The sequence below is a fragment of the Halomonas qaidamensis genome (assembly GCF_025917315.1).
GTDB lineage: Bacteria > Pseudomonadota > Gammaproteobacteria > Pseudomonadales > Halomonadaceae > Vreelandella > Vreelandella qaidamensis.
The window spans coordinates 1-57,671 of sequence record NZ_CP080627.1 but is presented as its reverse complement, the minus strand read 5'-3'; the positions used below and the strand labels follow the sequence as shown (position 1 = coordinate 57,671).

The following is a 57,671-nucleotide window of genomic DNA, read 5'->3' as shown; positions in this document are numbered from 1 at the left end:
ACGGATTGCAATCGAAGCGGGTCACGCCGACTACTGGTATAAGTACGTTGGTTTAGATGGTCGTGTTATCGGCATGACCACCTATGGCGAATCGGCACCGGCTGGCGAGCTGTTTAAACATTTCGGCTTTACGGTTGAAAATATTGTTAAACAGGCTAATGAGCTGTTGGGCTAACGCCACGCAGACTGATCTAGTGCGGGCTTTGCCATGCCCGCGCTAAATGGTCTGCTATGGCTAATTAGCTACTGGTTAATCGGAGAAGTGGTGGTCCACTTCTCCGGCCTACCTTTTTCTTCAGGGGTGGTTGGTATGCTGTTGCTATGCGCCACCCTTACCGTTCTTGGACGTGTGCCTTCAAGTTTAGCCGCTGCTGCCCAACCGCTTATTGCGCTTCTCGCCATGCTGATTATGCCCGGCGTTGTCGGTGTGTTTTTTATTCTGGATGAGTTGGCAGGCCAGTGGTTCGCTATTTTGTTTGCCTTACTATTGGGCACACTGCTAAGTGTTATCACCACGCTGTGGGTGTTAAAGCGGTTAATTGGACGCTCCCATGCTCACTAATTTGCTGTCTACTTTAACCATAACGCCGCTCTTTGCCGTTGCCTTAACACTGGCGGCATACTTGCTCGGCAGCGCGCTGTTTAAACGTCTGCGCAATCCCTCCTGGTTACCGGCAATATTAATTGCCGCACTGCTGCTGGCAGGCGCGCTAGCCGCGCTGGGTTTACCCTACGACACTTACCAACAGGGCGCTGCTTGGCTAACCATCTTATTGGGACCGGCCACGGTTGCCTTAGGTATGCCACTTTACCAACAGTTGCCGCGCATCCGCGAACTATGGCGACCGCTGACGCTTTGCCTACCGATAGCGGCGTCGCTTGCCGCTTGCTATGCCTTGGCGATAGCGTGGTTGCTCGGTGCCAGCCCTTCCATTTTGGCGTCACTTGCCGCTAAGTCAGTCACCGCGCCCATCGCTATCGGCATTACCGAACAGCTAGGTGGCAGCGTGGCGCTGCTAATGGGCGCCTTGCTGGTGACTGGCGTGATCACCATCCCCTTCGTTAGCATTTCGGCTCGGCTATTAAAAATAGACGATGAGCGCATTATCGGTTTCGCACTGGGGCTTAATGGCCATGCTATTGGCACTGTGCGTGCCTTTGAACTAAGCCCGACGGCGGGCGCTTTTGCCTCGCTGGGCATGAGCTTAACGGGCATTTTTACCGCGCTACTACTGCCACTCGCCTGGCAGCTGATAAGCATCGCCAGCTGAAATACGCTATCATCGCGCATATTTTCTTAAGAGCCGCTTCGCGACATGGCTAACGCAACCTCAAAGTATCGTATTGCCATTAATGGTTACGGGCGCATTGGTCAGTGCGTGCTAAGAGCCCTGGTTGAACGCAACCTCCCTGAGCTTGAAGTGGTCGCTATCAACGAGCTTTCTGACCTTGCGACCATCACCTATCTTACCCGCTACGACACTACCCATGGTCGTTTTCCGGGCGAGGTGGATCATGATGGCGAAGTGCTGCTGATTAATGGCCATCGAATCCAGGTGCTTTGTGAGCGCGACCCGCAAGCGCTGCCCTGGGCAGCGTTGGGCGTTGACCTAGTGTTGGAGTGCTCTGGCAGTTTTAAAGACCGAGCAACGGCTGAGCAGCACTTAACAGCAGGGGCTAAGCGGCTGCTGTTTTCCCAACCTGCAGAAAGCGATGTGGATGCAACCATTGTCTGGGGCATCAACGAGCATGAATTAGCGCTCTCCCAGCGTATTCTTTCCGCAGCCTCCTGCACCACTAACTGCCTGGTGCCGTTACTGACAGTACTAGACGAAGCCTTAGGGCTTGAGCATGGTGTTACCACCACCATCCACTCAGCGATGAACGATCAGCCGGTCATTGATGCCTACCATCAAACAGACCTGCGTCTAACACGCTCGGCGATGCAATCAATTGTCCCTGTAGATACAGGATTGGCTGTTGGTATAAGCCGTTTGATGCCTAGCTTAGCAGGGCGCTTTGAATGCCTACACGTGCGCGTACCTACCATTAATGTATCAGCGATGGATGTAGCATTGACGGTTCGCACCGATACCCACGCCGAGCACGTTAACGAATTACTACGCAGTGCCAGCCAGCAACGCTTAGCTGGCGTATTGGGCTATACCGAAGCCCCCATGGCATCGATAGATTTTAATCATGACCCCCGCTCTGGCATCCTAGACGCCACGCAAACACGGGTCGCAGGAGCACGCTTAATTAAGCTGCTGTGCTGGTTTGACAATGAATGGGGCTTTGCCAATCGTATGCTGGATATCACCCAACGGCTGGCATCGCTTTCCACAAACGATGCTCGCTAGGCCTGGGCCTGTACCACGACTTTTTATCTGCTTGAACACGAGGAAACCGCTCACATGAACGTGCAAAAAATGACCGACCTGCCCCTGGAAGGGCAGCGTGTACTGATTCGTGAAGACCTTAACGTGCCAATCAAACATGGCCGTGTTTCCAGTGACGCCCGTCTTCGCGCGGCGCTGCCCACCATTCAGGCAGCAGCTCAAGCAGGTGCGAAAGTGATGCTCATGAGCCACTTAGGCCGCCCCACTGAAGGTGAGCCTGCTGACGAATTTTCACTAGCTCCTGTCGCAGAGCGCTTAACCGAATTACTAGGCCACCCCGTTGCCTTAATCAAAGATTATCTCGATACAGCACCAACGTTAGCTAACGGCGATGTTGTGCTGTTAGAAAACGTGCGTTTTAACATTGGTGAGAAAAAAGACGACGAGCAGCTTTCCAAGCAGTATGCAGCACTATGCGACGTTTTTGTAATGGATGCCTTTGGCACCGCTCACCGTGCACAGGCCTCTACACATGGCGTTGCACGCTTTGCCCCGCAGGCGTGTGCAGGCCCGCTGCTTGCCCAAGAGCTCGAGGCGCTTAAAAAAGCATTGGCGACCCCTGCTCGTCCTATGACAGCAATTGTCGGCGGCTCTAAAGTATCTACCAAGCTAGATGTACTCACAGCCCTTTCTGACAAATGCGATCAGCTCATTGTCGGTGGCGGTATCGCCAATACGTTTATCGCGGCAGCAGGCTATAATGTCGGCAAATCGCTCTACGAAGCAGATTTAATCGGCCAGGCAAAAGCATTGATGGACAAAGTGGCCATTCCGTTGCCCACTGACGTCGTCGTCGCCACCGAATTTTCTGAATCGGCTGACGCCATCGTCAAGCCAGTTGACCAAGTCGCTGATGATGAAATGATCCTGGATATCGGTCCCGAAACCGCTAACCATCTCGCTAGCCTGCTGAAAAACGCAGGAACTATTTTGTGGAATGGCCCCGTTGGCGTCTTTGAGATTGATCAATTTGGCAAAGGAACGGAAGTACTTTCCCTCGCCATTGCCGACAGCAACGCTTTCTCAATCGCTGGGGGCGGTGATACGTTAGCGGCGATTGATAAATACGCTATTGCTGACCGCGTTTCCTATATCTCGACCGGCGGTGGCGCATTTCTTGAATACGTTGAAGGCAAACAGCTGCCTGCGGTTGCTGCTTTAGAAGCGGCCGCGCAGCGCGGTTAATACCCAGCGAGGTGAACCAGTACGCTCACTGCACTCGTTCACACAGACAACCCAATTTTGACAATATAGATAAGGTGACCTCATGGCTTTGATTAGCATGCGCCAAATGCTCGACCACGCTGCCGAATATGGCTACGGCATTCCAGCATTTAACGTTAATAACCTTGAGCAGATGCGCGCCATTATGGAAGCAGCGGACGCCACCGACTCGCCAGTTATCGTGCAAGCCTCTGCTGGCGCGCGCAAATATGCCGGTGCACCCTTTCTGCGCCATCTCATCTTGGCAGCTGTAGAGGAATTCCCGCATATCCCTGTCGTGATGCATCAAGACCACGGTACTAGTCCTGCCGTTTGTCAGCGCTCTATTCAGCTTGGCTTCTCCTCAGTGATGATGGATGGTTCACTGGGTGAAGATGGCAAAACACCAATGGACTACGACTACAACGTTGATGTCACCCGCCGTGCCGTGGAAATGGCACATGCTTGTGGTGTTTCTGTAGAAGGTGAGCTGGGCTGCCTGGGCAGCTTAGAAACGGGCATGGCCGGTGAGGAAGACGGCATCGGTGCCGAAGGCAAACTGGATATGGAGCAGATGCTCACCGATCCTGAAGAAGCCGCAGAATTTGTCAAAGCGACCCACGTCGATGCGCTAGCGATCGCCATTGGCACCAGCCACGGTGCCTATAAATTCACTAAGCCACCCACCGGTGATACGCTTTCAATTCAGCGCATTAAAGAAATTCATGCGCGTATTCCCGATACCCACCTGGTAATGCATGGCTCTTCATCTGTGCCCCAGGAATGGCTGGAAGTGATTAACCAGTATGGCGGTCAAATTCCAGAAACTTACGGCGTACCGGTCGAAGAGATCATTGAGGGCATTAAGCACGGCGTTCGCAAGGTCAATATCGACACCGATTTACGCCTTGCTTCTACGGGTGCAGTACGCCGCTTTATGGCTCAGAACCCTTCAGAGTTCGACCCACGTAAATTCCTTAAAGAAACCGTGACGGCCATGCGTGACCTATGCATTGCACGCTATGAAGCCTTCGGTACCGCCGGTAATGCGAGTAAAATCAAACCTATTAACCTGGAAGTTATGTTCCAGCGTTACGAGCGTGGTGAGCTAGACCCCAAAGTGAAGTAACTTTCGTTTTTGTAGCACCCATAAGGCGGCCTAATCGGCCGCCTTATTTTGTTGCAACGCAGCATATATGTGCTATTACTAGAGGAGCGTAGCTAACTATTTCCTAACAGGTACCCCACTATGAAGCACTCTTCTATAACGACATCGGCGGCTCCACTGGCCATGTTTGATATATGGAAAGCGGGGTTAATGGCATTTGAGCTATGGAGTTCCTCGCTCACTACGATCGCTATGCGCCAACAAATGTGGCAAACACAGCCATTTTTTAGCCCCTCCATGATGCGTGAAAACCAACGTATGGTGAGCGAAAAAATGGAGGCCAGCGCAGAAGCAGGCCTTGTTATGCAAAAAACATTAATAAATGCAATGAGCGGTCAGTATGCACCTTGGTGGGTGACTAGCCAAAAAGCCATGAAGCCCTACCACCGCCGTAGCAGCGCTAATTCACGACGCTTATCACGCTAATCGTATTAGCCGTTATCGTTGTTACTCTTCTGCTCACTCTCACCGTTTTCGATGGCATCTTCAGCACTACCGGTGCCTCCAGTGCCTCCCTCAGTGTCTTCTTCATCACTATCGTTACTTTCAGCGTCGCGGTTGTTCGCGGCGTCGTTGGTAGCGGGTTCATCGCGCTGAAGTGCGCCTGCCTCAATACCGTACTTTTCCTCTAATGCCGCGTCATCTAACGCCTCATGCTGCGTATCATCTGAATCTGACGTTTCGGCTTGTGCTTGCACTGACATCAGTAGGGATGTGCAAAAAGCAATTGAAAACACCCAAGGTGTAAATCGCATCAAGGCTCTCCTTTTTTTATGGTTATCTCAGCTTAGTCTAAACACGTCCTGCTACCAGTGTTGTCGCTTTAAAAAGCCATTTTTATCCTAAGCAATAGAGATGCATTAGTCAGTCATTAACCAAAGCAATTTGGCATAAACCTATAAAAAATTATCAAACAGTGTTCACAAAGAGCGAGGAATCTCGTTCAATAGCAGATGTCGGCTTAAACTAACACGGGTAGCGCGTAAGACGCTGCAAGGAATGACAATGCCGCTTCCACTTTTGCTGTTTGACTGTGATGGCACCCTCGTCAATAGTGAACCACTTTTAGCTGAAGAAATGGCTATTGGGCTCAATTCGGTAGGCTTACCTTTCAAATCCACCGATTATCTGGGGGAATTTCGAGGTGCTCGCTTTCGACGAATTGTGGCAGAGTTACAGCAACGCTATGGTAATGTCGATGAAGATCAATTAGCTAGCATGGAACAGACGATGCGCACTAGCCTAGCTAATCGGCTAACAAGTGAACTAGAGGCAATTCCTGGCGCACGTGAATCCCTTGAGGTATTGCGTCATTATCCAAGTGCCGTGGTATCCAATGGTCCAGAAAGTAAAATTCATACGGCTTTAAAGGCCACCGGCCTAGCCGACTACTTTGGTAAACGCTTGTTTAGCGGCTATACCGCTAACTGTTGGAAACCCGAACCCTGTCTTCACCTCCATGCAGCTAGTATCATGGGTTTTGCAGCAAAAGACTGCATTGCCATTGATGATGCCCTTGTGGGTATTAGAGCAGCCCTTCAAGCTGGCATGACGGTTATTCACTTAAACCGCTATCCAGATGCTGAAACTACGCCTGAAGGCGCTATTATGATCAGCAACATGTACCAATTGCCTGCAGTTGTTGAGCGCCTTACTCATGAAAAGTGGCAAATGCCAATGCCTCAACATTCAATAGAGAAATAAGTATGGCTTCATTACGTGACCAGCTCGGCGGCCTTGTGTACTCAACAGAACAAGGCAAAACTTGCCCTAGCTGCCGTGAGTCTATCGATCACTGCCGCTGTGAAGATACCAGTGAGCAAGCACGCATTGCTGATTTAGACGGCATTGTGCGGATCCGGCGTGAAACCAGTGGTCGCAAGGGAAAAGGCGTGACTACTATTAGCGGTATACCGCTCCCCACCACGGAGTTGAAGGCGCTTGCTAAAACATTGAAGAAACGCTGCGGTACTGGGGGTGCAGTAAAAGATGGCATTATCGAGATTCAAGGCGATCACCGAGAAACACTGCAACATGCACTAACCTCATTAGGCTACCACGTTAAATTAGCAGGTGGCTGATACACCTCTGTGATGGCGCTCTGTCTTGAGACCGCGCGCTAAGGGCAAGGCACTGCAATGAATTGGCTAGAATACCTGCTTCCACTCATTTTTCTATTTCCCATGGCGGCTATGGGTGGCATTGTTTTAGCATTGCGTAGCCTCCACGATGCGCGCGTTCAGTCTCCCTTTAACGCTCCTTTACGTGAACCAGGCCAGGCCCTGCGTCATCGCCTCGACCAAGCTTTTTCTAGCCTTTTTTTAAACGGCGCGCTCGGCCCCATCATTAGCCTGGCCCCTCTCGTGTACGGCATGGGGCGTATGCTATTTGTAGAAAAACAGGACTGGGTAGAGTGGGCATTATATGGCTTACTTAGCACGCTATTAGTGCTAGCGTTTTCACTGCTACTTGTCCGCGATTATCAGCGTATCCGCCGTCTTAAACTTGGCTTAGCTTGCGAGCTAGCTGTCGGTCAGGAATTAGAGCGCATGGTGAGGCCGGAAGCCCACCCCTACTATGTCTTCCACGATGTTCCCACTGATAGCTTTACTATTGACCACGTCGTTGTCACACCACACGGCGTCTTCGTGGTAGAAACGCGAGCCCGAGCATTAGCGATTGGTAGCGATGGGAAAGAGCTTAATAGCGTAGCCGTTGAACGTGAGCGGCTGCGTTTTCCTCATTGGCAAGAACGCCGTCCACTTCATAAAACGCGCCAGGGCGTCAATTGGTTGACTCAGTGGTTAGAGTGTCGCTGTGGTATACCCGTGCCTGTACGAGGCGTATTGGTGTTACCAGGCTGGGAGGTTGATACTAGCGAAGCCGCCCCCGACATATTAGTCGTAAGCGGTGAGCAGCTAGCCCGTCAGTTAACCGAACTCACCCCTGGCCAGATGAGCGATGCCATTCACGATAAGGTGATTCATTTATTAATTGAGCGTGCACGTATTATGGAACTCAAACACTTACGCCAACCCTCTGTCTGAAAGACTAATCACCGCGTAAGCGACCGCCCATTTCTTGTGCAAGATCGACAGCATAGTGATCGGTCATACCGCCAATAAAATCTAGCATACGCCGATAGCTATCATAGAGCGTCCAGGATTGCAGTGGCGTATTTTCACCAATCAATGCCAAAACACGTTGATGTTTAAATGAGCTATGGCCTGTGTGATGTAATTCATTAGCAGCACCTATAAATGCTTCTAGTAAAATTCCTAGCGTTGTGTAGGCGCCAATTTCCAACTTGGCTTTACGCTCATTTTGAAAAATGCGTTCACGAGCCAACTGCTTTGCAGCTTGAACCCCCCATCCCAAATCAGGATGACACAGCTCTAACAAATCCTGGCCTAACGTGCCGCTGAGTAATGCTTGCTCATGCTGCACAAAGACAGCTCCCACATCATTAACTGCACGCTCCATGGCAGCACCGCGCAGTAACGCAATTCGACGCCGCTGAGATACTTTCCGCCTCTCCATCTCAGCGTATTCTGGAGGAAATTCACCGGCTATCTGGCGCAATATTTCAACCACTTCCTCATAGCGAAGAATCCCCATCTCTAAGCCATCTTCTAAATCAAGCAGGGCGTAGCAGATATCATCTGCCGCTTCGACAAGCCAGGCAAGCGGATGACGACACCAGCGTTGATCTCCCTGGGGAAGAAGCCCGACAGCCTCAGCCACTTCTTTTAACAGCGCCTGTTCAGACTGGTAGCAACCAAACTTACCCGCACGCCCGCTGTAGCGTACCGTCCAGGGATATTTAAGTAGAGTACCTAACGTAGCGGCAGATAACCGCATACCACCATTAAACTGGTTGTATTCAATTTGTGTAATAACACGGAAGCCTTGGGCATTACCTTCATACGTCAGTAAGTCTTCACGCTCTGCGTCAGACAGACCATCTAGCAAGCCACTTTTTTGAGCACGCTGAAACCAATCACGAATCGCATATTCACCAGCATGGCCAAAAGGGGGATTACCAATATCATGTCCTAAACACGCCGTTTGGACGATCACCCCTAAATCAGCGGGTGTAATCCAACTAGGCAGTCGATCCTTTAATAACTCGCCGACAATCATACCTAGCGAACGACCAACACAGCCAACTTCAAGTGAGTGAGTTAAGCGTGTGTGAATATGATCATTTTCTGTCAGCGGATGAACCTGCGTTTTTCGCCCCAAACGCCTAAAAGAACCCGAGAAAACAATACGATCATGATCTTTATGAAAAGGGCTTCGACCGATTTCATGAGTCGCTTCACGCACACTACCAGGGCGTTTATCGTGAAGACGTTGAGGGGATAATAACTGGTCCCATTGCATCTGTGTCATAGCGTTCCTCCGTGAGAGCAACATTTTGACATAAAACTAAGCAAGATAACCGCCTTCAACCTCAAGACATGTGTGCAGCGACAACCACCGCTACACACATGTCATATGATAGTGACACGCGCCATTGATCAGATAATTTTTAACGCTCGATAGATGGGTAACCGCTCATCTAGAAAATCTCTGGCCTGACGCTCAAGCTCGACCAAATTTTCATTCTCATCCGAAATTGGCTTACCCTCTTTAAGCAGACATTTGTTTTGAGACGCTAAAATACGCCACGTAAAAGCAGCTAACGTTTTAGCATCATCGCCGCCCTCTAACGAGGCAAGCAGGAAAAACTGATGAAAAAGCGGGACAGCAATACCACCTCCTGTCACAGGACTTGCTAGATAACTCAACTCTGTTGTGCTTCTTGACCGACTCATTAAAAAACGATTGAGTTGACCAGTCTTGGACGCTACTTTAGCAATATCATCGTCAGATTGGGCAGGCAAAATAATACCTTTTGATGCAAGTATGGCGATTGCACTGTTAAATGCAGAGCGCCCCACCCCGTGCTCTGCTGCAACCTGCCAAAGCTCTGATACAAATACAGGTTGATAGGATGAAAGCATCTCTAGTAGTGGCGTATAAATATTGCTAGGCAAGTCAAAGTTACCCAGTCGCCCAGCGATTTTTAGCTGTACGTCCTTACGTGGCACTCCCATAATCACACGAAGACCACCTAACATTTCATCTTTATCAAGCTCACTTAAACGGCGTGCCCCTTTTACCCAGTAATCGGTACGAAATTGACGATTCTCACAAAAATCACGCACCGACTGGCGAAATAGCGGGTTAGGAATGTTATTAATTAAGGCCTGTTGCTCATTGGTTAACTGAATACTCTCAATGGCATCTGCATATCTCGCACTACAAGCCCAGTCCATTTTAGCTGGCTCTAACCAACGCGCCATTTTGGCAAATGCCATTGGCTCCCAATCACGGTTAAAGTATTCGTGGGCCACATAGTTTTTATTATCTTGCTTAATTTTAGCCAGACGATTTTTTATCTGGGGGTTAGCATTGCAATACTCAGGGTTCACAGCGACCAGCTTATCAGCAAACGCAATGGCATCATCAATACGTGAAATGGTGCCTGCTCCCTGGGCGCTCATAGTATCAGCATACTCCGCTAGCAAGTCACGCATTGGTACCATTGCCGCCCAACCTGGCTGAGTGTTATAGCTGATATATAGCACGCCTCCTACTCTTAGTTTTCGTCGGATAAAATCAACGATCACCGCACGGTTTTCATCCGAAATCCAACTCCATATACCGTGAAGACCGATGTAGTCGAACTCAGGCAAATTGTCACGCTGACAAAAATCACTAAAGGCATCATCGTACAGCTTAGCGTCTGCACCGCTAATAGAAGACAACTCCTGAGCAAACGCCGCTTGATGGGGATTAAAATCGGTCCCGTACCAATTTATTTGTGAGGCGGCCGCATGAATATTGGTGCTAATACCCTGGCCAAACCCAAGTTCACAGGCATTAATAGTGTTAGGCGGCCGAATACCAGCATTGATAAACCCTAAAGCAATGCGCAAAGGATTAAGCTCAGCGTAATACCCATAGGTATAATTAATATCTGCTACGTATCCCGATGTCCAATCCGACATAACACCTGCTCCCAAGCGATGGCGTATAGTTCAAATTTTTAAACTAAGTCTTTAAACGAAGTCGTTTACCATCAGGATTTTAGAAACAGTCAGGAAACATTATTATGGCGCCCTTACCACTGCCACAAACTCTGACAATGACCCACACCCTGATACAAACGCTATTGCTAGATACTTGATAGTGAAGTATTTAATTCCATGGGTCTACTGAAGAGATAGCGTGAAGTTTTAAGGATTGTTAAGCGATTATGTGTATAAATAACTTCGCAAGTATTTTTTGCTATTTATTCGCCTACGTCCCCTATTGAATGACTTACTTTCAAGTATGAAAAACCCCAGCCCTAGGGGATTTTTTCGAATCAGTAACTGACGATGACTCCCCCCAGCCCTCCGAGCCGCTCTTGTCATTCCCGCAGCCCCTTGGCGGGAATCCATGTTGAGTTGGGGTTTTGGGCTGCTGCAAGCCAAGGTCAAGGTGGATTCCCGATAACCTCACTCGGGAATGACGGTGCAGTGACTCGGCAATGACGTACGGTGCACGCGTCGGGAGGGGGCCACGTTGTTAGAGAGGGCTAGGGGTGTTTTTTCTTTCTGAACGCAAAAAACCCAGCCGGGTGGCTGGGTTTTTTGTTTAATAAGTGCCTGACGATGACCTACTCTCGCATGGGGAGACCCCACACTACCATCGGCGCTAAGCGGTTTCACTGCTGAGTTCGGCATGGGATCAGGTGGTTCACGCTCGCTATGGTCGTCAGGCGTAACAGGTAATGCATATCATGCTAACAGTGTTTTGTGGCGTCTCTTTCGTCTTAAGCCTGTCGTGTATTACGGTGGGCTTAATCCGCGTATCCGGTTTTCTAAGTGTTGTCACACTCGTTTCGTTATCACTGCGACCAGACCCCTTGGGTGTTATAGGGTCAAGCCTCACGGGCCATTAGTACACGTTAGCTCAACGCCTTGCAGCGCTTCCACACCGTGCCTATCAACCAGCTGGTCTCGCTGGGCCCTTCAGGAGGCTCTAGGCCTCAGGGATGTCTCATCTTGAAGGGGGCTTCCCGCTTAGATGCTTTCAGCGGTTATCCCGTCCGCACATAGCTACCCGGCAATGCCACTGGCGTGACAACCGGAACACCAGAGGTGCGTCCACTCCGGTCCTCTCGTACTAGGAGCAGCCCTTCTCAAACATCCAACGCCCACGGCAGATAGGGACCGAACTGTCTCACGACGTTCTAAACCCAGCTCGCGTACCACTTTAAATGGCGAACAGCCATACCCTTGGGACCGACTTCAGCCCCAGGATGTGATGAGCCGACATCGAGGTGCCAAACACCGCCGTCGATGTGAACTCTTGGGCGGTATCAGCCTGTTATCCCCGGAGTACCTTTTATCCGTTGAGCGATGGCCCTTCCATACAGAACCACCGGATCACTAGAACCTGCTTTCGCACCTGCTCGACGTGTCTGTCTCGCAGTCAAGCACCCTTATGCTCTTGCACTCACTGCACGATGTCCGACCGTGCTGAGGGTACCTTCGTGCTCCTCCGTTACTCTTTGGGAGGAGACCGCCCCAGTCAAACTACCCACCACACACTGTCCTCGATCCGGATAACGGACCTGAGTGAGAACGCCAATGATGCCAGGCTGGTATTTCAAGGTTGGCTCCGCTCGAACTGGCGTCCGAGGTTCAAAGCCTCCCAGCTATCCTACACAGGCAACATCAGCGTCCAGTGTGAAGCTATAGTAAAGGTTCACGGGGTCTTTCCGTCTAGCCGCGGGTACACCGCATCTTCACGGCGATTTCAATTTCACTGAGTCTCGGGTGGAGACAGCGTGGCCATCATTACGCCATTCGTGCAGGTCGGAACTTACCCGACAAGGAATTTCGCTACCTTAGGACCGTTATAGTTACGGCCGCCGTTTACCGGGGCTTCAATCAAGAGCTTCGGCCGAAGCCTAACACCATCATTTAACCTTCCGGCACCGGGCAGGCGTCACACCCTATACGTCCGCTTGCGCGTTAGCAGAGTGCTGTGTTTTTACTAAACAGTTGCAGCCACCTGGTATCTTCGACCGGTTCGGGCTTGGAGAGCAAGTCTCGTCACCCTACGCCGGCGTGCCTTCTCCCGAAGTTACGGCACCATTTTGCCTAGTTCCTTCACCCGAGTTCTCTCAAGCGCCTTGGGATTCTCACCCTGACCACCTGTGTCGGTTTGGGGTACGGTCGCACATGATCTGAAGCTTAGAGGCTTTTCCTGGAAGCGTGGCATCAATGACTTCCTGACCGTAGTCAGTTCGTTTCGTGTCTCGGCCTTAGAGCATCCCGGATTTACCTAGGACACCAGCCTACTCACTTTCACCAGGACAACCAACGCCTGGCTCACCTAGCCTTCTCCGTCCCCCCATCGCAATCATGTCCGGTACGGGAATATTGACCCGTTTCCCATCGACTACGCCTTTCGGCCTCGCCTTAGGGGCCGACTCACTCTGCTCCGATTAGCGTCGAACAGAAACCCTTGGTCTTCCGGCGAGGGAGTTTTTCACTCCCTTTATCGTTACTCATGTCAGCATTCGCACTCGTGATACCTCCAGCGAACTTCTCAATTCACCTTCATTGGCTTACACGACGCTCCTCTACCGCTCATCCAGAGGATGAACCCGTAGCTTCGGTACCTGGTTTAGCCCCGTTACATCTTCCGCGCAGGCCGACTCGACTAGTGAGCTATTACGCTTTCTTTAAAGGATGGCTGCTTCTAAGCCAACCTCCTAGCTGTCTGAGCCTTCCCACATCGTTTCCCACTTAACCAGGATTTCGGGACCTTAGCTGACGGTCTGGGTTGTTTCCCTTTTCACGACGGACGTTAGCACCCGCCGTGTGTCTCCCACGCTTGCACTCGCCGGTATTCGGAGTTTGCCTCGGGTTGGTAAGTCGGGATGACCCCCTAGCCGAAACAGTGCTCTACCCCCGGTGGTGATACGTGAGGCGCTACCTAAATAGCTTTCGAGGAGAACCAGCTATCTCCGAGCTTGATTAGCCTTTCACTCCGATCCACAAGTCATCCAAATCTTTTTCAACAGATCCTGGTTCGGGCCTCCAGTTGATGTTACTCAACCTTCACCCTGCTCATGGATAGATCGCTCGGTTTCGGGTCTATATCCAGCGACTGTGTCGCCCAGTTAAGACTCGGTTTCCCTACGGCTCCCCTAAACGGTTAACCTCGCCACTGAATATAAGTCGCTGACCCATTATACAAAAGGTACGCAGTCACAGAACAAGTCTGCTCCTACTGCTTGTACGCACACGGTTTCAGGATCTATTTCACTCCCCTCTCCGGGGTTCTTTTCGCCTTTCCCTCACGGTACTGGTTCACTATCGGTCAGCCAGGAGTATTTAGCCTTGGAGGATGGTCCCCCCGTCTTCAGTCAAGGTTTCTCGTGCCCCGACCTACTCGATTTCACATGATCAGATTTTCGACTACGGGGCTATCACCCGCTGCGGCCGAGCTTCCCAGCTCGTTCGTCTAATCAGTCACATGCTTAAGGGCTGGTCCCCGTTCGCTCGCCGCTACTAGGGGAATCTCGGTTGATTTCTTTTCCTCAGGGTACTTAGATGTTTCAGTTCCCCTGGTTCGCCTCTTACGCCTATATATTCAGCGTAAGATACTCATCTTATGATGAGTGGGTTTCCCCATTCAGAGATGCCCGGGTCACAGGTTGTTTGCCACCTCGCCGAGCCTTATCGCAGGCTACCACGTCTTTCATCGCCTCTGGCTGCCTAGGCATCCACCGTGTGCGCTTCATTGCTTGACCCTATAACCCGAAGGAGTCTGGGGTTCGCAATGATAACGATTGCCGGATACGCTTGAGACGTATCACAAAACAATTACGTATAAACACTTCAAAGAAGCGTTTATGTCAGCATGATATACATTGTTAAAGAGCGACTGCTATGCGCAGTGATAAGCGGCTGCTTTTTTCACGTTAAAAAAAAGAAGGGTCTTTAAAACAAAGCTCTTTAAAAGAACTCTTTAAAAGAACTCTTTAAAAAAAGATCTTTTCTCTTTTTTCAATAGGAAGAAAACGCTTATCACTGCGTATCAACAGCATTCTGATCAGGTAATTCATTGTGAGCGCTTACCGCGAGGGATGATGCATCGTTTAAGGAGGTGATCCAGCCGCAGGTTCCCCTACGGCTACCTTGTTACGACTTCACCCCAGTCATGAACCACACCGTGGTGATCGCCCTCTTGCGTTAGGCTAACCACTTCTGGTGCAGTCCACTCCCATGGTGTGACGGGCGGTGTGTACAAGGCCCGGGAACGTATTCACCGTGACATTCTGATTCACGATTACTAGCGATTCCGACTTCACGGAGTCGAGTTGCAGACTCCGATCCGGACTGAGACCGGCTTTTCGGGATTAGCTGACTCTCGCGAGCTCGCAACCCTTTGTACCGGCCATTGTAGCACGTGTGTAGCCCTACTCGTAAGGGCCATGATGACTTGACGTCGTCCCCACCTTCCTCCGGTTTGTCACCGGCAGTCTCCTTAGAGTTCCCGGCATTACCCGCTGGCAAATAAGGACAAGGGTTGCGCTCGTTACGGGACTTAACCCAACATTTCACAACACGAGCTGACGACAGCCATGCAGCACCTGTCTCTGCGTTCCCGAAGGCACCAAGTGATCTCTCACAAGTTCGCAGGATGTCAAGAGTAGGTAAGGTTCTTCGCGTTGCATCGAATTAAACCACATGCTCCACCGCTTGTGCGGGCCCCCGTCAATTCATTTGAGTTTTAACCTTGCGGCCGTACTCCCCAGGCGGTCGACTTATCGCGTTAACTTCGCCACAAAGTGCGCTAGGCACCCAACGGCTGGTCGACATCGTTTACGGCGTGGACTACCAGGGTATCTAATCCTGTTTGCTACCCACGCTTTCGCACCTCAGTGTCAGTGTCAGTCCAGAAGGCCGCCTTCGCCACTGGTATTCCTCCCGATCTCTACGCATTTCACCGCTACACCGGGAATTCTACCTTCCTCTCCTGCACTCTAGCTTGACAGTTCCGGATGCCGTTCCCAGGTTGAGCCCGGGGCTTTCACAACCGGCTTATCAAGCCACCTACGCGCGCTTTACGCCCAGTAATTCCGATTAACGCTTGCACCCTCCGTATTACCGCGGCTGCTGGCACGGAGTTAGCCGGTGCTTCTTCTGCGAGTGATGTCTTTCCTAATGGGTATTAACCACTAGGCGTTCTTCCTCGCTGAAAGTGCTTTACAACCCGAAGGCCTTCTTCACACACGCGGCATGGCTGGATCAGGGTTCCCCCCATTGTCCAATATTCCCCACTGCTGCCTCCCGTAGGAGTTCGGGCCGTGTCTCAGTCCCGATGTGGCTGATCATCCTCTCAGACCAGCTACGGATCGTTGCCTTGGTGAGCCATTACCTCACCAACTAGCTAATCCGACATAGGCTCATCCGATAGCGGGAGCCGGAGCCCCCTTTCTCCCGTAGGACGTATGCGGTATTAGCCTGGGTTTCCCCAGGTTATCCCCCACTACCGGGTAGATTCCTATGCATTACTCACCCGTCCGCCGCTCGTCAGCATCTAGCAAGCTAGATCTGTTACCGCTCGACTTGCATGTGTTAGGCCTGCCGCCAGCGTTCAATCTGAGCCATGATCAAACTCTTCAGTTTAAAATCATTGTGATGCTTACTCGTCATCCAACAACATAATGTTGACGAACAACAAAAGCGCATCAAACTTGGCTCAAGGTTCAAACGAATTCATTTCAATTTACATTGTCATGACCGCTTGCCTTGATATTTGGTGATTTATCACCCTCATCGGCAAGCGCCCACATGAATTACCTGATCAAATTGTTAAAGAGCTGTTTCGCTGCGAGGCTGTCTTATCAGCCGGCTAACCGATGAACTGGTTTGCCTCAGCGAGGAAGGCGTATTCTACGCATTTCCTGGTGTTTGTCAATCACTGTTTTCAGTGAGTGAAGCGAGCGGGTTAAGAAAGCGAGATAACGATGCCTTCTCTTTTATTGCGCTAACTTCCTGACAAACCGAAGGTTTTCACCTTCAATCACCGCTGGTAACGCTGTGCGTCCCCGGCAGCGGATGCGTACTCTACGGATTCGCTGCCGTCTTGGCAAGGCCTATTTATAAATAAGTGCAAAAAAGTTTTAAGATGGGCCGTTGTGCGTTTGAAAGCGCTTCGACGGCACTCTCTAGACGGTTACACTTACCCTAGCTTTATAGCACGTAACGCCCACTCCATTTTGAGGTCCGTGATGAGCCAGCACCTATTAACTGTCGATTCATTACAGCGCGAAAGCGTTGACCACCTGCTACGCGTAGCAGCGCGTATGGAACCTATTGCCAGTCGCCGCCAAATTACTCGGGTGCTGGAAGGTGCTGTGCTTGGTAATTTGTTCTTTGAGGCGAGTACACGCACGCGCGTGAGCTTTCATGCCGCATTTTGCCGCTTGGGGGGAAGTGTGTGTGACACCACTGGCTTTACCTTCTCTTCTATGGCCAAGGGTGAGTCGCTGTACGATACCAGCCGTGTGATGAGTGGTTACTGCGATGCGATTGTTATGCGCCACCCCGATCAAGGGTCGGTAGCGGAGTTCGCGGCGGCCACTAATGTGCCGGTAATAAATGGTGGCGATGGCCCTGGTGAACACCCAAGCCAAGCATTGCTGGACCTCTATACAATTGATAAAGAGTTTCAGCGGCTGGGTAAATCGCTTAGCGGAGCGCATATTCTACTGACCGGTGATTTGAAATATGGCCGCACCGTGCATTCGCTGATCAAGTTACTATCTCTTTATGATCCGCTGCGCATTACCCTGGTATCTCCACCGGGTTTAGAAATGCCGACCGCCCTGATTGACCTAGTGACATCTCGCGGGCATCGCGTTGAGCAGCGCGATTCACTGGCTAGCGACTTCTCAGACCTAGACGTGGTGTACACCACGCGTATCCAGAAAGAGCGCTTTACTGATGAAATGAACGAGAGCTTTCAGGGGCTTTCTGACGACTTTATGGTGAACCGTGACTTTCTTGATCAGCGCTGCAGCCAGAGCACCATTGTCATGCACCCACTACCCCGTGATAGCCGCCCAGGCGCTAATGACCTAAACGTGAACCTTAACGGAGACCCACGTTTGGCGATTTTCCGCCAAACCGATAACGGGATACCGATGCGTATGGCCATTTTTGCCACACTCTTAAAGGTAGATGAACTGATTGAGAAAGACCTGCGGCCAGTACGCTGGTTTGTGCCATCACAGGTCGGCACGCTAGACCGTTAAGACACGGCATCAGATTTAATGGGTGCTTCGCCCACCGGGCAGTCCTTCCTGGTGGGCAAACCAGCCTTCTAGAATAAGCACGGCAGCAATGCCATCAACGCTCTCTTCTCGGTAATTACCACGATGCCCTGCAGCATGGGCAATCTGCTTCGCTTCGCGAGTGGAGCCACGTTCGTCGACCATTTCACAGGGCTTACCATAGCGCCCATGCAGGCGGTTGCCGAACTTACGTGCCCGCGTACTCATCGCTGATTCAGTGCCGTCCATATTCAGCGGCAAGCCAACGACAAATAGATCAGGCTGCCACTCTTCTACTAACCGTGTGACAACGTTCCAGTCAGGAATGCCATCTCGAGCGGTTAGCGGCGTTAGCTCGCGTGCACTATTCAACAACTCGTTGCCTACCGCGACGCCAATACGCCGAGTACCAAAATCAAATGCGAGTATTAGCCGTTGCCCACGTTCAGCCATGAAACTCAACCGTCATGTTAATTGTCATGCATGTCCAGCGTTGCGGGTCATCAGGTTTAAATCAACACCAAGAATGCCAGCCGCAGCAGTTAAACGCTCCGTGGGGGGAGTATCAAACAGTACGCTGCTTTGACTTTCCACCGTTAACCACGTGTTCTCTTTTAGCTCGTCTTCTAACTGTCCGACATCCCAGCCAGCACAGCCTAGGCAAACCAAAAAATCGTCGGGGCCTGTGTCATCGGCAAGTGCCTGAAGAATATCCATCGAGGTGGTAAGCGCAATACCGTCTTCCACCTGAACACTGGAGTCCCACTCCTGGCTATCACCGACATGCAAAATAAAGCCACGATCCTTATGCATAGGGCCACCATAATAGACCGGTGCATTACGGTGTGGGCTGTCATCTCCCCCTAATGAGAGCTGCTCAAATAGGGCATCCAGGGTGATTTCAAGTGGGCGGTTGGCGATGACCCCCATGCAACCATTGTGGTCATGGTCACACAGGTAGATCAGGCTGCCAGCGAAATTGGGGTCTTCCAAGTGGGGCATAGCCATCAAAAAATGATGCTTAAAACTTTGCATGCGTCTCCTACGGCTCGCTGAACACTCAGCGAGCCTCGCGTTATTAGGCGAATAGAACGTTCAACGGCATCGATTAGTGAAGACGACGTTCAATGGCGTCCAGCAGCATTCCGGCAATGTTCGTGCCACGCTGATCGTCGATTTCACGTACACAGGTGGGACTGGTAACGTTAATTTCAGTGATGTAGTCACCAATCACGTCTAAACCAACGAACATCAGCCCTTTTTCACGAATCATGGGCTGCACCTGCTGAATCAACCAGTGGTCGCGCTCGGTGAGCTCGCGACTAACGCCACGACCGCCCGCTGCGAGGTTACCCCGGGTTTCACCCGCCGAGGGAATCCGCGCCAGCCCATAGGGCACGGGTTCGCCGTCAACCAATAAGATGCGCGTATCGCCATCCTTGATCTCGGATAGGTAACGTTGCGCCATAATTTGTCGCTGGCCACGCAGCGTCAATTGCTCAATCACCGCACCTATATTGCGGCCATCGGGGCCAATATGAAAAATACCAGTTCCGCCCATGCCATCAAGCGGTTTAAAAATCACATCACCGTGTTCCGCATGAAAGGCACGTAGCACGTCATCTCGGCTGGCAACAATGGTAGGCGCGCAGCACTGGGGAAACTGCTGAGCAAACAATTTTTCATTACACTGTAATAAGGCAGCGGTTGGATTCACGACCAAGACACCCTCCCGCTCAGCAAACCCCAATAGATGGACCGCATTGGTAAAGTCGGCATCGACAGGTGGGTCTTTGCGCATTAACACAACATCTAGCTCCACCAGCGGGCGCTGGGCCACTTCACCAAGGTCATACCAATGATTTGGGTCGCGATGCACCGTTAGCGGGCGCATGCGCGCATACGCCTGTCCCGCGTTCAAGAAAAGATCTTCTTGCTCCATGTAGTGCAGGGTGTAGCCGCGCTCCTGCGCCGCCCACAGCATCGCCATGGTGGTATCTTTCTTGTAAGCGATGTCGCTGATGGGATCCATCACCACACCGAGATGCAACGTTGATTGGCTCATCGGGGTAACATCCATACATAAACAATAGGTAAGCAGTATGCCGCACTGCTTGCACAGCTCCAACCGCCGCTAGCAGTTACTCGGCTTGCTCGTCGGTTAGCGCGCCAGGCACAAGCCGGATAGCGCCAGGCTCCAGCGTGATTAACTGCTGTTTATACAGTCGCCCTATGGCCTGCTTGTAAGCACTCTTGCTAACCCCTAGACGCGTTTTAATGTCATGTGCTGAGCTTTTATCACCTAATGCTAGATAACCACCGCTTTGACGCAGCGCCTGCAGCACCTTATCGCCCACTACATCTAGACGCGCCACACCTGGAGGGAGCAAACAGATATCAACCCGGCCATCTTCGCGGCGCTGCTTTACATAGCCTTTCAGCGACTGCCCGCGGCGCAGCGGCTGAGTAATATCATCTTGATAAATCAGCCCCCAGTAGCGGTGATTAACCACTACTTTCATCCCAAGGTCAGTACGGTCAGCCACCACCACAGCCACCTCATCACCTTTTTCTAGCGCCCAGGCGTCATCTGTCAAAAAGCGATCCAAGCGCATGGTAGCCACAGGACGCCCTTGGTCATCGCTATACAGCATTACCAGTACCCGCTTACCGGGATCGGGGCGAAAGCGCTGCTCGCTATAAGGCAGCAGTACATCTTTGGGCTGCCCCCATTGCAGAAACGCCCCAGTGCTATTAACCGCAGTCACGGTTAAATAGGCTACGTCACCCAATTGGGCAGCAGCGTCGCTTGCGGAACGGGGAGAAGAGTGTGACTCACGGACCATGGGTACCGTCCTTACAAAAAGTAGACCTTCAGTATGGTGCCTTGCGAACGCAAGGCAAAGCGCGGCCGTTATCAATCAATTCAGCAGCACAAAATAGCGACTACTACCGCTTAACATGGCAGCAGCCGATCAGTAAGCACTTACTCACAAAAATCTTTAAGAAACAGCCCCTAAAAATAGGTTCTTAAGAGCAAGTCTTTAAACTATAAGCTCTTAAAATAGAAGTTCTTAAAATATAGGTTCTTAAAATATAGCTTCTTAAAAATCAGCTTTTAAAATCGAATACTGGAAAGCGAGCGCTAAAAAGTGAGTACTTACACATCACCAAAGTGGTGCTGCAGCAGTGTTAGCGCAACAACAGGCGCTGTTTCAGTACGCAATACCCTTGGGCCGAGTGTCAGCGGCGTAAAGCCACCGGCGGTGGCAGCATTAATGTCTGAGTCACTTAAACCACCCTCTGGGCCGATTAAGAGCGCTACGGAAGTGGGACATGGCTGTTGCGAAAATACGTTGCCTGTTGCTAAGTGAAGCATCAAACGTAGTGGCTCTTGCCGCTCGGAAAGCCACTCATTCAGTGCTTGTGGAGGATAAACTGGCGGGACAACCGCTCGCCCACTCTGTTCACAAGCGCTAGCTGCAACTGCCTGCCAATGAGCCAGTTTTTTCTCTTCACGGTCGCCCTTGAGACGCACATCGCCCCGCTCGGTGTAGAGCGGGGTAATCGCTGCAACGCCCAGCTCAACGGCTTTTTGGATGGCATAGTCCATCCGGTCGCCTTTTGAGATCGCTTGGCCCAGGTGTACCGCCAACGGCGATTCGCCACTACCCAGCCAAACAGCCTCGATGGTCACTGTCGTTTGCTTACGTCCAACATCGGCTAAGCGCACGCCAGCCTCTTGGCCGTTGCCATCAAACAACATCAGCGGCGCGCTTTCGCCCAACCGTAGCACTCGCGTCACATGCCTCGCCGGGCCGTCAGGTAGGGTAATAGTTGTGCCCACTGCAAACTCAGCGGGCACATAAAGGCGGGGCATTTTGCCGTGTAAGGCAACCCAGTCAGCAGCATGCATACTTAGTGAGTATTCTCGGCTGCTTGCTGAGCCTGCTGCGCTTCACGCTGCTTGCGCTGAGCGTACATGGCTTCAAAATTCACCGGCGCCAGCATTAGCGGCGGGAAACCACCACGATTGACAAGGTTATCAACGCATTCGCGAGCATAAGGGAACAGCAGATTAGGGCAGAACGCACCCAGGGTTTGTTCCAACTGCGCCCCTTCAATGCCAGAAATACGGAACAGGCCAGCTTGCTCTACTTCTGCCAGGAACGATGTAGTGCCGGTTTCACTGTCGTTGACCTGAGCTGTCACCTTTACAACCACTTCATACTGGTCGTCGGCTATTTTCTGGCTAGTGGTGTTCAGGTCCAGGTTCACCTTGGGCTTAAACGCCTGCTTGAATACAGAAGGAGAGTTCGGCGCTTCAAACGAAATGTCTTTTACGTAGATACGCTGCAAAGAGAACTTAAGCTGAGGCTTTTCGCCTTCTGCGGCGCCTGCCTGCGGGGTGTTGTTATCTTCCGCCATGGAAATACTCCTAATTGTTCATCTGATAAAAAGATGCGCGACAGCGCATAGCTTACTTACTGTATGTTTAATTGATTTCTACTTTACTTTTTCACCACCGGAAGACCATCCGCCTGCCACTGCACCATGCCACCTCTTAACTTATTGACACGCTCGAAACCTGCCTTAGCAAGTTTTGCCTGTGCAGCACCAGAGCTCTGGCCGTGCTTACATACCACGATGATCGGCTGGCTTTTCACTTTCTCCAGTTCATTCATGCGGCTGTCGAGGCTGCTTTGGGGAATATTGCGTGCACCGGCAATATGTCCCGCTTTAAAGTCTTTGCTTTCACGGATATCCAGCACCACAGCGTCTTCACGGTTAATAAGCTGAGTCGCCTGTGTAGAGGTCACAGCGTGGGTAGCGGCACTGCGCGCCTCGTACGCCACCCATGCTATTAATACCAGCAAAAACGCCCCGACAAGTAGGGGGTGGTTCATTACGAATTCGAACAGCTGATCGATCATCGTGAACACAATCTCTTGGTCTATGCAGAAAAAAGCGGCTTAGCCGCCTCCAGAAACGCAACAAGTATACACGTCACACGGCATACCGCGCAGGCCATGACGCCCAACGGCTGCCTGCGTTATGATGCCCCATGCGCGCGCCTGTCGCGACCCTGATTATAAGGTGTTGTCTGAAAACTGTTTGAGCAATCTTCACCAACGTTTCAAACAACACCTCATGTCGCTTGGCTGATCAACATAACGAGGTTTTCATGGCTACAACTGCACCGCGCCCCGTGGCGCTTATCATTTTAGATGGCTACGGCCACAATCCCGATAGCGCCCACAACGCAGTGGCCGCTGCTAATACGCCCAACATGGACAAGCTGTGGGCCAATCGTCCGCATGCCTTTGTGCACACTGATGGTCGCCACGTGGGCCTGCCTGACGGGCAGATGGGTAATTCTGAAGTAGGCCATATGAACATTGGTGCCGGACGCGTTGTGTACCAGGACTTTACCCGCATCACCAAAGCAATTGAAGATGGCGACCTAGACACCAACGAGGTGCTGACCAAGCCCATCGACGAAGCCGTTGCTAATGGCCGTGCTGTCCACTTGCTTGGGCTACTTTCTCCCGGCGGCGTACACAGCCACGAAGATCACTTTATTGCCATAGCTGAGCTTGCTGCCCGACGCGGCGCGCAGCGCATTTTTATCCATGCATTTTTAGACGGACGCGATATGCCGCCGCAAAGCGCGCTTCGCTCGCTTGAGCGCGCTAATGCCCGTTTATCGGAGCTGGTGGGCGCTGATAACGGCTTTATTGCCTCAGTCATTGGCCGCTTTTACGCAATGGACCGTGATAACCGCTGGGAGCGTGTTGAGCAAGCCTATCGCCTGCTGACCGAGGGCCACGCTGATTTTATTGCTTCTAGCGCTGAAACCGCCCTGCGTGACGCTTACCAGCGCGGAGAAACCGATGAATTTGTTGCCTCTAGCAGTATTCCGCTAAGTGATACCGCCATTACGCTACAAGACGGTGATGCGGCTATTTTCCTCAATTTCCGCTCTGACCGCGCTCGTGAATTAACTCGTGCCTTTACTGAACCTAACTTCAACGGCTTTGAACGGCACGTATGCCCTACACTGGCTGGCGACGGTTTAGTCACGATGACCCAGTACGCCGCCAATATTTCAGCACCAGCGGCCTTCCCCCCTTCGGATCTCACCGACACCTTGGGTGAAGTGGTTGCTAAACGAGGCCTAACTCAGCTTCGCATTGCAGAAACAGAAAAATATCCCCACGTCACCTTTTTCTTCTCTGGCGGTAACGAGGCCGAATACGAAGGCGAAGAGCGCATCTTGGTCCCCTCACCCCGGGATGTTAAAACCTACGACGAAAAACCTGAGATGAGCGCCTTTGAGATCACCGATAAGCTGGTGGAAGCTATCGACAGTGGTCGCTTTGACCTAATGGTGTGCAATTATGCCAATGGCGACATGGTTGGCCACACGGGTGACTTCAATGCAGCCGTAAAAGCGATTGAAACCGTCGACACCTGCGTTGGCCGGGTAGTGGAGGCCATTGAGCGAGCTGGTGGTGCTTGCCTGATTACCGCTGATCATGGCAATGCTGAGCAGATGGTGCATCCAGAAACTGGTGCACCACAAACAGCTCATACCACGTTTATGGTGCCGCTGATTTACGTAGGCGAGCGGGCTGGCAGCTTGGAAGACGGACGCTTATGCGATTTAGCGCCGACGCTGTTAACCATGATGAACCAGACACAGCCCGACGCAATGACAGGTAAACCACTGATTCATTTTGATTGATGCTTATGGGCTGGACATTAGTTATCACGCTCATGCTGGCGTTAGGTTATGCGCCAGCAAGTGTTGCTCAGCCAGATGAAACAGCAGCACGCAAGCAGTTGGATGCGATTGGCCAAGAGATTGAGAACCTAGCCCAGCGTCTCAGTGCGACTGGGCAAGCACGGGACAGCGCCGAGCGCGAGTTGCGAGAGGTCGAAACAGAACTTGCCGAGACCCACCAGCGTTTAGACCAACTCCAGGCCGAGCGCCGCCAACTGGCCGACGAAACCACTCAGCTTCGCCAGCACCGAGAGCGCTTGGAAGGTGAGCGTGAAACCCAATACGCTGCGCTAAGCCAGCAGCTAGCGGCCCTTTATCGACTGGGGCCAACGCCCCAGTTGAAACTGCTTCTTAACCAAAGCGACCCTGCCGAGCTAGACCGAATGCAGGCCTACCTAAATCGATTCACTCAAGCGCGCCAGCAACGCCTTACCGATATCAGCCGCCTTGATAACGCGCTGGCAGATACTGAGCTGGCGCTGGGTGAGCGCCAAGCACGCCTTGCTACATTAGCCGACGAGCTAGAAGAGCAAAGCGCCCTGCTCGCCCAGCGAACCGAGGAGCGGCGGGGGGTCGTAGCGACCTTGGATGATCGTTATGGCAGCGAAGAAGACCGCTTAGCCGATCTTAACCAAAGCCGTGAGCAGGCCGAGCAGCAACTAAGAGCGATTCAAGCCGAGCTGGCCCGCTTAGCCGAACCAACACCTACCACCCACATTACTCGCACTCAGGGCGATTTACCCTGGCCCGTTCAAGGAGCGATTACAGCAACCTTCCAGCGTAGAGATGGCGTGCACTACAACGGTATCGTGATTCAAGCAGACCCAGGCAGCGCAGTAGCTGCGGTGCATACGGGCCGCGTGGTATTCGCCGACTGGATGCGTGGCTTTGGCAACCTACTGATTATTGATCATGGAGATCAGATCATGACGCTCTATGCTCACTTGCAACATTTTAGCGCTCGGCCTGGGCAACAGGTGAGTCGCGGCACTGAAATTGGACGCGTCGGCAATAGTGGCGGGCAGACCCGCTCCGCGCTTTACTTTGAAGTGCGACGTAGCGGTGAACCAATTAATCCACAACGTTGGATTGCACGCCGCTGACGGGATAAGCTGACTTATATGCATTAACAATCATATCTCAACCTGAGCAGCACCTTTTGATGCTGCCTTTCGCCTAGCGGAGTCCGCATGACGCTATCTGTTACCGAGGTATCGGCCCCTGCCAAGCGCTTTTTGGCTACCTTACTTCCGCTTGTACTGCTGTCGGTACCGCTTCCCTTAGTGGCCCAGCCTGCAAATAGCGTTGCTGATGACCTGCCCCTTGAAGAGATTCAAACCTTTGCCGAAGTATTTGAGCGCATTAAACGTGGTTATGTCGAAGAGGTTGACGATCGCACGCTATTACGCAATGCCATGCGCGGTATGCTTAGCGAACTTGACCCTCATTCAGCCTATTTAGACGAAGAAGAGTACCAAAGTCTGCGCGAATCGACTCAAGGTGAGTTTGGCGGGATTGGCATAGAAGTAGGCACTGAAAATGGACAGCTAATGGTCATCACTCCCATCGATGACACGCCGGCTTCCCGAGCAGGGCTGTTATCCCGCGATGTGATTGTGGCTATCGATGGAACACCAACCGACAGTTTATCGCTACAAGAAGCCGTTAATCTAATGCGTGGTGAGCCAGGTAGCCAACTACGTATTTCCATTTTGCGGTCGGGTGAAGAGTCACCGAGAGAGTTCACACTCACGCGCGAGGTGATTCGTAGCGAAAGCGTTAAGCACGAAGAACTTGAACCAGGCTTCGGCTACTTGCGCATCAGCCAGTTTCAGTCGCGAACCCCTGAACAGGCACGCAGATCATTAGAGCGCATGGCTAGAGAACAGCCGCTTGAAGGGTTAATCCTCGACTTGCGCAACAATCCAGGCGGCGTATTACAAGCCGCCGTTGGCGTCGCAGACCTTTTCCTGGATGAAGGGCTAATTGTATACACTGAAGGGCGGCTTTCTGATACTGAAATGTCGTTTTCAGCATCATCAGAAACTCCCGCCAGAGACGTACCACTGGTAGTGCTGATAAACAGCGGTAGCGCCTCGGCAGCTGAGATTGTCGCTGGGGCGCTTCAAGACCAACGTCGTGGGGTGATCATGGGTACCGAGAGCTTTGGCAAAGGCTCCGTGCAGCAAATCATGCCACTTGGCAATGGTGAAGGCCTAAAGCTAACGACCGCGCTTTACTACACGCCCAATGGACGTTCAATCCAAGCGCAAGGTATCGAACCTGATGTAGAAGTAGTGCGTGGCCGCCTGGAAGTGGCTGAAGGTCAGCGCCGAATCCGTGAAGCTGACCTTGATGGCCACCTAAGCGGCCAAGACGCTATACCACGGGAGCGTGCAGAAATGTCTCAGCGCCTACGCGATGACTACCAACTCAGTGAAGCACTGAACCTGCTCAAAGCGCTAAACGTGGTAGATCGCCGCCGCCGTTAACGGCATGATTGCGGCAGGCGCCCACGCTCTCCGATCGCCTGCCGCATCACCAACCGTTTCAACGGAACTAACTGATTCATACCACTCATGCCAATATTACGCGCCAGCGTCAGGGCAGGCACTTCGCTACCGAAGAGTACTTTGAACCCTTTCATCAGTCCTAACATAGCACTATTATCTAAGCGTCTGCGTCGTTCATAGCGACTCAACGTGGACAGCGCTCCCCAGGGCGCGCCTCGCTGCCATGCATTAACCACCTCTTCAGCCAGCACCGCTGCATCCATAAAGCCAAGGTTAACCCCCTGCCCTGCTAGCGGGTGAATGCTATGGGCAGCATCGCCCACCAGTGCTAAGTTGGGCTGCACATACTGAGCAGCATGACGCTGGATAAGTGGAAAGCGATAGGCAGCATCGACGGCACTCACCTGGCCTAAGCGATAATCAAAGGCATCACTTAGGGCCTGCCCCAGCGCATCAGAAGAAAACTCCGTGAGTTGTTTTGCATGCTCAGGTGTGGTCGACCAAACAATCGAGCAGTAGCGATCGTCACCATTCACCGTTAGCGGCAAAAAAGCCAGTGGACGGCCAGCGATAAAAGCCTGACGAGCCGTGTCCCCATGGGTTTTTTCACACCTTACCGTGGTAACGACAGCCTCTTGCTGCATCGGCTCTTCAGCTACCGATATTCCTGCCAGCTCACGCATGGTGGAGTGAGCACCATCGGCCGCAATGAGTAACGGTGTATACAACTGACGCCCATCCTTAAGTACTAGCCAACGACCGTTATCCGATGTTTGTAAAGCCTCCACGCCAACTCCAAAGAAAGTACTAACCTTTGGCAACGCTAATACCTGCTCATTTAACGCGGCTAATGTCACCTCGTTTTCAACAATATGTCCAAGTACGGGTGCACCTGCTTCATCAGCGGAAAACTGAATGCTACCGCTCCCTTCTGCATCCCACACCTGCATATAACGGTAAGGCGTTATCCGCGTATCAGCCATTGCAGGCCACGCCTTCAAGTGCGAGAGCAGGCGCTGAGAAACCGGTGTCAATGCACTCACCCTGGGGGCCGGTGGATGATCGCCGAAAGCAGCTAAACGAAGTGGCTCTGCTTTGGTTTCTACTAACGCCACCTGCATGCCAGCATTCGTTAATAGCCCTACTAGCGCCGTGCCTACCATGCCAGCACCCACAATTATCGCGTCGAAATGTTCAACCGACGCATCTAACCCCGCTGCTTGCGTTTTCATACCGTTTCCTTCGTTACCTTTCTGAGACAGCTGTCACGCTCTGAGTCAGTAGTGATTGTTAGGTTAACGCTCTAGCCCCATCGCTCGGCGTGCCAAGCTGCGGCGAAGCGGCCCCACTAAATTTAACCCCACCAGCCCAGCTGCTCGGGCATGGGGAAGTAAAGGCAGCGAATAGCCAAATAACCGTACTAACCCATCACTAAACCGAATCACATTGGAACGGTCTTGAGCTCGACGTCGCTCAAATGACTGCAGCGTTTGCATATCACCAAGGGCACGCTGATTTTCGGCGCCCTGCGCCAGCTCCTCGGCCAGGTCCATCACGGAGCGTAGCGCCAGGTTGAAGCCCTGACCCGCTACTGGGTGTAGCGCGTGGGCAGCATTACCCAGTACCGCCAGCCCTGGTCGAACCGGTTCTTCTGCGGTGATCAGCGAAAGCGGGTAGTTGAGACGCTGTCCCACCCGAGTAAAACGCCCTACTCGATCACCAAAGGCGGACTGTAGCTGGCGTAGAAATGCCTGATCAGAGAGCGCTAGCCGCGCCTGTTCAGTGCCACTGGTATGCGTCCAGACTAACTCCATGGCTTGACCTGGTAGTGGCAACAAGGCGATCGGCCCTTCTTCTGTAAACCGTTCATACGCTACCCCCTGATGAGACTGACTAATACCCACGTGCGCAATCAGCGCGGTTTGCTCATAAGAGCGGCGGCGACTACTAATCCCCAATTGCTCCTTCAGACCAGACCGGCCGCCATCGGCAAGAATAGTCAACGCTGCAGTCAGCTCACTACCATCAGAAAGAATCAGGTGATGGCCCTCTGCTTGTGGCGTCAGTTGTGCCACGGTCGCAGGGCAGTGCCACTCAATCGGCAACTGCTGAAGATGATGGTGCAACACGCGCCCCATCCAGGCATTAGGTATGACATGCCCTAATGCCGGCACCCCTAGTTCCTGGGCGCTCAATCTCGTAGCACCTAAACGCCCGCGCTCGCTAATATGAATACGCTTGATCGGCGTTGCTTCACTACGCATCGCCTCCCACACCCCCAATTGGCGAAAGCGCTGAGCAGAGCCTTCAGCAATAGCGCTAGCGCGTGCATCGAAGCTAGGTTGCCACGACACCTCCTGCGCGCTTTCAGGTAAGGCATTGGACTCAATAATGGCCACCCGCCACCCATAGCGCTCAATAAGAGGAGCCAACGCACAGCCCAAGCTGGCACCTACCAAACCACCACCCACAATAACGATATCGTGAGTAAGCGCTTGTTTCTGTTGGCCTTGATTTGCCTGCTGTACACCGTGCATTGGCATCTCCTACAGGTTAAGCACGAACTATACAAATCGTAATTTCGTAATGTAAATTACATAATTTATTATCAGTGCTAATTTACTGGTTATTTATTAGCCATTAACTGCTCTATATCAGCAATCTGCTTTGGTACGGCTGATGTAAGCACCTCATGCCCATCCTGGGTCACCACAACATCATCTTCGATACGAATGCCAATACCGCGGTAAGCCACAGGAATATCGTCGTCACAAGGGATATACAGGCCAGGCTCAACGGTAACGACCATGCCACTTTCAAGCGGGCGCGGGGTCTCTTCATTGAGGCGGTAGGTTCCCACATCATGTACGTCCAGCCCTAGCCAGTGTGATGTAGAGTGTAGGTAGAAGCGTCGGTAGCTCTCGTCGTCAATACGCGCCTGCTCATCGCCCTCTAACAACCCAAGAGCAATTAAGCCTGCGGTCAAATCGCGCACCACGCCTTGATGAATATCTGCCAGCGTAGTCCCTGGCTTGATAGCATGCACCGCACGCTCCTGGGCAGCTAGTACCACTTGGTAAAGCGCTCGCTGAGCGTCATTAAACTTACCGCTAACGGGAAACGTGCGGGTGATGTCCCCAGCATAGAGATCAAACTCCGCGCCAGCATCAATCAACACGAGTGTATCGGCTTTCAACATGTCGCTATTTTCAATGTAATGCAGTACGCAAGCGTTTTCCCCACCTCCCACAATGGTGCTATACGCTGGCCCGCTGGCGCCTTGCCAAGCGAACTCATGTTCCAACTCCGCTTGCAGCTGATACTCGCTTAATCCAGCACGGCAGCTACGCATCGCGCGGATATGCGCCTGGGCAGAAATAGCCGCCGCATGGCGCAGTAAGGCAATTTCAGCTGGGCTTTTAATAAGCCGCATTTCATGAACAAGCGGACGACTATCCAGCCATCCTTTTAGCGCTGGCTTACCGTGGCGCAGACCCGCCTGGGCATGGGCTAGCGCCTCTTCTGCAATACTTAGCGCCTCGGGATTATCTAGCGGCAGATAGAGCAGTTCGCGACCAGCTAATAGCCCCGGCAACTGCTCTTCCCGCTGAGCATTTTCAAACGCTTGATCAATACCATGTTGTGCCTCTACGCCCTGGGCACCTAAACGCCGACCTGTCCAGGCTTCCATAGTGGCGTCGCGGTCTTGGCAAAACACCACGCTTTGGCCTGCCTCACGGCCAGGCAGCACAACAAGCAACGCATCGGGCTCTTGAATGCCGGTCAAGTAGTAAAAGTCACTCTGCTGTCGAAACGTGTATTCGCTATCGTGAGAGCGAGTTACCAATGCAGCGCTTGGCACCACAAGCGCTGCATTGACAGGCAGTTGGGCGATGAGCGCTTCTCGGCGCTGGCGGTACTCAGCAGGTGTAATAGCAGCAGGCCTAGGCAGTGTCTCAGGCAACATAGATAACTCCTGTATTAATGAACGGGGGCGTCGGACTGCTCGACCTGAGGCATCCCCGGGTGCTGCTCGGTATAAAGCAGCATGGCCGCCATACGCGCGTGCTCCGTCAAGGCAAATAAGTCATTTTCATTTTCAGGGCTATCGTCGATATCCGTTTCGATCTGTACAAGTCCCGCTAGGTCATCGATGGCCTCTTGTAGCGTTTTGGACCAGCGCTCGCGAAGCGTCTCATCAGCCACATCCTCGACGACTTCCATAAAACCCTGCGTCCACTCTTTTAGGCCCTGGGCTTGCTCGGCGAGTGAAAAAAGCTCATCAGGCAACAGCGGCGCGTAATTCAAATCGCTGGCGCTCAGTGCTTCAAGCGTTTGTCGTCGCCAACCTAGCAGGCGTTCAGCGCTAGCAGGATCCCGAGGCTGCTCGACACCTAAGCTTAGGCAAACCTCTTCTAGCCATGCTTCAGCCGTCACATCACGTAGTGCTAATAGACCACTTAAGCGGCCATCCAAAAAAGCGGGAGACTGCATACTTCCATGAAGAAGAAAAACATCCGCAACGTCAGAAAAATCCTGGCGCTCATTGATTAAGGACATGGGCATTGCTCGCTATACAAAAATGGGGGTGAAACCGTCATAACAACGTATCAAAAAGACTGCCAAACGGTGGAAGGATGCTAACAGCACTCGTGGCTGTGCGTTGACCCCACACAAGCCGCTCTCTTATAGTGAATGCTAGCTACCCTTCCTATGCAGTGATGTTAACGCATTGGTCACTAAAATGACCTGTGCCGGAGTTTTTGATGAGTAACGCGAAGCGGCCAACCAAAGAAATCACCCTACTGGGTCGCAGCTATATGATTGCTTGCGACACTGGCGAAGAAACCCAGCTTGAACGCGCTGCTCGCTATTTAGATCGCGCAATGCACGGCATTCATGCTCAAAGTAATACCCTTGGCAGCGAACGGGTGGCCGTCATGGCAGCCCTAAACATCACCCATGAATTGCTCGAGGTGCTAGATGAACACCGTGCGAGCGAAGCGAATCTTAGCCGTCTAAACGACCGCCTTGAACGGGCACTTGCCAGCACTCGCCAACAAAAAGAACCCTAAGAACCTGCCACGCCCCTTTGGCATTATCACTGGCTCTGTTAAGATGAAGATGTTCTCTGGGGTGTACGCCAGTCGTTATAGTCCCTCGAGCCTATGCGAAGTACCCAGGGGGCCAAATGCTAGCCAAACCCGTGTGCATGTCCGTGCGTCGGAAAGCCTGACGGTTTGGCTGCGGCCACCCACCTGAACCAGTAGGTTCAGGGCCAGAACGACAGCGGCATTCTGGGGAACTCTTAGTCTATTCTGCGGAATAACTTAGTTAGCTCGTTATGAGTAGCTCGTTATGAACGACACTGCTGTCTTCAGTATATCCGGCGATAAAGTTGCGCTTCGCCGCGAGCTTAGACGCAGACGCCGTATCCTTTCCCTAGATCAGCAAAAACAAGCCGCTTCCGCCCTTTGCCAGCGCCTTAAACAGCTGCCTGAAATTCGTCGAGCGAAACGCATTAGCCTTTATTTACCGGTTAATGGCGAGATAGACCCGACACACTTAATACCGTGGCTTCGTCAGCGAAAAGTAAGTATTTACTTACCTGTATTACGCCCATTCTCGACTAATCGTCTTTGGTTTGTTGCCTACCACGAGTCCACCCCTATGGTTAAAAATCGCTTTGGCATCGCAGAACCATGCTCACGATTTGCCGCCGAGCGGCGCAATCGCATGCCGGCTTGGGCGCTAGATACGCTGATTGTTCCGCTGGTAGGGTTTGATAAGCAAGCAAACCGTATGGGCATGGGAGGTGGCTTTTATGATCGGAGTCTTGCTTTTATGCGCTATCAAGGACCCGCTCCAACGTTGATTGGCGTTGCACACGCCTGCCAACAGGTGGCTACGCTGCCCGTAGAGCCTTGGGATATTCCGCTGGACGTGGTGGTTAGTGACACGATGGTCATTCGGCCAATAAAAACGGGCTGATCGTTAAGATCAGCCCGTTTTACTATCAGCGTCCACTCGCTAGGTGCAGCGTTTAGGCTGAAAGCGCTGTGACTAACTTGAGAAGTTAACTCCCCGACAGCGCTTGCGCATAGCCAGTGGCGAGTACCCCAAGTAAAAACACCACCGTTAGCGCCATCACCATATCAGGCTTTTTCCGCCGCATGCCTCATCTCCAACGTCTTTCACAGTTGCCGAATGCCCTAAGTGCGTCATCTAGGCAGTACGTATGAAAAGATGACACACCTCATTAATTTCGCCCACGACTATAGGGCCATAGGGGACAACTGACAACTGCTTTCAGCGCTATTTTTAACGCTCTATTAAACGTTTCTAAAAGTTCATATTTCTTAGCAGCCCTGTATCCTGGGGTTAGCGAACACTTACAAATATTTACGCCATAAAAAGCCGATACGCTGGATTATCACTCTCCTGCCAATAGCGGTAACCAATCGCATCCAAGTACTCAGCTACATGCGTTCGATCGCTACTGGGCACTTGCATCCCCACCAGCACACGACCATAGGCAGCGCCGTGATTACGGTAATGAAACAGTGAAATATTCCAGTCATGGGGCAACTGGGTTAAGAAGTTCATGAGCGCACCAGGGCGCTCTGGGAATTCGAAGCGGTAGAGTTCTTCTTCAAAACGCTCGCTAGGCCGGCCCCCACTAAGATGGCGAATATGTAGTTTCGCCAGCTCATTATCAGTTAAGTCTTCCACCTGATAGCCACCTTCACGCAGCTTATCAATCACGGCCTGACGATCTTCCCCACCTGGTTTGACCTGAACACCCACAAAAATATGCGCTTCGCTATTATCCGCATAGCGATAGCTAAACTCGGTGACCATTCGCTTCCCTAGTGTGCGGCAGAATTTTTTAAAACTGCCTGGCTTTTCTGCAATAGTCACCGCTAAGATCGCTTCTCGCTGCTCACCCAGCTCGGTTCGTTCCGCAATATGCTGCAAACGATCAAAGTTAGTATTCGCACCAGAGTTAATACATATCAGCGTCTCACCTTCAGCGCCGGTTTGCTGCACATATTTCTTCAGGCCTGCTAGTGAAAGCGCGCCTGATGTTTCCGCCACAGCACGAGTGTCCTCAAAAATATCTTTCACCGCGGCGCACATTTCATCGGTATTCACCGTGATAACGTCGTCGATTAAGTCACGCACTAATGAAAACGGCACCTCGCCGATTTGCGCCACAGCCACGCCTTCGGCAAATACGCCTACCTGATCAAGTATGACTCGCTCACCAGCTTCTAACGCAGCTTTGAGGCACGCGCTATCTTCCGCTTCTACGGCGATGATTTTGATATCTGGGCGCAGATATTTCACATACGCTGCGACACCGGCTATTAAGCCGCCACCGCCGACAGGAATAAAAATAGCGTCTAAACGGCCGCTATGCTGACGCAGAATTTCTACTCCGATAGTGCCCTGGCCTGCGACCACATCAATATCGTCAAACGGTGGAATATAGGTATAGCCATGCTCTTTAATCAGTTCTTGGGCATGCTCAGCGGCAGCGGCAAACGCATCGCCTTTCAAAATGACTTTTGCCCCGCGGGCACGCACTGCCTGAACTTTGATATCGGGCGTGATGCGAGGCATAACAATGACCGCTTTAACGCCCATAAGCTTAGCCGCCATCGCTAGGCCCTGGGCATGGTTGCCCGCCGATGCCGCGATAACACCCTTGGCCTTCTGCTCTTCAGTCAACTGGGCCATTTTGTTGTAGGCACCACGAATTTTGAATGAAAATACTGGCTGAAGGTCTTCGCGCTTAATCAAAATTTGGTTATTGAAACGACGCGACAAAAAGGGAGCGGGAGAAATAGGGGTCTCACAAGCGGCTTCATAGACGCGGGCTTGGAGGATCTTTTTGACGGTTGCTTCGAGCATGCGGGAATCCCAGAAAAATATCGTGACCCTGACGGGTGAGAGCAAAGCCTTTATTGGTAGCAGATTACGCCTAGCGTCGTCTAGCGGCGTTTCCATCGGCAGTTGGCGCGAAGGCCGTTATACTAGGGAGCACTGCCTAACCCTGACGCAGGAAAATATGATGACCCAAGATGAATTGAAAGCGGCCGTAGCGGATGCTGCGATTAAAGAGATTGAGCCTCATCTCGAAAAGGACACCGTGCTAGGCATTGGCACAGGCTCGACCGCGAACCTGTTTATTGATCGTTTAGGACCGCTAAGAGATCGTTTCAAAGGTGCCGTTGCCAGCTCAGAAGCCAGTGCTAAACGCTTACAGGCGCTAGGCATTGAGGTGTTTGAGTTAAATCATGTGGGCGATGTACCTTTTTACATCGATGGAGCAGACGAAGTAAATGCTAACTTACAAATGATTAAAGGCGGAGGCGCAGCGCTTACCCGAGAAAAAATCGTTGCTGCCTGCGCTAAACGCTTTATTTGTATTGCCGATGGCTCTAAATATGTGGCCCAGTTAGGCAACTTTCCGCTACCTGTCGAAGTTATTCCGATGGCGCGCTCCTATGTCGCTCGGGAGTTAGTCAAACTAGGCGCAGACCCCGTCTACCGCCAAGGTGTCGTCACTGATAATGGCAATCAAATTATTGATTGTTTCGACTTTATGATTGACGACCCAGCGTCTATGGAAGCGCGTATTAATGCCATTGTGGGCGTGGTAACGAACGGGTTATTTGCTCAACGCAGTGCTGATGTGCTGCTACTGGGTACAGAGAGCGGCGTCGAGCGCACAGCCTTACGTTAGCCACTGACTGAGCCCATCTAACGTGCGCGCCAGCGCGCCTCGGTGGGTTTCAACGACATCTCGCCCAACATGCCCAATGTGCTGGGCATGTTGTGGGTTTGCCAATAACTCGGCTAGCGCATCAGCCAAGGCATCCGGTGTTTCCACCACGCTTAATGCGCCTGCTGCTATCAGCGGCTCAGCTACATCGCTAAAATTCTCAAGCGAGGAGCCGCAGAGTACCGGCTTACCCAACGCCGCCGGCTCCAACACATTGTGGCCACCAACGGGTACTAAACTGCCACCGACATAAGCCACACTGCCCGCTGCATAGAGCATTGCCAACTCTCCTAGCGTATCCCCCAGGTAGACCTGCGTTTGCGGCGTCACGGCCTCTTGCTGGCTGCGACGGCTTAGTACCCAGCCGCTCTGGGCACACAGCTTGGCTACGTCGTCAAAACGCTGCGGATGACGCGGCACCAATACCAATAACGCAGTTGGAAAGCGCTTCAACAGCTGGCGGTGGGCCTTCAAGAGCAGTGCTTCTTCCCCGTCACGGGTGGAGCCCGCCACCCATACAGGGCGTGCGCTCCAGTTTTGAAGTAAGTGCTCACTCTTCTTTAGAGTTTTTTCTTGAGAAGGTATCTCAAATTTTAACGAACCAACGACACAGGTTACTTCTGCGCGACAACCCAGTGCTTGAAAACGCTCAGCATCTTGCGCCGATTTAGCAGCTAACCACGTAACGTTAGCCAAAGCGCCAGCCATTAGCGGACGCAGCCGCTGATAGCGTGCAAAGGCTCGCGGCGATAGCCGCCCGTTCACTACCGCGACAGGTACTGCTTGTTGGTGGCAAGCATGCAGCAAGTTGGGCCACAGCTCGGTTTCAAACAGAATGGCAAGAGTGGGTTGCACGCGGGTAATAAAGCGCTTGGCCGCTCCCGGAAAATCTAAAGGGAGGAAGCAGTGAGCAAGCCGTACTTGGTCCGTTGCGGTTTGTTCACTGGCGATCGCCTGAACCTGCTGGGCACCCGTCGCAGTCATTGTGGTCAGCAGCAGGCTGTGCTGAGGGTAACGCGCCAGCAAACCCTCTATTAGGGGTCGGGCAGAACGTACTTCCCCCACCGAAGCACAGTGCAACCAAATTCGCGGCGCTGGGGGAAGCGTACCCAAACGCATCCCAAGTCGCTGTAAGCGCGAGTAAGTAAGCACTTGCTCACGCCAGATGCGCCAGCCAATCAACGGAGACAAAACATAGAGCGCCGCTGAATAGAGCAGCCTCGGCCACATCGATGACGCCATTACCCTTCGCGATCCAGGATGGAGCTAATCATTGCGGTGGTCGATACGCCATCTTCAAAGCCAAGTACTTTCACGTCACCGCCGTTGGCGATAACGGCTTCGCCACCGGCAATATCTTCAGGGCGGTAATCGCCGCCTTTTACTAAAATATCCGGCAAAACGGCTTCAATTAACGCTTGGGGCGTATCGTCACTAAATGGCACGACCCAATCGACAGCGCCCAGCCCTGCCAGCACTTGCATACGACGATTAAGCGGGTTTATTGGCCGCTTAGGGCCTTTTAAGCGGCCAATCGAGGCATCGTCATTTACCGCAACGATAAGGCGATCTCCCAGGCGTTTGGCTTGTTCTAAGTAGGCCACGTGCCCTGCATGGAGAATATCAAAGCAACCATTGGTCATCACTACACGCTCGCCGCGCAGCTGAGCTGCACGCACAGCGTCGACCAGCGGAACTTGGTCAATCACCCCAAACTCAGCTAGTTTGTCGCCATGTAACGCGGTGTATAGCTCGGCTATCGAAAGCGTCGCTGTTCCCGGCTTGGCAACCACCAAGCCTGCCCCCAAATTGGCCAGCATCATCGCTTCCGGCAGCGCGTGCCCCGACGCTAGCGCGAGGCCCATCAAACCAATCACGGTATCACCTGCGCCGGTGACATCGAACACTTCCTGGGCTCGAGTGGGCAAATGGAGCGGTGCGTGACCTTCGCGAATGAGGGTCATACCTTTTTCGCTGCGAGTGATCAGTAGCGCTTCTAACTCAAGCTCGGCGCGCAACGCTTCTCCGCGCTGAGCCAGAACATCGTCATTGGCGCAGTGGCCAACTACCGCTTCAAACTCGGTTAAGTTAGGCGTAATCAAACTCGCCCCACGGTACTTACTAAAATCTAGGCCTTTCGGATCAACTAGAACTCGCTTGCCGAAAGCACGAGCCATCTGAACTAATGACTCGACCTGGTTAAGCGTTCCTTTACCGTAGTCAGAGAGAATCATCACATCGCAATCGGGCAGCGCTTTTTCGACCTGTTCCAGCAGTGCTGTGGTATCGACGCTATCGAGGCGCTGCTCAAAATCCAGCCGCAGAAGCTGCTGATTACGACTCATCACACGCAGCTTGGTAATCGTTGGTATCTCTGGGCTTCTTTGAAAGTAAGTACTTACATTTGAAGCCGCCAAACGCGATGTCAGCAGTGCGGCATTGTCGTCCTCTCCCACCACTCCAGCCAGGGCTGCATGACCACCGAGAGAGGCTACATTCAGTGCCACATTCGCCGCGCCACCGGGACGATCATCAGCATCCTCTACACGTACCACTGGCACCGGCGCTTCGGGTGAAATACGCGACGTGCTACCATGCCAATAGCGGTCGAGCATCACATCCCCTACCACCAGTACGCGGGCATGTTCCAGGGCGGTTAAATCAACTCTCATCCGAAGGTCCTGTTGTTGGCTGTACTGCTGTAGATGCCAGCAGCGCGTCTAGCTTAGCAATTACGTCGTCGGCCTTGATTAAATCCATAGCGTCCGCATGACGCACTCGCTGCCCCCAGCTCACCTCATCGACGGATTTATTTAGATATGTACGAACCGCTTCAGGGTAAGCATTGACCGCAAAATCCCGCCAACAATAAGGCGCTGCACGCTGAGGATTGGTGGTCGCGTAGAGGCCAAGCGTGGGTGTACCCATGGCGTTGCCCATGTGCGCCGGCCCGGTATCTGGGGCAATGACCGCACGGGCATTGTCAATCAGCGCTAGTACGCCTTTGAGCGACGTACCGCCGATAGCATTAATAACGCTATCTGGCTGACACAGCGCCTCAATTTGATCGCCGATTTCTCGCTCTAAAGAACTACCACCACCGGTCAGCACGCTCTTCAAACCATGGTGTACCCAAGCATGTTCAATCACGCTGGCATAGCCTTCCACTGACCAATTACGAAAGTTGCGTAACCGCGCGTTGCTGCAAGGATTAATGACCAGATATGGCGTATCGCCACTGACCCCACGAGCTTCCTCATAGGCCAGCGGTGGTACGGCCAGATTCCATTCCAATCGATCATCTTCTACGCCGAGCAAGCGAGCAAAATCCATAAATGACTCTAGCACATGGGCATTCGCACGTGGGGCAAGCTGGTACTGGGTAAACCAATGTTGCTTATCTTTGGCGCGCCCCTTATCGAATCCCACCCGCGCATTGGCTTTGAGTCCAAGCGAAAGCACGCTAGCGCGTATCGCCTGCTGCATGTGTAGCAGTACATCGAAGCGGGTGCCAGAAAGCTCTTTCCAGAGCGCGCGCATACCCGCAAGACCAGTGGACTTGTCATAGACAATAAACTCGACCCCGGAAAGCCCTGCCAGTAAACTGTGCTCCCCCTTGCCGATTATCCAGGTAATATGAGCGTGCGGCCACTGGCGCTGCAACGCTCGCACCGTGGGCACGAGATTGCACACGTCTCCCAACGCGGAGAGGCGCAAAATGGCAATATGGTTAGGTTGAGCAGGCAGAGAGGGCTTCATGCGCTTAGCGGCACTCCGGCAGAAAAATTGGCTGATTTTACATGATTCAGACAGTGTAAGTGACGCCGCCGCGTCACACCAACTGTCACAACCACTGTTACCAACAGGGTCACCCCCTCTTCATCCTGCTCTCTTTTGTGAAGCCTATTGGCGTGAACGCAATTTAGTCATTGGCGAAGCACCAGGGCGTGGGAGCAGTTTATTTCTACAGGCAGGCGATGCAGAGCAGTGGGTGCTACGCCCTTACCGCCGGGGCGGGTTGATTGCCAAGCTAAGTAAAAAACGTTACCTATGGCTAGGTGAAGAGCGCACTCGGGCTTTTCGTGAGCTTCGCTTAACGGCCACCTTGTATGACCAAGGGCTGCCCGTGCCACGCCCCGTTGCCTGTTGTGTTATGCGTTATGGTCTGACGTATGAAGCCGCGCTCATTACCGTCAGGGTTCCAGGTGCTAGGGCTCTAGCATCGTTACTTTCTACTCACGAGACGGATGAGGCTTTACTTCAGCGCGTAGGTGTAATGATCAAACGCTTCCATCAAGTGGGCCTTGATCATGTGGATCTTAACGCCCGCAATATTTTAATCGACTCTAACGGTGAACCCTGGCTGATTGACCTGGACCGCTGTCGCTTGCGGCCACAAGGAAATTGGCAGGAACACAATATAAAACGTCTAGTAAGGTCGCTAACAAAATTTCATTGCCATCATGTGTTGCCCACAATATTAAAAGGTTATAATAGTTAACCTTTTAATTTAAAATGCAACATCATATTTTAGAATTTTAGATATACACTTTATTATTTCGTCAGGAGTAACTAATGAAAGATCTGTTAGTGATTCAACGTAATCGCTGTTATCTCTTTCAAGAAACCATTCAGACAGATATTTCTTAAAAATAACAACTTGGTTCGCCCCTAATATATGAGCAACATGGGATGGGCCACAATCATTACTGATAAATATTTTACAACTATTTATCAAGCTAAAAAGAGCATTTACATCAGGGCTATGAATAACAAAAAAACCTTCTTTTTCAAGAATCTCCTTTTCCTTTTCTTCTTTAGGCCCGGTTAGAAAAGCAATTTCTTCTGACCTTAACTCTGAAATTTTTCTGGCTAGCTGAATATAATTAGTAAGTGGCCATTTTTTTTCGCCTCCCCCCGCACCAGGAGCAAGTACAATTCTATTGTTTAATACTCCAGCGGATTCAATATCATTTTTCAAATATGGAGTGATATCCAACGTCGATGTCACTCCTAGAAGTGACAAAAAAAGGTCAGCTCTGTAGTTAGTTACATCAAGAGGTACTGAATACGTATAAAGCGCTCCGAATTTTTTAAACCCTATTCTATAAGGAATTCTCAGCTTTAACATTTGCAGAGAAGTCCCAACACTAGAAGGACGCAGATTAAAGCCAATATCAAACTTGTATTTCCTACTTAAGCTATCTGTGCCAAAGCCATCAATTACTTCAAGTGCATTTATAAAACCTGCTTCAACTAGAAAATCTGCCCCTGAGTTTTTAGAGACACCCACCAATGTAGCATTGGGATATCTTTCCTTAACTGCGACTAAAAAAGGAATATGAACTACATATGCACCAAAAAAAGGCCTGTTATGTAAAAAAATAGCGATGCATTTAACTTTTAAAAAATCGTTCATTTAAAACAGCTCCTTCATAGGCATCGAGATAACTTTCAGCCATTTTTTCTTTACTATAAAACTCTAAAAGATGACGTGCATTTTCAACAAAAGACTCTCTCATAGATTTATTTTTTACTAATTTCACTATCCAGCTCTCGATTTCCTCAGTACTCCCTGGCGTTACTAAAATGCCTGTTTCACCATTCTTAATTAAATCAGGAATACCACCAACATTACTAGCAATAATAGGCACATTTGCATCCATAACATCTAAAAGAACTGACCCTAGTCCTTCGTTGCGAGATGGGAAAACAAAAAGATCCAGCGCTGGAATGAAATCGCCAATGTTAGACTTAAAGCCTGCCCATACAACATTTTTTAAGTGACTGCTTTCAGAGTGAAGCGCTTCCTCATCCTCACCTCGACCAAAAAAAACGAACAGCACTTCGGGATGGCTATGCTGTAATCGTGCTGCAGCCTCAAGTAGTATCCGCTGTCCTTTATGACGATCAACTAATGCACCAATATGGCCCACAATAAAGCGACCTGGATAGCTAGCGCGAAAGTGAGCAGCTACTTCGGGATCCGCTGTAAACCCCGTCATCGCACTAGGAATAGTCAACACATCATGCTTACTCCAGCATGATAACTGTTGTCGAATAATCGATGAAATAGCCACACAGCAATCTGCATCACTATAGAACAGTCGATTCACCAATTTATCTTTAATCGGTGTATCCACTCGGCGAGTCAACACATAGGGCGTACCGTATATACGCTTATGCAACCACGCCCAGTGCACCGCTTTAGCTTCATGAGCATGCACTACCGATGCGTGGCCGGCTTGCCTATGCCCAGCAATCTGCTGGTTAGCATCCACAAATCTTAAGTTCTCAATGCATAGAAGTTCATTACGCAATGGAGAATCTTTCCTGCATACCAACGTTTGCTGATCTACATGACGTTGCAAGGCTTGAATTAACAGCGCTGTCTGGCGTTCTCCACCGCGGAAACCTTTAGCAAGATTAACGTGAATAATATGCAAATTTTCCTCATACAAATCGTTGCCATCACCCTGGTATAGTACTGTATCTACCAACCACCAGTGCAGGATTTAAATAAATGCCTATGGATGTGAGTGTCGTTATCATTACTCGCAATGCGGCTGCGACACTTAGCCGAACATTAGACGCCTTGACGTGCTATGACGATGTCGTGGTATATGACAACGGCTCCACAGACGAAACATGCAGTATTGTACAAGCCTACTCCAATACAACATTACACCATGGTGCATTTTTAGGCTTTGGCCTTACCAAACGTACTGCCGTATCGTTAGCAAAATATGATTGGATCTTATCAATAGATGCTGACGAAGCGCCGACAAAAGAGCTCAACGCTGCGATTAATGACTGGGTAGCCACTGCCACACCTCAACAGGCTGGTAAAATATTGCGTGAAAACTGGATGCTGGGTAAACCCGTTCGCCACTCCGGCTGGGGAAATGACTGGTTAGTTCGGCTGTTTAATCGTAACACATGCAACTTTAATGATGCTGCTGTTCATGAGTCAGTAAACTTAGAAAAAAATACAGAAGTTTCTCGGCTTAATGGAAAAATTGAACATCTTGCCATTAACGACCTCGCCCAGTTCCTTGATAAGATAAATCGCTATTCAGACCTTCGTGCATCATCAAAAAAACTCAAACATCATCCTTTTTCACTCATATTTCTCAAGGCTCTGTTTGCATTTATACGCACTTATTTTTTTCGCCTCGGCATACTAGATGGCTGGCGTGGACTTACCATATCTGTTGCTAATGCAAATGGTGTTTTTTGGAAATATGCCAAAAATAATGTTAATAGCCGCCTATAATACATTGTAAATTTTTCTATCACGACGTGTTGATATCACTAAAGATATCTCTACTACTGGGCAGTCTCCACCTGATCTTGTGATCAAGAGGCCCCGTATTTCTTTACTCTATCAACACTCGTTTCTGGAGACGCATGCCAGCACCAAGGTCACTCAAACTTACTCCATGGCTGCCACTGCTCGTTATCGGTATCTGTCTTGGCTATGCCATCACCGTCCTAACTCGGCTGCCTTGGTGGACGCTATTTTTCACAGCCGCTCTATGGATCAGCATTGGTCTTAAGCTGCGCTGGGGCGCGCCGCTAAACGCTCGCTATCGCCGGATGTGGCCTTGGTCGCTGATACCACTCAGCTTGCTAGGCGTCTATATCTATTTAGCTGATAGTTTTGGCAATGTCGATTTAGGCGCCGTGTTTTTCCACCTTCAAGCCGGCATGGCCGAGCATGGCGGTGCTGGAAAAATGATCACTGCGGCTATTTACACGGCGAGTGTGCTCGCCGTGCTGGCATCGGTTACCTGGATTACTCGGCATGATCAGCGTTGGCGACTAGCTGAACGTTTTGTTGCACTTCTCTTGCTAGCCGCAAATCCGATGCTATACGGTTTAGGGCAGCGCAGCGCAGCTATTGTAACGGATGATGGTGCTTGGTTAGATCGACGTTACGTGCCACCGCCCACGGAAGACCAAGTCAATGCGCCTAACCTCTTGGTAATGTACTTGGAAAGTATTGAACGCACGTATAGCAATGAGCTATTTGGTGATGCTTACGCTGATTTAACCGCACTAGGCGAACGCGGGCTGGTCTTTGAGGGTATCCAGCAAATGGAAAACACCGGCTGGACCATGGCGGGTATGATTGCTAGCCAGTGTGGTGTGCCACTGATGCCTGCAGGGCTGTTACACGATAGTCAGTTCGATCCACTATCTAAAGTTGTTCCCGGGGTTGATTGCCTAGGCGATGTGTTAGCCGCTCAAGGCTATCGTCTTAGCTATTTGGGTGGGGCCAGCACCCAGTTTGCTGGTAAAGGTCTTTTCTACCGAGGCCATCAGTTTAATACGGTAAAAGGAAAGGAGGAGCTATCGGCGGAACTCGATGACCCAGAGTACGTTAATAGCTGGGGACTCTACGACGATACACTTTACGATTTTACTGTGGATGAGATTCGTCGTTTGAGTGAAGAGGATGACGGCCCCTGGGCAGTGGTTAATCTAAGCATTGCTGGTCATGCTCCTGGCGGCTTCCCCTCCCAAACGTGCCTAGACCGCCAGGGTGAGTTCGATGGTCAGGATATCTTATATTCGGTGAAATGTTCGGCTAGCCAAGCGCGCGATCTTATTGAGCGCCTTGAACAAGAAGGTCTACTCGAAAACACCTTAGTTGTCGTCCTTAGCGATCACCTCACGATGCGCGTGTCAGTTTGGGATCAACTGACAACACTTGAGCGAGACAATACGCTAATCATGCTAGGGGATGACATCACACCACTGACAGTGCGGCGGGGAGCGACAATGTTAGACGTATTCCCCACTATTTTGGATGCCATGGGACTACCACTTACTAACAACCGTGCAGGGCTTGGCGCGTCATTACTTAGCAATCAACCAACATTGGTAGAAACACATGGGCTTGAGGTGCTTAACGAGCGGCTCAGAGAAGAGACCGCGTTACAGCACCGTCTTTGGGAAGGACTGACTCCTCAACGACGTAAAACGCAAGATAATGAGAGTGCCGACCAACAGGTTATAGAAGCGCCTGCTGATCAGGCCGATGAAGTCGAGATTATGCGTTAACATTAACGCCGTTAGCGCGCTGACTATCGACACGCATCGCTCGGTATACTTGCTCTACTTCTAGCTCATTCAAACAGTTGGTATGCCCCAGCGGGCAGGTACGCTTAAAGCAAGGTGAGCAGGAAAGTGCTAAATAGTGAATGACGGCATTATCGGTTAGGGGCGGTGTGTAAGCAGGTGATGAAGAACCGTAAAGGGCGTGAATACGCACCCCCACCGCGGCGGCCACGTGCATTAAGCCTGAGTCGTTGGTAACTACTTGACGACAGTCTGCTAACAGATCAACGGCATCCGCCAATTGGGTTTTACCGCACAAGTTATGCGCATGGGGCAGTTCTTTTACAATGTTCTCACCTGCAGTATGGTCTTTAGGCCCACCAAACACACGCACTTCAAATCCGTCTTTGATCAGCCGCGCTGCTAACTCATGAAAATAACCTAATGGCCACTGCTTAGCAGGTCCGTACTCAGCACCAGGCATCATGCCAATCGCAGGTCGTGACGACAGCGCATGGGTAAGACGTAAGTTGACTAGGTTATCTCGATCAATCGTTAACCGCGGTGTGGGGATCGCAAATTCACCACGCATTGCCTCTTCCAGAGGTAGCCCCAAAGAAACAAACCGCTTCACCGTTTGGTTCAACACTTGTTTATCTAGCTTACGCCTCTCCTTCAACAAACCGTAACGGTGTTCACCCAAAAAGCCGATACGCTCAGGAATACGTGCCATAAAAGGAACTAGCGCTGCTTTCCAGGAGCGCGGAAGAACAATGGCACGATCAAAGCGCCCCCGTAAACGCACCGCCAGCTCACGGCGGTTGGCAAGACCAAACTCGCCATGCCCTACAGCCAATGAAAGCACTTCGTCGACTTCAGGCATGCGCTCAAGGATAGGCTTTGACCAAGCAGGCGCCACTACGCCTAGGGTTGATCCTGGATAGCGTGCTTTAAGGGTGATGAACAGGCTTTGCGCCATCACCATATCGCCGACCCAGGATGGGCCGACCACCAATATGCGCTTGGCAGAATTAGCCATTTAGCCACTCCAAATAGGCTTTCACACCTTGGGCGACGGTCTTGAATTCGACATCACACCCTGAGGCACGCAGATTGCTAATATCTGCCCGAGTGTAGCTTTGATAGCGTCCTTTAAGCTCTTCAGGGAAAGGGATGTAGTCAATTTGCCCTTGGCCATAAAACTCAATCACCGCCTCGCCAATCGCTTTGAATGGCTCTGCACGTCCGGTGCCCAAATTGAAAATACCCGAGGCATGGGGGTTGTCTAAAAACCAAAGATTGACGTCAACCACATCACCAACATAAACAAAGTCGCGACTTTGCATACCAGCTTCGTAACCGCCGTAAGCGCCAAATAGCTTTAAGGTTTCACCATTACAAATTTGCAAATGGTTATGGTAAGCCACACTCGCCATCTTGCCCTTATGCTGTTCACGGGGACCATAAACATTGAAATAACGAAAACCCACTACTTGTGTCGTCAACTCATCCCAGCGAGAACGTACGTGCTGATCAAACAGCAGTTTAGAGTAGCCGTATACGTTGAGCGGTTTTTCATGCTCAGGCGCTTCTTTGAACACCTCACTGCCACCGTAAGTTGCCGCTGACGATGCATACAAAAACGGGATGCCAAACTTTTCACAGTAGTTCAACAACACCTTAGAGTACTCGTAGTTATTCTCCATCATGTAGTGCCCGTCCCACTCTGTCGTGTCGGAGCACGCACCTTCGTGGAAAATCGCATCGATGGTTGGTAGATCCACCGATTCACCTCGCAATGCAGCCTTTACTCGCGTTAAAAAGTCATCTTTGTCTAAGTAATCGGCCAGCGTGCAGTCAGCCAAATTAATAAACTTGGTACCATCACGCAGATCGTCGACCACCATTACATCATCGCGTCCGCGAGCGTTCAGCGCTTTGACAATATTGGCACCGATAAAACCGGCCCCGCCTGTTACCACGATCATCGCGTTCTCCTTACCAAAAGCGGCTCTGTTGGCTAACGTGCCTATAACCCATCTCTCTGTGATTGTATACTTGACGGCTTATGAATTCATGGCCAACGGTGCTTTCCGCGATGAGTGTCTCGACAAACCAATCGACACCTGATGTGTCGACCTTTCAAGGCTTGATCCTTGCTCTGCAACAGTACTGGGCAGAACAAGGCTGTGTCATTCTCCAACCTCTCGATATGGAAGTCGGCGCGGGCACCTTCCACCCTGCCACCTTCCTACGGGCAATTGGCCCAGAAAACTGGAATGCTGCCTATGTGCAGCCTTCCCGCCGCCCGACAGATGGCCGCTATGGGGAAAACCCCAATCGTTTGCAGCACTACTACCAATTCCAGGTGGTAATGAAGCCGTCGCCCAGCAATCTACAAGATTTATACCTAGGCTCACTAAAACGCCTAGGGCTCGACCCGCTTATCCATGATGTGCGCTTCGTGGAAGATAACTGGGAATCCCCCACCCTGGGCGCCTGGGGTCTTGGTTGGGAGGTGTGGCTCAACGGCATGGAAGTCACCCAGTTCACCTACTTCCAGCAAGCAGGCGGCATTGAGTGCTACCCCGTTACAGGTGAGCTCACCTATGGGCTTGAGCGTATCGCCATGTACCTGCAAAACGTCGATAGCGTTTATGACCTGGTGTGGGCCATCGCGCCTGACGGCAGCAAGGTCAGCTACGGCGACGTCTACCTTCAGAATGAACGTGAGCAGTCAGCCTATAACTTTGAGCACGCGGATGTTGATCAGCTGTTCGCCTCCTTTGACCATCAGGAAAAAGAGTGCAGCAAACTCCTAGCCGCCAGCCTGCCACTGCCAGCCTACGAGCAGGTGCTCAAAGCGTCTCACACGTTTAACCTGTTGGATGCTCGCCATGCGATTTCAGTGACCGAACGCCAGCGTTTTATTCTGCGCGTTCGCACCATGGCACGCGACGTTGCTACCGCTTATTTTGAGTCTCGTAAAGCAGCAGGCTTCCCCATGGCCCCCGAGGCCCTGCGCCGCGAACTACTAGCCGATCAGGGAGACGCATAATGGCTGTTGATACGCTTTTATTAGAACTAGGTGCAGAAGAGCTTCCCCCCACAGCGCTGGATGCGCTTTCTGACGCCTTTGCAGCCGGCATTGAAAAAGGCCTGCAAGAAGCCGAGATTCCGTTCCAAAGCGTCATTGCTTACGCGACCCCACGCCGTTTAGCGGTACAAGTTATTGGCCTTGAAGACAAACAGCCTGATCGTGAGGTTGAGCGCCGTGGCCCTGCCCTAGCCGCTGCATACAAGGATGGCGTGCCCACCAAAGCAGCCGAAGGCTTCGCGCGCTCTTGCGGCGTCAGCGTTGATGAGCTGATTCACCTGGAAACCGATAAAGGTACTTGGCTTGGTTTCCGCGAACAGCAGCAAGGCGAGACTGTACAGGCGCTACTGCCAGAGATGGTTCGCAAAACGCTGCAGTCGCTACCGGTACCTAAAAACATGCGCTGGGGCTCCTCTCGCGTTGAGTTCTCCCGCCCGGTTCACTGGCTGGTTGCGCTTTATGGCAGCGACGTTATTGCCGCCGAGGCGCTTGGCCTTCAAGCCAGCCGCACCACCTACGGCCACCGTTTCCACGCACCAGATGCTATACAGCTTGAGCACGCTGATGACTACCTAGCTGCACTTGAAAATGCCTATGTGCTGGCTGATCGCCAACGCCGTCGCGAGCGTATCCGAGAGCAAGTATTAGCCGAAGCCGAGGTACAAGAAGCCAACGCCGTGATTGATGAGGACCTGCTAGTTGAAGTTAGCGGGTTAGTTGAATGGCCGGTCGCGTTGACGGGTAGTTTCGATGAGCGTTTTCTGGAAGTGCCTGCCGAATGCTTGATCTCTTCTATGAAGGCCAACCAAAAATATTTCCACCTGCTGGATGATCAGGGCAATCTAAAACCGCTGTTTATCACTATTTCAAACATCGAAAGCCAGGATCCTGATCAGGTCATTTCCGGTAACGAAAAGGTTATTCGGCCACGCTTAGCGGATGCTGCCTTCTTCTATGACACGGATCGCAAGCAAACGCTTGCCTCGCGTATTCCTCAGCTAGAAAGCGTCGTATTCCAGCAACAGTTAGGCACGCTGGCAGATAAAGCCCGCCGCAGCACGGCGATTGCTACCTTTATCGCTGAGCGCATCAAGGGCGATGTGGAGCATGCCCAACGCGCGGTGGCATTGGCCAAGTGCGACTTGGTCACCGAAATGGTGCTCGAATTCCCAGAGCTCCAGGGCATTATGGGCCGCTATTATGCCGAGCAAGATGGCGAGCCTGCCGACGTTGCCCAGGCATTGGAGGAGCAGTACCTGCCCCGCTTTGCCAGCGACGACATTCCGCAGAGTCTCACCGGCCAAGCGCTAGCGTTGGCTGACCGGCTCGATACGCTTATCGGTATTTTCGGCATTGGCCAGCGTCCAACCGGTGCGAAAGACCCCTTCGCTCTTCGCCGTGCCTCCATTGGTGTGTTGAACATCCTGATCAAAGGTGAGCTAAACCTGGATCTCCGCGAGCTACTTGACGTGGCCGCAGAACAGCACCAGGGGCTACCCAAGGCGGATGGTTTAGTGGAAGACGTGCTGACGTATATGTTGGATCGCTTCCGCGCCTGGGGACAGGAAGAAGGCATTAGTGCAGAAATGTACTTAGCGGTTCGCGCTCGCCCGGTCACTAAACCACTGGATTTTGCTCGCCGCTTACGTGCCGTTAAAGCCTTTGCTCAACGTGAGGAAGCCGCTGCGTTAGCCGCTGCCAACAAGCGTGTTTCAAATATCCTGAGCAAGCAAGAACATAACGGTAGTACCCAGGTTGATCAGAGCCTGCTTCAAGAAGATGCTGAGAAGACGCTATTCAATGCAGTAACAGCCAGCCAGCAACAAGTGGCTCCGTTATTTGCAGCAGGTGACTACCAGCAGGCGCTAGATGCGCTGGCGATGCTTCGCAAGCCTGTCGATGCTTTCTTCGATCAGGTTATGGTCATGGCCGACGACAACGCTGTTCGCCATAATCGCTTAGCGCTACTTGCCAGCCTGCAGGCGCTTTTTCTGGAAGTGGCGGATATTTCACAGCTGCCACAGTAAATACGCGCATCACAATCGGCTAATCCTGGTGTAGACACAGCAGCCCGGCTTCTCGCAAGCCGGGCTTTTTTGGCTTGTTACCACTATATTGTCGCTTTTCTCCAGACTAAACTCAGCGTTCTGCTGGCTGCTTGTTTCACGTGAAACACTCGCCCAATTGCTAAGCGCTTATTACTCTTATAGATGACCGTGGTGTGCTATTAAGGAGTTCTATGATCTTAGCTAACCAACTGGTGATACTCGATCGTGACGGTGTCATCAATCACGACTCCGATGCTTATATTAAATCACTAGAGGAGTGGATTCCCTACCCTTCTGCAATCGATGCAATTGCCCAACTGGCCCAGGCAGGGTATACCGTGGCAATAGCTACCAATCAGTCGGGTATTGCACGAGGCTATTATGATGAGGCAACGCTTCACTTAATGCATGAGCGTCTAACAACGCTAGTTGAAGCGAAAGGTGGGCATATTGCACATATTGCTTACTGCCCTCACGGCCCCGATGAACAGTGCGCTTGTCGAAAACCATTACCAGGATTGCTGTTGCAAATTCAGCAGCGATTAGGAATGGAGAGTATCATTGGCAGTTGGATGGTCGGCGACAGCCTACGAGATCTACAAGCCGGTGAAGCAGTCGGGTGCCAGCCAGTGTTGGTCAGAACAGGCAAAGGAGAGAAAACGCTAGCAAATCATAAAGGACTTGAGAACACGCTGGTTTATTCAGACCTAGCTGCGTTTGCAGATTGGCTATGCAAACAGTAGCAATTTATTTTTCTTCCAATTTATCCTATCTTATTTTCTCGATAGCAACGAAAAAACGCCGCTCCTTTTTAATAGGAGCGGCGTTTCGTTTTTCATCTACTGACGTTATAAATGCCTATCCAGCAACGTTCATGTTTCACGTGAAACGTTTATGGGCAAACACATTAGACATCAAGATTAGCGACTAGCGCATTCGTCTCAATAAATTCACGACGAGGTTCCACTTCATCACCCATCAACGTGTTGAACATCATATCAGCAGCAACCGCATCTTCGATGGTCACTCGCAGCATACGACGGCTGTCAGGATCCATAGTGGTTTCCCACAGCTGATCAGGGTTCATTTCCCCTAGCCCTTTGTAGCGCTGGAAGGACAGTCCACGCTGGCCCTCTTGCATCAACCAAGCTAGCACTTCAGAGAAGTGTGAAACCGGTTTTTGACGCTCCCCACGGGCAATGTAGGCACCCTCTTCAAGCAACCCGTTTAAGGTCTCGCCAAGGCCTGTAATGGACCGGTAGTCAGTGCTTTCAAAGAAATCCAATCCCCACACATATTCAGTAGTAACACCGTGGGCAATCAATGACACTGCTGGCAAGTGCAAACCACGCTCGCTATCTTCCTGCAGATAGAACTGGTAACGCGGACCGCCTTCATACGCCACCATGTCATCCATTGCTTTCTGCAACTCAGCAATCCAGTTTTCCATGGTAATGCGGTCTTTGAGACTTACTTCACCCTGGAGTGCTGTTGCATGCACAACCTGTCTGAGCACCTCGATGGGATAAACACGAGCCAGTCGATCAATTCGTTTCATCACATTTCGGTATTGAGTAACCAGTGCCTCTAGCTGTGAACCGGTAATACCTGGCGCATCCGCGTTGACATATAACCCTGCTCCATCCAACGCCGTGGTGGTCAGATAGTCAGTCATTGCTTGTTCATCTTTCAGGTAGAGCTCTTGCTTGCCCCGCTTAATTTTATAAAGCGGAGGTTGAGCAATAAAGATATGTCCGCGCTCAATCAGTTCAGGCATCTGACGGAAAAAGAACGTTAACAACAATGTGCGAATGTGCGAACCATCAACATCGGCATCCGTCATAATAATGACAGAATGGTAACGTAACTTGTCAGGATTAAACTCTTCGCGACCGATACCGCAGCCTAACGCTGTAATCAGAGTGCCAACTTCTGCTGATGACAGCATCTTATCGAAGCGCGCTTTCTCAACGTTGAGTATTTTACCTTTGAGCGGCAAAATTGCCTGGGTGCGACGATCACGCCCCTGCTTAGCACTACCGCCAGCCGAGTCGCCCTCTACCAGATAAAGCTCAGATTGGCTTGGGTCTTTCTCTTGGCAATCGGCAAGTTTGCCCGGTAACCCAGCGATATCGAGCGCGCCTTTACGACGCGTCATATCACGCGCTTTACGAGCAGCTTCTCGTGCCCGTGCAGCGTCTAGCATTTTATTAACGATCGATTTAGCTTCGTTAGGCTTCTCAATCAAATAGTCAGCAAATAGGCGACCCATTTCCTGCTCAACCGCAGTCTTCACTTCACTGGAAACTAATTTATCTTTGGTTTGAGACGAAAATTTCGGATCAGGAACTTTAACAGAAATAATTGCGGTCAAGCCTTCACGAGCATCGTCGCCCGACGTGTTGACCTTAGATTTTTTTAACAGCCCCTGTGCTTCGATGTAATGATTTAACGTACGTGTTAGCGCTGCACGGAAACCAGCTAAGTGAGTACCGCCATCCCGCTGGGGAATATTATTGGTGTAGCAGAAAATGTTTTCCGTGAAGGCATCGCTCCACTGCATCGCGACTTCCACTTCGACACCATCTTCACGCACCGCATTAAAATGAAACACAGGATTTAGAACGGTTTTGTTCTTATTCAAGTGATCAACAAATGCTTTCAAACCGCCTTCATAGTGGAACAACTCCTCTTTGCCACTGCGTTCGTCCATTAAACGAATAGCAACGCCGGAGTTTAAAAATGAGAGTTCACGTAAGCGTTTGGCGAGAATATCGTAGTGAAACTCGATATTTGCAAACGTGTTAGGTGAAGGACGAAAGTGCACACGGGTGCCACTCTTTTCGGTTTTACCTACTACGCCTAACGGTGCCTGAGGCACGCCATGGTGATAGACCTGCTCAAACACTTCACCTTGACGCCAGATGGTCAAACGCAGCTCTTCTGAAAGCGCGTTAACGACCGACACGCCTACACCATGTAAGCCGCCTGATACTTTATATGAATTATCGTCGAACTTACCGCCTGCGTGCAGCACTGTCATAATAACTTCTGCTGCCGAAACGCCTTCGCCTTCATGTAGCTCGGTAGGAACCCCACGGCCATTATCACTCACCGTTATTGATTCATCCGGGTGGATAACCACACGAATTTCACTACAGTGACCTGCCAGAGCTTCATCGATGGAGTTATCCACCAGCTCGAAAACCATGTGGTGCAGCCCGGTGCCATCGTCGGTATCGCCGATATACATGCCTGGGCGCTTGCGCACTGCGTCTAGCCCTTTGAGCACCTTAATGCTTGATGAATCGTAAGCCTGCTCGCTCATTGACCACTCCGTCGTGAAGTCTGTCTCGTTCCATGTCGTCTACCCGTCCGGTAGTAATTGGCTTAACCCTTGATCGGCGTGTTTCACGTGAAACATTCCAACCTCTGTTGAGGGTTCCCATATACCACGAAGCGCGGAGGGTTCGACGCTAGTAATAAATGCCTGACACTGCATCTTTTCAAGTAAATTACAAAATCTATCTCGGTACGTGCTATCGAGCTCTGCTGGCAGATCATCGATTAAATAAATGCAGTGCCGCTGTGTGGTACTTTCCAGAAGCCGCCCCTGGGCAAGCTTTAATGCACTAACCACCAATTTTTGCTGGCCTCTGGAAAGGATCTCAACTGCAGGCTGTTTGTTTAATCTAATTCGTAAATCAGCACGCTGTGGGCCCTGCTGTGTAAAGCCCATCTGCTGATCCGCTTGGCGACTATCATATAGCACGTCAGCAAGTCCACGCTGCTTATCCCAGCCTCGAGCATAACGCAGCGTTAAACCTGGCAAAGAAATCAACTCATTAAGGGTTTTATCAAATACTGGCAAGAACTCACTGAACCACGCCTGCCTGAGCATATCCATTCGCTCGCCCCAGATCGCTAACTCTTGCTCCCATACTGCTATTTCACTTGGCTCTATTCTACCACGCCTAAGAAGCGCATTCCGATGTTTCACCGCTCTGCGCGTTCGCTTCCACGCGTCAAGAAAGCAGTGTTTCACGTGAAACACCCCCCAATCGAGAAACTCTCTTCGACCCGCAGGAGCTCCTTCAAGTAAGCGGAAGGCATCTGGATTTATTACCTGAAGAGGCATCGCTTCAACCAGCTCCGCTAAGCGAACGCCTTTCTCTCCTCTAAGACGCAGCTCCAGCTCGCGCTGAGCACGCATTCTCCTTACCCCTAGCGTTACCTCAGGATCGCCTGTTAAACGTCCGTACAGCGTCATATAGGGCACTTCATTCTGTATCGCATGCTTTAGTTGGCGAGTGCGGAAAGAGCGTCCCATCCCTAAAATGTGAATACCTTCTAACAGACTGGTTTTACCGCTGCCATTATTGCCATAGATCAAATTAATACGTGAAGAAGGACGCATTTCTAATGGCGCGAGATTACGCACGCCCTGAAAGTTGAGCTGCTTCACACTCATTAGCAGTTACCATCCAATAAGACCATATCACTTGTCATCCGTACTAAACGCGAAAACGGCGCTTCTGCTATCAGAAGCGCCGCCCTTATTAGTTATTGAAAGTAATTATAAGCGCATCGGCATAACAACATAGAGCGCATCGCCGCCACCAGGCTCCTCTAGCAATGCACTGCTGTTGGGGTCTGCAAGGGTAATCTGTACACGATCTTCATCTAGGACCGACAGTACATCCACTAAGTAACCAACATTAAAGCCAACTTCCATGGCGCCACCGTTGTACTCAACGGACACGTTCTCTTCGGCTTCTTCCTGCTCAGGGTTATTAGCCATTACCTTAAGATTGTTTTCCTCAAGATACAGGCGTACACCGCGATATTTTTCATTAGAAAGAATAGCTGTACGTGAAAGCACCTGACGCAATTCAGCACGTTCAGCAATCAGTACTTTATCGCCATTACGAGGCACAACACGCTCATAGTCAGGGAACTTGCCGTCAATCAGCTTAGAGGTAAACGTAAAGTCACCTGTATGAGCCCGTACATGGGTTGAACCCAAGGTGAGGCTGACAGGTTCATCACTGTCATCCAATAGGCGGGAAAGCTCTAAAATGCCTTTACGCGGCACAATTAGCTTTTGTGCTTGATCTACAGCAACATCAATTGGACGTGAGCACATAGCTAAGCGGTGCCCATCAGTTGCTACGGTGCGTAATAAATTGCTTTGAATTTCAAGCAACATACCGTTTAGATAATACCGTACATCTTGCTGAGCCATTGCAAAAGACGTTGACTCAATCAAGTGCTTCAATGTGCCACGAGGCACACTAAGCTCTTGACTACCATCCGCATCTTCAATATTCGGAAATTCGGCAACAGGTAGCGTCGATAGGGTAAAACGCGAACGACCACTGCGCAGCACAGCTCGTCCCTCTTCTACCGCTAGCTGGATCTCCGCCTGATCAGGCAGCGATTTACAGATATCCATCAGCTTACGCGCAGGCACCGTGGCAGTACCCTCTTGATCTACTTGGCTAGCCACAGTACGGCCTATTAGTTCTACTTCTAAATCGGTACCGGTTAATGCTACCTGATCCCCTTCTACTTGGATCAGTACATTAGAAAGTACTGGCAGCGTTTGGCGCCGTTCGACTACGCCCGCCACCAGAGTCAGCGGGCGAAGCAGTGCCTCTCGGGAAATAGTAAATTTCATCGGTACTCCGGTTTCTATCCTGAAAGGCCCGCCAGTGCAGGCCCAAACGATAACGGTTAACTAGTTAGCAGGCGAAGAAGGTTCTTATAATCTTCACGAATATCCGCATTCTCTTCTTGCAGCGCTTTTACCTTACGACAAGCATGCAACACAGTCGTATGATCACGGCCACCAAAGGCATCGCCTATTTCCGGCAGACTATGATTCGTCAACTCTTTCGCTAACGCCATAGCAACTTGCCGCGGCCGCGCAACGGAACGTGAGCGACGCTTAGACAGCAAATCAGCGACTTTAATTTTGTAATATTCAGCGACCGTTCTCTGAATATTATCAACGCCTACCTGCTTATCTTGTAACGCTAATAGGTCTTTAAGCGATTCGCGAATAAAGTCCTGAGTAATGGTTTTACCCATAAAATGTGAGTCTGCAATGACTTTTTTCAGCGCCCCCTCAAGCTCGCGAACGTTCGAGCGAATTTTCTGCGCAATAAAAAAAGCAGCGTCGTGCGGGAGATCGACTTTTGCTTGATCTGCTTTTTTCATCAAAATCGCTACACGGGTTTCAAGCTCCGGTGGCTCAATCGCAACGGTCAGCCCCCAGCCAAAGCGAGACTTTAATCGTTCTTCAACGCCGCTAATCTCTTTTGGATAGCGGTCAGAGGTTAGGATCATCTGCTGCCCGCCCTCTAACAGTGCGTTAAAAGTATGGAAAAACTCTTCCTGGGAACGCTCTTTGCCAGCAAAAAACTGAATATCATCAATTAATAGCGCATCAACACTGCGATAAAAACGCTTGAAGTCGTTGATCGCATTTAACTGTAATGCTTTCACCATATCAGCGACAAAACGCTCGGAGTGTAGATAAACCACACGAGCATTTTCACGGCGGCCAGCTAAAGCATTACCTACGGCATGCATCAAGTGTGTTTTACCTAAACCAACGCCCCCGTATAAAAACAGCGGGTTATACGCGCCGCCAGGGTTTTCGGAAACTTGACGAGAAGCCGCACGAGCAAGTTGGTTCGATTTACCTTCAACAAATGTGTCAAAAGTAAAATTAGGATTAAGGCCGCTACCATGTTTAAGGCTGCCCTCAACCTGTACCTGGCGTTCATTACCGCGCCGACCCGATGACTCTTCCCGTAACTTATCGATTTCTCGCTCATCAGCAAGGTCTCCCCTTGGCAGTGTATGAACCGCAGGCGATGCTTGCCTTGAAGGAGATGCTGAGACCGGATTACCTAAATCTCTCGGCTGCGGAGCAGGTGCTGCGACACGGCGGCTGCCTACTGTCAAACTGACTTTGGGAGGCTTGGATGGCGCAAGTTCGCGCATCAGTTCACTGATACGCTTTGAATACTTATCACTCACCCAGTCGCGCACAAAGCGATTCGGCGCCAACAAGCGAAGCTCATTGGTCTCTCCTTCTTCTGCCTGCAGCGGACGTATCCAGGTATTGAACTGCTGTGAATTCAGTTCGTCCTGCAGGTAGTCCAGGCACTGTTGCCAAAGCGCGAGTGACAC

General features: G+C 51.3%; 49 protein-coding genes, 3 rRNA genes and 1 other RNA gene (1 of these 53 running past the window's edge). 24 read left to right on the top strand and 29 right to left on the bottom strand.

The window, feature by feature from the left end:
- The 7 genes from tkt to K1Y77_RS00235 all read left to right on the top strand — a co-directional run.
- Nucleotides 1-175: the end of a transketolase gene (gene tkt / locus K1Y77_RS00265; protein ID WP_030074321.1), read on the top strand. 1,817 nt of this gene lie to the left of the window's left edge; the window shows 175 of its 1,992 coding nt (coding positions 1,818-1,992); its start codon lies beyond the left edge, outside the window; it ends in the stop codon at nt 173-175.
- A gap of 33 nt (nt 176-208) precedes the next feature.
- Complete coding sequence (locus K1Y77_RS00260; RefSeq protein WP_030074320.1) at nt 209-562, top strand: CidA/LrgA family protein; 354 nt, start codon at nt 209-211, stop codon at nt 560-562.
- A complete protein-coding gene (locus K1Y77_RS00255) occupies nt 552-1,271 on the top strand; it encodes an LrgB family protein (RefSeq protein ID WP_030074319.1) in 720 nt (239 codons plus the stop codon). Before K1Y77_RS00260 ends, K1Y77_RS00255 begins: the two co-directional genes overlap by 11 nt.
- Nucleotides 1,272-1,316: 45 nt before the next feature.
- Nucleotides 1,317-2,360, top strand: coding sequence for a type I glyceraldehyde-3-phosphate dehydrogenase (locus K1Y77_RS00250; RefSeq protein WP_264019045.1), 1,044 nt, complete (start codon nt 1,317-1,319; stop codon nt 2,358-2,360).
- Nucleotides 2,361-2,414: 54 nt separating this feature from the next.
- Nucleotides 2,415-3,584, top strand: a complete 1,170-nt coding sequence (locus K1Y77_RS00245; RefSeq protein ID WP_030074317.1) for a phosphoglycerate kinase — start codon at nt 2,415-2,417, stop codon at nt 3,582-3,584.
- A gap of 82 nt (nt 3,585-3,666) precedes the next feature.
- The gene (fba, locus tag K1Y77_RS00240) at nt 3,667-4,731 is read left to right on the top strand and encodes a class II fructose-bisphosphate aldolase (protein WP_030074316.1); all 1,065 of its coding nucleotides are present in this window, start codon (nt 3,667-3,669) and stop codon (nt 4,729-4,731) included.
- Nucleotides 4,732-4,851: 120 nt separating this feature from the next.
- Nucleotides 4,852-5,196, top strand: coding sequence for a hypothetical protein (locus K1Y77_RS00235; RefSeq protein ID WP_030074315.1), 345 nt, complete (start codon nt 4,852-4,854; stop codon nt 5,194-5,196).
- A 5-nt stretch (nt 5,197-5,201) separates the two neighbouring features.
- Here K1Y77_RS00235 and K1Y77_RS00230 read toward each other — a convergent pair whose 3' ends face one another.
- Nucleotides 5,202-5,525, bottom strand: coding sequence for a hypothetical protein (locus tag K1Y77_RS00230; RefSeq protein WP_030074314.1), 324 nt, complete (start codon nt 5,523-5,525; stop codon nt 5,202-5,204).
- Between the two features lie 250 nt (nt 5,526-5,775).
- On the opposite strand from K1Y77_RS00230, the gene K1Y77_RS00225 reads away from it, so the two are divergent.
- The 3 genes from K1Y77_RS00225 to K1Y77_RS00215 are packed head-to-tail and all read left to right on the top strand — an operon-like array spanning nt 5,776 to nt 7,817.
- A complete protein-coding gene (locus tag K1Y77_RS00225) occupies nt 5,776-6,474 on the top strand; it encodes an HAD family hydrolase (RefSeq protein WP_030074313.1) in 699 nt (232 codons plus the stop codon).
- A gap of 2 nt (nt 6,475-6,476) precedes the next feature.
- Complete coding sequence (locus tag K1Y77_RS00220; protein WP_030074312.1) at nt 6,477-6,851, top strand: translation initiation factor Sui1; 375 nt, start codon at nt 6,477-6,479, stop codon at nt 6,849-6,851.
- A 57-nt stretch (nt 6,852-6,908) separates the two neighbouring features.
- Complete coding sequence (locus K1Y77_RS00215; protein ID WP_030074311.1) at nt 6,909-7,817, top strand: nuclease-related domain-containing protein; 909 nt, start codon at nt 6,909-6,911, stop codon at nt 7,815-7,817.
- 4 nt (nt 7,818-7,821) lie between these two features.
- Here K1Y77_RS00215 and K1Y77_RS00210 read toward each other — a convergent pair whose 3' ends face one another.
- From K1Y77_RS00210 to K1Y77_RS00190, 5 genes are all read right to left on the bottom strand, one after another.
- Nucleotides 7,822-9,165 carry a deoxyguanosinetriphosphate triphosphohydrolase gene (locus tag K1Y77_RS00210; RefSeq protein WP_030074310.1) on the bottom strand — a complete coding sequence of 448 codons (1,344 nt, stop codon included), beginning with the start codon at nt 9,163-9,165 and terminating at the stop codon, nt 7,822-7,824.
- A gap of 128 nt (nt 9,166-9,293) precedes the next feature.
- Nucleotides 9,294-10,829, bottom strand: a complete 1,536-nt coding sequence (locus K1Y77_RS00205) for a class I SAM-dependent methyltransferase (RefSeq protein WP_264429741.1) — start codon at nt 10,827-10,829, stop codon at nt 9,294-9,296.
- 640 nt (nt 10,830-11,469) lie between these two features.
- Nucleotides 11,470-11,585: ribosomal RNA gene (gene rrf, locus K1Y77_RS00200) — 5S ribosomal RNA — on the bottom strand.
- Between the two features lie 157 nt (nt 11,586-11,742).
- Nucleotides 11,743-14,635 (bottom strand): 23S ribosomal RNA (locus K1Y77_RS00195).
- Between the two features lie 349 nt (nt 14,636-14,984).
- A 16S ribosomal RNA gene (locus tag K1Y77_RS00190) occupies nt 14,985-16,517 on the bottom strand.
- Together the 16S, 23S and 5S rRNA genes form the textbook arrangement of a ribosomal RNA operon.
- Nucleotides 16,518-17,122: 605 nt before the next feature.
- Between K1Y77_RS00190 and pyrB the strand changes: the two genes are divergently transcribed.
- A complete protein-coding gene (pyrB, locus tag K1Y77_RS00185) occupies nt 17,123-18,148 on the top strand; it encodes an aspartate carbamoyltransferase (protein WP_264019048.1) in 1,026 nt (341 codons plus the stop codon).
- Between the two features lie 15 nt (nt 18,149-18,163).
- On the opposite strand, the gene ruvX is transcribed toward pyrB, so the two are convergent.
- The 7 genes from ruvX to K1Y77_RS00150 form a co-directional block, all read right to left on the bottom strand.
- Nucleotides 18,164-18,619: a Holliday junction resolvase RuvX gene (ruvX, locus tag K1Y77_RS00180; RefSeq protein WP_030071731.1), complete on the bottom strand. Its 456-nt coding sequence runs from the start codon at nt 18,617-18,619 to the stop codon at nt 18,164-18,166.
- Between the two features lie 24 nt (nt 18,620-18,643).
- The gene (locus tag K1Y77_RS00175; RefSeq protein WP_264429739.1) at nt 18,644-19,201 is read right to left on the bottom strand and encodes a YqgE/AlgH family protein; all 558 of its coding nucleotides are present in this window, start codon (nt 19,199-19,201) and stop codon (nt 18,644-18,646) included.
- Nucleotides 19,202-19,274: 73 nt separating this feature from the next.
- On the bottom strand, nt 19,275-20,231 hold the full coding sequence (gene gshB, locus K1Y77_RS00170) for a glutathione synthase (protein WP_264429737.1): 957 nt from the start codon (nt 20,229-20,231) through the stop codon (nt 19,275-19,277).
- 76 nt (nt 20,232-20,307) lie between these two features.
- Nucleotides 20,308-21,012, bottom strand: a complete 705-nt coding sequence (locus K1Y77_RS00165) for a CvfB family protein (protein WP_030071723.1) — start codon at nt 21,010-21,012, stop codon at nt 20,308-20,310.
- Between the two features lie 314 nt (nt 21,013-21,326).
- The gene (locus K1Y77_RS00160) at nt 21,327-22,082 is read right to left on the bottom strand and encodes a 16S rRNA (uracil(1498)-N(3))-methyltransferase (RefSeq protein WP_084180407.1); all 756 of its coding nucleotides are present in this window, start codon (nt 22,080-22,082) and stop codon (nt 21,327-21,329) included.
- Nucleotides 22,083-22,084: 2 nt separating this feature from the next.
- Nucleotides 22,085-22,594, bottom strand: coding sequence for a protein-export chaperone SecB (gene secB, locus K1Y77_RS00155; protein WP_009102012.1), 510 nt, complete (start codon nt 22,592-22,594; stop codon nt 22,085-22,087).
- Nucleotides 22,595-22,677: 83 nt separating this feature from the next.
- Nucleotides 22,678-23,100 (bottom strand): rhodanese-like domain-containing protein, encoded by a 423-nt coding sequence (locus K1Y77_RS00150; RefSeq protein WP_030071716.1) that lies wholly within the window; start codon nt 23,098-23,100, stop codon nt 22,678-22,680.
- A 251-nt stretch (nt 23,101-23,351) separates the two neighbouring features.
- On the opposite strand from K1Y77_RS00150, the gene gpmI reads away from it, so the two are divergent.
- From gpmI to K1Y77_RS00135, 3 genes are all read left to right on the top strand, one after another.
- Complete coding sequence (gene gpmI, locus K1Y77_RS00145; protein ID WP_264429734.1) at nt 23,352-24,914, top strand: 2,3-bisphosphoglycerate-independent phosphoglycerate mutase; 1,563 nt, start codon at nt 23,352-23,354, stop codon at nt 24,912-24,914.
- On the top strand, nt 24,914-26,056 hold the full coding sequence (locus K1Y77_RS00140; RefSeq protein ID WP_264019203.1) for a murein hydrolase activator EnvC family protein: 1,143 nt from the start codon (nt 24,914-24,916) through the stop codon (nt 26,054-26,056). Before gpmI ends, K1Y77_RS00140 begins: the two co-directional genes overlap by 1 nt.
- 87 nt (nt 26,057-26,143) lie before the next feature.
- Nucleotides 26,144-27,445: a S41 family peptidase gene (locus tag K1Y77_RS00135; protein ID WP_264429732.1), complete on the top strand. Its 1,302-nt coding sequence runs from the start codon at nt 26,144-26,146 to the stop codon at nt 27,443-27,445.
- Here the strand turns inward: K1Y77_RS00135 and K1Y77_RS00130 are convergent.
- The 4 genes from K1Y77_RS00130 to K1Y77_RS00115 form a co-directional block, all read right to left on the bottom strand.
- Nucleotides 27,442-28,698: a UbiH/UbiF/VisC/COQ6 family ubiquinone biosynthesis hydroxylase gene (locus tag K1Y77_RS00130; protein ID WP_264429730.1), complete on the bottom strand. Its 1,257-nt coding sequence runs from the start codon at nt 28,696-28,698 to the stop codon at nt 27,442-27,444. The genes K1Y77_RS00135 and K1Y77_RS00130 overlap by 4 nt on opposite strands.
- Nucleotides 28,699-28,761: 63 nt before the next feature.
- Entirely contained in the window at nt 28,762-30,003 is a 1,242-nt protein-coding gene (gene ubiH / locus K1Y77_RS00125; protein WP_264429728.1) for a 2-octaprenyl-6-methoxyphenyl hydroxylase, read from the bottom strand.
- A gap of 89 nt (nt 30,004-30,092) precedes the next feature.
- Nucleotides 30,093-31,433: a Xaa-Pro aminopeptidase gene (gene pepP, locus K1Y77_RS00120; RefSeq protein ID WP_264019053.1), complete on the bottom strand. Its 1,341-nt coding sequence runs from the start codon at nt 31,431-31,433 to the stop codon at nt 30,093-30,095.
- Between the two features lie 14 nt (nt 31,434-31,447).
- Entirely contained in the window at nt 31,448-32,026 is a 579-nt protein-coding gene (locus K1Y77_RS00115) for a UPF0149 family protein (RefSeq protein WP_030071700.1), read from the bottom strand.
- Nucleotides 32,027-32,232: 206 nt separating this feature from the next.
- Between K1Y77_RS00115 and K1Y77_RS00110 the strand changes: the two genes are divergently transcribed.
- The 3 genes from K1Y77_RS00110 (at nt 32,233) to K1Y77_RS00100 (ending at nt 33,457) form a co-directional block, all read left to right on the top strand.
- Nucleotides 32,233-32,541 carry a cell division protein ZapA gene (locus tag K1Y77_RS00110; RefSeq protein ID WP_030071698.1) on the top strand — a complete coding sequence of 103 codons (309 nt, stop codon included), beginning with the start codon at nt 32,233-32,235 and terminating at the stop codon, nt 32,539-32,541.
- A gap of 50 nt (nt 32,542-32,591) precedes the next feature.
- Nucleotides 32,592-32,774, top strand: a non-coding RNA gene (ssrS, locus tag K1Y77_RS00105) — 6S RNA.
- A 50-nt stretch (nt 32,775-32,824) separates the two neighbouring features.
- Nucleotides 32,825-33,457, top strand: a complete 633-nt coding sequence (locus K1Y77_RS00100; protein ID WP_264429725.1) for a 5-formyltetrahydrofolate cyclo-ligase — start codon at nt 32,825-32,827, stop codon at nt 33,455-33,457.
- A gap of 411 nt (nt 33,458-33,868) precedes the next feature.
- On the opposite strand, the gene ilvA is transcribed toward K1Y77_RS00100, so the two are convergent.
- Entirely contained in the window at nt 33,869-35,383 is a 1,515-nt protein-coding gene (gene ilvA / locus K1Y77_RS00095; protein WP_030071695.1) for a threonine ammonia-lyase, biosynthetic, read from the bottom strand.
- A gap of 160 nt (nt 35,384-35,543) precedes the next feature.
- On the opposite strand from ilvA, the gene rpiA reads away from it, so the two are divergent.
- A complete protein-coding gene (gene rpiA, locus K1Y77_RS00090; RefSeq protein WP_264019204.1) occupies nt 35,544-36,218 on the top strand; it encodes a ribose-5-phosphate isomerase RpiA in 675 nt (224 codons plus the stop codon).
- Here rpiA and waaA read toward each other — a convergent pair.
- The 3 genes from waaA to K1Y77_RS00075 are packed head-to-tail and all read right to left on the bottom strand — an operon-like array spanning nt 36,210 to nt 40,016.
- A complete protein-coding gene (gene waaA, locus K1Y77_RS00085) occupies nt 36,210-37,499 on the bottom strand; it encodes a lipid IV(A) 3-deoxy-D-manno-octulosonic acid transferase (RefSeq protein WP_264429723.1) in 1,290 nt (429 codons plus the stop codon). The genes rpiA and waaA overlap by 9 nt on opposite strands.
- Nucleotides 37,499-38,929, bottom strand: a complete 1,431-nt coding sequence (hldE, locus tag K1Y77_RS00080) for a bifunctional D-glycero-beta-D-manno-heptose-7-phosphate kinase/D-glycero-beta-D-manno-heptose 1-phosphate adenylyltransferase HldE (RefSeq protein ID WP_264429721.1) — start codon at nt 38,927-38,929, stop codon at nt 37,499-37,501. The genes waaA and hldE overlap by 1 nt, the downstream gene beginning before the upstream one ends.
- Nucleotides 38,919-40,016: a glycosyltransferase family 9 protein gene (locus tag K1Y77_RS00075; protein WP_264429718.1), complete on the bottom strand. Its 1,098-nt coding sequence runs from the start codon at nt 40,014-40,016 to the stop codon at nt 38,919-38,921. The genes hldE and K1Y77_RS00075 overlap by 11 nt, the downstream gene beginning before the upstream one ends.
- Between K1Y77_RS00075 and K1Y77_RS00070 the strand changes: the two genes are divergently transcribed.
- Complete coding sequence (locus tag K1Y77_RS00070) at nt 40,015-40,758, top strand: 3-deoxy-D-manno-octulosonic acid kinase (protein ID WP_264429716.1); 744 nt, start codon at nt 40,015-40,017, stop codon at nt 40,756-40,758. The two genes, K1Y77_RS00075 and K1Y77_RS00070, sit on opposite strands and share 2 nt — an antisense overlap.
- 9 nt (nt 40,759-40,767) lie before the next feature.
- Here K1Y77_RS00070 and K1Y77_RS00065 read toward each other — a convergent pair whose 3' ends face one another.
- Both K1Y77_RS00065 and K1Y77_RS00060 read right to left on the bottom strand, forming a co-directional pair.
- Complete coding sequence (locus K1Y77_RS00065; protein ID WP_264429713.1) at nt 40,768-41,676, bottom strand: glycosyltransferase family 9 protein; 909 nt, start codon at nt 41,674-41,676, stop codon at nt 40,768-40,770.
- The gene (locus K1Y77_RS00060; protein ID WP_264429711.1) at nt 41,654-42,718 is read right to left on the bottom strand and encodes a glycosyltransferase family 4 protein; all 1,065 of its coding nucleotides are present in this window, start codon (nt 42,716-42,718) and stop codon (nt 41,654-41,656) included. The genes K1Y77_RS00065 and K1Y77_RS00060 overlap by 23 nt, the downstream gene beginning before the upstream one ends.
- 62 nt (nt 42,719-42,780) lie before the next feature.
- Between K1Y77_RS00060 and K1Y77_RS00055 the strand changes: the two genes are divergently transcribed.
- On the top strand, nt 42,781-43,533 hold the full coding sequence (locus K1Y77_RS00055; protein ID WP_030071680.1) for a glycosyltransferase family 2 protein: 753 nt from the start codon (nt 42,781-42,783) through the stop codon (nt 43,531-43,533).
- Nucleotides 43,534-43,667: 134 nt separating this feature from the next.
- Nucleotides 43,668-45,326 (top strand): sulfatase-like hydrolase/transferase, encoded by a 1,659-nt coding sequence (locus tag K1Y77_RS00050; RefSeq protein ID WP_264429708.1) that lies wholly within the window; start codon nt 43,668-43,670, stop codon nt 45,324-45,326.
- Here the strand turns inward: K1Y77_RS00050 and waaF are convergent.
- Nucleotides 45,316-46,362, bottom strand: coding sequence for a lipopolysaccharide heptosyltransferase II (gene waaF, locus K1Y77_RS00045; RefSeq protein WP_030071675.1), 1,047 nt, complete (start codon nt 46,360-46,362; stop codon nt 45,316-45,318). The two genes, K1Y77_RS00050 and waaF, sit on opposite strands and share 11 nt — an antisense overlap.
- Nucleotides 46,355-47,311: an ADP-glyceromanno-heptose 6-epimerase gene (gene rfaD / locus K1Y77_RS00040; RefSeq protein WP_030071673.1), complete on the bottom strand. Its 957-nt coding sequence runs from the start codon at nt 47,309-47,311 to the stop codon at nt 46,355-46,357. Before rfaD ends, waaF begins: the two co-directional genes overlap by 8 nt.
- 110 nt (nt 47,312-47,421) lie before the next feature.
- Here rfaD and glyQ point away from each other — a divergent pair, with 110 nt between their 5' ends.
- The 3 genes from glyQ to gmhB all read left to right on the top strand — a co-directional run bounded on the left by glyQ (nt 47,422) and on the right by gmhB (nt 51,211).
- Nucleotides 47,422-48,381 carry a glycine--tRNA ligase subunit alpha gene (gene glyQ, locus K1Y77_RS00035; RefSeq protein WP_030071671.1) on the top strand — a complete coding sequence of 320 codons (960 nt, stop codon included), beginning with the start codon at nt 47,422-47,424 and terminating at the stop codon, nt 48,379-48,381.
- Nucleotides 48,381-50,447 (top strand): glycine--tRNA ligase subunit beta, encoded by a 2,067-nt coding sequence (gene glyS, locus K1Y77_RS00030; RefSeq protein WP_264019058.1) that lies wholly within the window; start codon nt 48,381-48,383, stop codon nt 50,445-50,447. The genes glyQ and glyS overlap by 1 nt, the downstream gene beginning before the upstream one ends.
- 212 nt (nt 50,448-50,659) lie before the next feature.
- Complete coding sequence (gene gmhB, locus K1Y77_RS00025) at nt 50,660-51,211, top strand: D-glycero-beta-D-manno-heptose 1,7-bisphosphate 7-phosphatase (protein ID WP_264429705.1); 552 nt, start codon at nt 50,660-50,662, stop codon at nt 51,209-51,211.
- A gap of 164 nt (nt 51,212-51,375) precedes the next feature.
- Here gmhB and gyrB read toward each other — a convergent pair whose 3' ends face one another.
- The 4 genes from gyrB to dnaA all read right to left on the bottom strand — a co-directional run bounded on the left by gyrB (nt 51,376) and on the right by dnaA (nt 57,671).
- Nucleotides 51,376-53,796, bottom strand: coding sequence for a DNA topoisomerase (ATP-hydrolyzing) subunit B (gene gyrB / locus K1Y77_RS00020; RefSeq protein WP_030071665.1), 2,421 nt, complete (start codon nt 53,794-53,796; stop codon nt 51,376-51,378).
- 39 nt (nt 53,797-53,835) lie between these two features.
- Nucleotides 53,836-54,939: a DNA replication/repair protein RecF gene (gene recF, locus K1Y77_RS00015; protein ID WP_264429700.1), complete on the bottom strand. Its 1,104-nt coding sequence runs from the start codon at nt 54,937-54,939 to the stop codon at nt 53,836-53,838.
- A gap of 105 nt (nt 54,940-55,044) precedes the next feature.
- A complete protein-coding gene (dnaN, locus tag K1Y77_RS00010; RefSeq protein WP_264429699.1) occupies nt 55,045-56,148 on the bottom strand; it encodes a DNA polymerase III subunit beta in 1,104 nt (367 codons plus the stop codon).
- Between the two features lie 56 nt (nt 56,149-56,204).
- A complete protein-coding gene (dnaA, locus tag K1Y77_RS00005) occupies nt 56,205-57,671 on the bottom strand; it encodes a chromosomal replication initiator protein DnaA (protein WP_030071658.1) in 1,467 nt (488 codons plus the stop codon).

What these genes read in the sequence shown, in the direction of transcription:
- K1Y77_RS00260 (WP_030074320.1), top strand. Translation starts at nt 209, where the DNA reads ATGCCCGCGCTAAATGGTCTGCTATGGCTAATTAGCTACTGGTTAATC.
- K1Y77_RS00255 (WP_030074319.1), top strand. Translation starts at nt 552, where the DNA reads ATGCTCACTAATTTGCTGTCTACTTTAACCATAACGCCGCTCTTTGCC.
- K1Y77_RS00250 (WP_264019045.1), top strand. Translation starts at nt 1,317, where the DNA reads ATGGCTAACGCAACCTCAAAGTATCGTATTGCCATTAATGGTTACGGG.
- K1Y77_RS00245 (WP_030074317.1), top strand. Translation starts at nt 2,415, where the DNA reads ATGAACGTGCAAAAAATGACCGACCTGCCCCTGGAAGGGCAGCGTGTA.
- fba (WP_030074316.1), top strand. Translation starts at nt 3,667, where the DNA reads ATGGCTTTGATTAGCATGCGCCAAATGCTCGACCACGCTGCCGAATAT.
- K1Y77_RS00235 (WP_030074315.1), top strand. Translation starts at nt 4,852, where the DNA reads ATGAAGCACTCTTCTATAACGACATCGGCGGCTCCACTGGCCATGTTT.
- K1Y77_RS00230 (WP_030074314.1), bottom strand. Translation starts at nt 5,525, where the DNA reads ATGCGATTTACACCTTGGGTGTTTTCAATTGCTTTTTGCACATCCCTA.
- K1Y77_RS00225 (WP_030074313.1), top strand. Translation starts at nt 5,776, where the DNA reads ATGCCGCTTCCACTTTTGCTGTTTGACTGTGATGGCACCCTCGTCAAT.
- K1Y77_RS00220 (WP_030074312.1), top strand. Translation starts at nt 6,477, where the DNA reads ATGGCTTCATTACGTGACCAGCTCGGCGGCCTTGTGTACTCAACAGAA.
- K1Y77_RS00215 (WP_030074311.1), top strand. Translation starts at nt 6,909, where the DNA reads ATGAATTGGCTAGAATACCTGCTTCCACTCATTTTTCTATTTCCCATG.
- K1Y77_RS00210 (WP_030074310.1), bottom strand. Translation starts at nt 9,165, where the DNA reads ATGACACAGATGCAATGGGACCAGTTATTATCCCCTCAACGTCTTCAC.
- K1Y77_RS00205 (WP_264429741.1), bottom strand. Translation starts at nt 10,829, where the DNA reads ATGTCGGATTGGACATCGGGATACGTAGCAGATATTAATTATACCTAT.
- pyrB (WP_264019048.1), top strand. Translation starts at nt 17,123, where the DNA reads ATGAGCCAGCACCTATTAACTGTCGATTCATTACAGCGCGAAAGCGTT.
- ruvX (WP_030071731.1), bottom strand. Translation starts at nt 18,619, where the DNA reads ATGGCTGAACGTGGGCAACGGCTAATACTCGCATTTGATTTTGGTACT.
- K1Y77_RS00175 (WP_264429739.1), bottom strand. Translation starts at nt 19,201, where the DNA reads ATGCAAAGTTTTAAGCATCATTTTTTGATGGCTATGCCCCACTTGGAA.
- gshB (WP_264429737.1), bottom strand. Translation starts at nt 20,231, where the DNA reads ATGAGCCAATCAACGTTGCATCTCGGTGTGGTGATGGATCCCATCAGC.
- K1Y77_RS00165 (WP_030071723.1), bottom strand. Translation starts at nt 21,012, where the DNA reads ATGGTCCGTGAGTCACACTCTTCTCCCCGTTCCGCAAGCGACGCTGCT.
- K1Y77_RS00160 (WP_084180407.1), bottom strand. Translation starts at nt 22,082, where the DNA reads ATGCATGCTGCTGACTGGGTTGCCTTACACGGCAAAATGCCCCGCCTT.
- secB (WP_009102012.1), bottom strand. Translation starts at nt 22,594, where the DNA reads ATGGCGGAAGATAACAACACCCCGCAGGCAGGCGCCGCAGAAGGCGAA.
- K1Y77_RS00150 (WP_030071716.1), bottom strand. Translation starts at nt 23,100, where the DNA reads ATGATCGATCAGCTGTTCGAATTCGTAATGAACCACCCCCTACTTGTC.
- gpmI (WP_264429734.1), top strand. Translation starts at nt 23,352, where the DNA reads ATGGCTACAACTGCACCGCGCCCCGTGGCGCTTATCATTTTAGATGGC.
- K1Y77_RS00140 (WP_264019203.1), top strand. Translation starts at nt 24,914, where the DNA reads ATGCTTATGGGCTGGACATTAGTTATCACGCTCATGCTGGCGTTAGGT.
- K1Y77_RS00135 (WP_264429732.1), top strand. Translation starts at nt 26,144, where the DNA reads ATGACGCTATCTGTTACCGAGGTATCGGCCCCTGCCAAGCGCTTTTTG.
- K1Y77_RS00130 (WP_264429730.1), bottom strand. Translation starts at nt 28,698, where the DNA reads ATGAAAACGCAAGCAGCGGGGTTAGATGCGTCGGTTGAACATTTCGAC.
- ubiH (WP_264429728.1), bottom strand. Translation starts at nt 30,003, where the DNA reads ATGCACGGTGTACAGCAGGCAAATCAAGGCCAACAGAAACAAGCGCTT.
- pepP (WP_264019053.1), bottom strand. Translation starts at nt 31,433, where the DNA reads ATGTTGCCTGAGACACTGCCTAGGCCTGCTGCTATTACACCTGCTGAG.
- K1Y77_RS00115 (WP_030071700.1), bottom strand. Translation starts at nt 32,026, where the DNA reads ATGTCCTTAATCAATGAGCGCCAGGATTTTTCTGACGTTGCGGATGTT.
- K1Y77_RS00110 (WP_030071698.1), top strand. Translation starts at nt 32,233, where the DNA reads ATGAGTAACGCGAAGCGGCCAACCAAAGAAATCACCCTACTGGGTCGC.
- K1Y77_RS00100 (WP_264429725.1), top strand. Translation starts at nt 32,825, where the DNA reads ATGAACGACACTGCTGTCTTCAGTATATCCGGCGATAAAGTTGCGCTT.
- ilvA (WP_030071695.1), bottom strand. Translation starts at nt 35,383, where the DNA reads ATGCTCGAAGCAACCGTCAAAAAGATCCTCCAAGCCCGCGTCTATGAA.
- rpiA (WP_264019204.1), top strand. Translation starts at nt 35,544, where the DNA reads ATGACCCAAGATGAATTGAAAGCGGCCGTAGCGGATGCTGCGATTAAA.
- waaA (WP_264429723.1), bottom strand. Translation starts at nt 37,499, where the DNA reads ATGGCGTCATCGATGTGGCCGAGGCTGCTCTATTCAGCGGCGCTCTAT.
- hldE (WP_264429721.1), bottom strand. Translation starts at nt 38,929, where the DNA reads ATGAGAGTTGATTTAACCGCCCTGGAACATGCCCGCGTACTGGTGGTA.
- K1Y77_RS00070 (WP_264429716.1), top strand. Translation starts at nt 40,015, where the DNA reads ATGCGCTTAGCGGCACTCCGGCAGAAAAATTGGCTGATTTTACATGAT.
- K1Y77_RS00075 (WP_264429718.1), bottom strand. Translation starts at nt 40,016, where the DNA reads ATGAAGCCCTCTCTGCCTGCTCAACCTAACCATATTGCCATTTTGCGC.
- K1Y77_RS00065 (WP_264429713.1), bottom strand. Translation starts at nt 41,676, where the DNA reads ATGAACGATTTTTTAAAAGTTAAATGCATCGCTATTTTTTTACATAAC.
- K1Y77_RS00055 (WP_030071680.1), top strand. Translation starts at nt 42,781, where the DNA reads ATGCCTATGGATGTGAGTGTCGTTATCATTACTCGCAATGCGGCTGCG.
- K1Y77_RS00050 (WP_264429708.1), top strand. Translation starts at nt 43,668, where the DNA reads ATGCCAGCACCAAGGTCACTCAAACTTACTCCATGGCTGCCACTGCTC.
- waaF (WP_030071675.1), bottom strand. Translation starts at nt 46,362, where the DNA reads ATGGCTAATTCTGCCAAGCGCATATTGGTGGTCGGCCCATCCTGGGTC.
- rfaD (WP_030071673.1), bottom strand. Translation starts at nt 47,311, where the DNA reads ATGATCGTGGTAACAGGCGGGGCCGGTTTTATCGGTGCCAATATTGTC.
- glyQ (WP_030071671.1), top strand. Translation starts at nt 47,422, where the DNA reads ATGAGTGTCTCGACAAACCAATCGACACCTGATGTGTCGACCTTTCAA.
- glyS (WP_264019058.1), top strand. Translation starts at nt 48,381, where the DNA reads ATGGCTGTTGATACGCTTTTATTAGAACTAGGTGCAGAAGAGCTTCCC.
- gmhB (WP_264429705.1), top strand. Translation starts at nt 50,660, where the DNA reads ATGATCTTAGCTAACCAACTGGTGATACTCGATCGTGACGGTGTCATC.
- gyrB (WP_030071665.1), bottom strand. Translation starts at nt 53,796, where the DNA reads ATGAGCGAGCAGGCTTACGATTCATCAAGCATTAAGGTGCTCAAAGGG.
- recF (WP_264429700.1), bottom strand. Translation starts at nt 54,939, where the DNA reads ATGAGTGTGAAGCAGCTCAACTTTCAGGGCGTGCGTAATCTCGCGCCA.
- dnaN (WP_264429699.1), bottom strand. Translation starts at nt 56,148, where the DNA reads ATGAAATTTACTATTTCCCGAGAGGCACTGCTTCGCCCGCTGACTCTG.